The following is a 57,671-nucleotide window of genomic DNA, read 5'->3' on the forward strand; positions in this document are numbered from 1 at the left end:
TAGGGTAAATGATTAAATATGTCTTCTTTTTTTACTAAAAAATCGTGCTGACAGAAGTTTCATTTACTTCTACCAACACGATTTATTATAGAACCTTAAAATTAAGGCTAAAGCTAAAATGAATAATAAACTAATCCTTTTATTCATTCTTCCTCCTTTGAAAATTATACACTTAGTGGATAAACTCCAAACAAATCTGCAACTTCTTCTCTTAATATATGAGGTCTTTGTCTAAGAGCTTTACCAACTTCTATCTTTCTTTCTAAATCAACTTGATTAATTCTTTCTTTTAATTTTCCTTCTTGTTCACTCCTTTCTTTAGCTGAGTAAGGTTCTTGATATAGGGTTTTAATAGCTTCATTAATTTCATTTTTTGAATTAAAGGTTCCCAGTACAGAATCTATAAAAGGAAATGACAGAATATACGCATATGCCGCCTGAACCAAAGTTTGGTCTTCTTTTATACGAATAGCGTTAAATATATCTTCATAAAGCAACAAGTCTCCTGTTGCCAGTGGATTCATAGCTATTGTCCCTATATCTTTTTCATGAGTCTTCATTATTCCTTTTAATCTGTATTTGGAATTAATTATATTAAAGCCCTGTAAACTATAATCAAATTTATACTCCCCAATCATCTCAATTAGTTCTTTATTTTGTAAGTGTGAAGAAAAAGTAATATGCTTAATAAGTCCTTCTTCTCTTGCTTTTTCCATCTCTCTTATAGCTCCATAGTTTTTAGCTCCTCTCCATTCTTCAAAAGATTTTATACCCCAAAGACAAGTAAAGGAGTCAATACAACTTATTCCTAAATTCTTCAAAGTATTTTCAAGATTTTTTCGAAATGTTTTAGAATCTCCGGCATGTGTCTTTGACATAATATAAAATGGTTTTTTTTGCTTCTTCATTTCTTTTATGGCTGCACCTAATATAAGTTCTGAACAATTATTTCCATAAGTATCGCTGGTTTCAAAAAAATTTATTCCTTGTTCATATGCATACAAGAAATTTTCTGCATGTTTATCTATATCTTCTGGATTCTTTAAGTGATGACTTCCCATAGATATCCTTGAAATTTGTATGTCTGTAGATCCTAATTTTCTATATTCCAATCATTAACCTCCTTTTAACAGTTCTCTATGGTTTTATATGGTGCTATTGTTTTGTATTCAACTTCTTCTGCTTGAAAGTTTAAAATTTTAGCTTTAATCTGAAAATACTTTTGTAAGTTATCTTCAGTAATGGCTTTCGAACTTCTATCAAAAGTTGTTTTGTAGTCATTACCGATAAACAAAGTTTTGTCAGATATCTGCAATGCATGACTAGGAAAATGAGTGTTTATTATGCAAGCAGATTTTTTATTTACATTTATATGTTTAATTGCCTCTATGATTCTAATTTGATTCTTCATATCCAGGTTTGACTCCGGTTCATCTAAAATAAGAAGTTTTGGATTAGAAACAAGAGCTCTTGCAATCATAACCATTTGAAGCTCTCCTCCGGATAGTTCATCACAGTACCTATTTGATAGCTTTTCAACTCCTAATTCTTTTAAAGTTTCATAAGCTTTATCATAATCTTGCTTCGTAGGCATATGGAAAAAACTGTTTTCCTTGTCTAAACCCATCACAACCATTTCTAAAACCCCATAACTAAACACACTTTTCTTAACTTGAGGAACGTAACTTAAGTTTTCCCATAATTCTTTTTCTGCATATTCATTTATATCTTTGCCGAACAATAAGGCTTTTCCCGTGTCCCATTTTAAAAACCCCATAAGACACCTTAATAAAGTAGTTTTACCCACCCCATTGGGTCCAAGAATGGACATTACTTCTTCTTCTTTTAAATCAAATGAAATATCTTTTAAAATTTTTCTCTTACCATATGAAAAAGTACCTTTTTTAACTTGGAGTATCATCTTCTTTCTCCTGAATTTTTTCTAAGCATAGTTATGAATAATGGCGCACCTATAATAGCTGTTAATATCGAAATAGGAATTTCATTGCTTGTAGCTGCTCTTGCAAGGGTATCTATCAGTAATAAATAAATTGATCCCATAACACAACAAGTTGGAATAAGGTACCTATTATCATTTCCGATAACCATTCTCGCCAAATGGGGAATTATTAAACCTATCCATCCTATAATTCCACATACAGAAACTGTAGTTGCAGTTATCAATGTTGATAATAAGATAACTCCAATACGTAATTTTTTTACATTAATTCCTAAAGACCTAGCCTCATCAGAATCTAAAGATAAAAGATTCAATTTCCACCTTAATAGAAAGAAGCCGATAATACAAGGTATTATTATTATTGAACAAATAACAAGGTCTCTATAGGATACACTTGCTAAACTTCCCATCAACCACATAGTGATAGTTGGAAGCTTATCTTCCGGATCTGCTATATATTTAATAAATGATATTAAAGCATCAAATAGTGACTTTACAATTACTCCGGATAAAACTAACACATACAAATCTGTACATCTTTTTACTCTGGATAGGTTTAAAACTATATAAACTGCTAAAAGCCCCAAAAACAAAGAAACATACTGAGTCACTATCATGTCTTGGGATAATAATATAGATATAGCTGCCCCAAAACCTGCTCCTGAAGACACCCCTAGTAAGTCCGGGCTAACTAAAGGGTTTGAAAAAACATTTTGATATGCTACTCCTGCCAGTGATAGCCCTGCACCAACTAAAACTCCCATAAGTATTCTAGGTAGTCTTATGTCAATTACTACACTAGCTTCATGTACATCTAAGCCGCTAATATCTCCGGTTATTGTTTTGTATATAATCATAAATGCTTTATAGGGGCTAACCGGATATCTTCCTAAACAAATAAAAGTTAGTATTAAAAGCAATAGCGATACAGAGAGAACCAATATGCATAATTTTTTATTCTTAAATAAACCTTTCCCCATTTATCCAACCCTTATAATTAATAGTAAATATCTTTTGATATCATAAAACCTTTTAACACCAAAATAAAGTTAAGAACTGATCTACTTTAAATTTGTATGTGATAATCGATATCAATTATATTTCCTATGCCCTGTATTGTCAAGCCAAATTTCACTCAGCTCAGGACGTACGCATGAAATGTTATATTCCCCTTTTGACAAAAATAGTCTTTTTTAAAAATCCAGTACTTGCTCTAAAAATTCTGAAGGATTCATACTAATAACAAATCTTTTCTTTTTCATTGATAATTTAGGACGGAATATCTCCACCATTTTTAATATGCTTAGACACCACTTCCTAATAATATTCAGGTTCTCAGCTGCCCTCTTATCCAGTGTTCTGTTTGCATCTTCTTTAAATGTTACATCTAGATACCAATGCATACTTTCTACGCTCCAATGGCCTCTCACTGCCCTTGAAAATAAATCTATATCTTCTTTCAAACTGCTTATATAGTATCTATATTCTTTCTTCTTCTCTCCTTCCTTTAGTATAGTTTTTTCCTCCATTCCAACGCTTTTTAATCCTTTCCATTCGTTTTTACAAGCTATCCATTTTATTTCTTCAGTATGATAATACTCTCGTATCTCTATTTGACCATGTGACTTTTCACTTGTTTTCTTATACAAACCCTTTTGTTTCAGCTTTTTCTTCTCCTCCTCATCATTTAGAAACAGACTTACCTCTTCATGTAATACTTTTTATTGGATAGGTCTTTGTATTTCTTTATTTGTTTTAGGATACTTTCTTTTTCTTTTTTATTTTCCTTGGCTATGACTTGTTTAAAAGCATATTCCATTACTTTTATGTCTTTGGCTTGGAAGAATATTTCATAGTTTTGGTTTTCTTTGTTTTTCATTACTGAAAACTTTACTCCAAGTTTGTTTAGTTCTTTTTTTAAGTCTTTGAGGTCGCTTTGATCTATGCTTATATTTTCTAGTTGTCCTTTTTTGTAGAGGTCTTTTATTTTTATTGCAAATTTTAAAAGTCAAGGGCGAGCGTTAGCGAGTTTATTTACCCTTGACTTTTAGAAAGCGAATGGTTGTTGGTCGCTGCAAGGGTTTGGCTCTAAAGGCACGCAAGCACCCTTTAGGGTGTATAATTGCGCCCTTAGAAAATCTAAGGGAGATTTGATTATTTACAACACCCTTTATTTTTATTAATTTTCTCTCATTAGTTTTAGTGTTTCTTTAAATTCTTTTGTCTTTATTGCTTCTTCTAGTAGGATTTTTATTTCTTCATCTGTTAGTTCTTCTGCATTTTCTATAAGGCTTTCTAAGATTGGTCTTCTTGTTATGAGCCTATGTGTTCTTTCTTTTCTTTTTTTTTCTATGTCTTGTTTTAATATCTTTTTTTCTTGATTTTTTAGTTGCCTTAATCTTTCTTCTGTATCGTCAATTTTATTTTTTATTTCTTTTGATTCTTTTCTGATTTGTTCTAATTTTTTCATGCAAAACTCCTTTCTTGTAATAAAAAAAGACGATAGAGTTTTTAATTTCTATCGCCTAACATCTATCTGAATTAATTTTTTTCATTCAAAAAAATAGTTTCTGTTTACTTGTGATAGTCTTCTATTTTATCCTCATATTTTTTTATAAGTTTTCGTGAATAAACTTTTTTGTTTTTTGAATCTCTGACTTCTTTCCAAAGAATTGCAGCTACTTGTATTTTATTAGAGTAGTTACAGCTATTTTCGTCTGCACAAAAATCCTTTAAAAATTGATTCCATTGACAAACAGAATTATCATACTTAGCATAATCTGATTTTCCATAATAAACTTTGAGCATATCTTGAATTGTAAAACTCAAATCATTTTGTCTTTTTACTTTTCTCCAAGCCGTTACCATATCTGCAGTAAATTTAAAAGGCAAAACACCTGTTACAACAGAAAAATATTCTCTGAATTTTGAATTAAAGGAAAATCCACACTCAAGTAAAGGCATATCTAAAGTAATATAATCAACTTGTTTCTTTATGTTTTTTATTGATGACTTTTTAATCACATCCCCCTTAAAGTACTGCTCAATAATATAAGTGAGTTCTTGTTTTGTACCTCTATATTCTAATCCTAATAACTTGCATATCTGTGAAAGTTCTTCACGATACCAATAGTATTTATTAAACTCATCAAACGATGTGATTTTATCAAACTTAAGTCTACTTTCTATCATTGTTTTATCCTTTCGAAAAGATCTAAATATATGAATAGGCTACTCCAATTTATCTATTTCATTATTTTCATAACACTTGAACATGACTTGCTTCTTCACAATTAAGTACTTCCTTCAAATCTTTAAAATACAGTTTTTGTTGGTTTCTTAAATATAGTCCTACAAAAGGTTTAAATATAAATTTTTTAGAAATAATATTTTCTATAAAATCTAATGTTGTTTTATCTCCATTCGAATAAAATTTTCCTATCCAAGTTCCTTTTATATTTGCGTTTTCAATTTCAAAAGACCAGCATTGATGTTTCGTACATTCTATAACTTTAAAATTTGTTTCTATCCCATCTTTTGTAATCTCTACAAAATTCTTATCATCAATAATTTTGATATCTTTGATATCACTTCTCCAACCAAAATCACGAAGGTCAGTAACTTTATCCCATACTTTTTCTATTGGGCAATTTAATGTAACTTTGATATTTGCAACTGCCATAAAATCCTCCTAAGTAAACTTATTTATACTTTTCTATCTATAGAACTAATTTCTTCCATTTCCTAATCTTAGTCCTAAATGTTCCAAATGGCGCTACTGTATTTACATGAATAAATTTATATACTTCCCAAGTAGCAGTTTTGGTTGCTTCATCTGCCCATTTTCTCATATGTGGTTTAAATAATTCTTCATCTGTTAATTCATCTATCAAAAGATAAATATCTTCTATATTTTTTGTGAGTTGTTCTTTTAGTTCCTTTAACGATTTATTAGCATAGGTATCAGTGAACCACTTATATAATTCTCCAAGTTGATTCCACTTAAATTTATCAGATGGTGTTTTAACATCTATACCTTTTTTCTCATCTTCTTCCCATTTTAAGAGTAAAGTTGTCCAACCTACTTGATAGGCAATATTTTCTGCTGGTGTCCTATCAACTTCTTCTAGTCTTTTATCTTTTAGTTCTTCTGGTATATTGTCAAACTCTGAAATATATTTTTCAAAAGTTTTCTTTATCTCATTCTTTAATTCTTCCTTACTTTCATAAGACCTCATATGCCTACCTCCATGGTTTATATATAGATATTATACCAAAAATATCTTTATCCTAAGCTTAATTCATAATCTTGTAATTAAACTGTTTCTGTTTATTTTTATTTTATCTCTGTTTTTCAAAAACTCTTCCACATCAAATAAATTCTTCTTATCATAGTCTTCCAATAACTTATAATTCTTATGTTTTGTAATATCGAATTTATCAGACAAGAAAGGTCTTACTCCTCTTAGCTGGTATATACACTTACCACCATCCATTACAGTTATTTCATCTTGGCTCATAAGTTCCTTGCTAGTTTTTTGATAATTTAGACCAAAAGATTTTTGATTTGATCTTGTTTCTGATGTGTTATATAGGTCTAAAGTAGAAATTACGTTTAATACCGTAGTATCTTGCTTAATATAAAAATTAAACTGGGATTTATAACAAACCCCAGTTTAATAATTAGCGTGTTCTTTTAATATAATTTTGATCCTGCTGGAATATTATTATCCAACATTATTAAGTTAAGTTTTTCTTCTCCGTCGTACTCACAAATTGCAGATATAATCATACCTTCTGAGTCGATTCCCATCATCTTACGTGGAGGAAGATTACAAATCGCAAGTAGTGTCTTTCCAATTAAGCTCTCTGCACTGTAATATTCCTTAATACCAGATAAAATAACTCTTTCTTTTTCAGAACCATCATCTAATGTAAATTTCAAAAGTTTTTTTGATTTTGGAACTTCTTCACAAGATTTTACTTTTACAACTCTAAAATCAGATTTTGAGAAAGTTTCAAAGTCTACCACGTCTTCAAATAGTGGCTCTACTTTCACTTTTGAAAAGTCGATTTTTTCTGTCGTAAGTTTGTCGTAAGTTTCTTTTGACGAATCTCTATTTTCTGACTTTTCTTTGCCTATTGGCTTCATTGTTGGGAATAGAAGGACGTCTCTGATTGAGTGTTGGCCGGTTAGGATCATGATTAGTCTATCGATACCAATTCCAAGTCCACCTGTTGGAGGAAGACCTACTTCTAGGGCATTTACAAAGTCGTAGTCCATCATTTGAGCTTCATCATCGCCTGATTCTCTTTTTCTAACTTGGTCTTCAAATCTTGCTCTTTGGTCTTCTGCATCATTTAGTTCTGAGAAGGCGTTTCCGATTTCTGCTCCAGATATAAAGGCTTCAAACCTGTATGTTAAAGACCTATCGTCGTTCTTTCTTTTAGCTAGTGGTGATATTTCTACTGGATAATCAGTAATAAAGGTTGGTTGGATTAGCTTATCTTCAACAAATTCATCAAAGAATTCTGCGATAATTTCTCCTCTTGTTTCCTTAACTTCTACACCCTTTTCCTTAGCGATAGCTTTCGCTTCTTCATCAGTTTTAATTTCATTAAAGTCTACGCCAGAATATTCCTTAACAGCTTCAATCATTGGAATTCTCTTCCATGGTGCCTTAAGTTCGATTTTTTCCCCGTCAAATTCAACGACAGTTGTGCCTTTTACCTTTTTAGCAACGTGCTCTACCATGTTTTCAGTGATTTCCATCATATCTTCATAGTCGCCGTAGGCTTGATATAATTCCATTGCGGTGTATTCTGGGTTATGGGTTGCGTCCATTCCTTCATTTCTAAACATCCTACCAATTTCATATACCCTGTCAAAACCACCCACGATTAGCCTTTTTAGATAAAGTTCGTTGGCAATTCTTAAGTACATATCAATATCTAGGGTATTGTGGTGGGTAATAAATGGACGGGCTGTCGCTCCACCTGCGATAGTATTTAGGATTGGAGTTTCAACTTCAAGGAAGCCTCTGTTGTCCAAAAATTCTCTGATTGCAGAAATTATCTTTGATCTTTGTACAAAAACTTCTTTTACTTCAGGATTTACAATTAAATCTATATATCTTTGTCTATATCTAAGGTCTGGGTCTTTTAGACCGTGCCATTTTTCTGGTAGCATTTGAAGGGCCTTGGTTAAAAGGTTTGATTCAGCCACTTCTATAGAAATTTCGCCTTGGTTAGTCTTAAATACCTTTCCTTCAACACCGATTATATCACCAATGTCATATTTCTTGATGTATTTAAAGTCCTCGCCGATAACATTTTTACGGTTTACAACTTGGATTTGGCCAAGATCATCTTGGACATCCATAAAGCTCATGTTACCATGGCCTCTCTTAGCAAGGATTCTTCCGGCTACCCTTACAGTTTGGTCTTCATATTTTTCAAAGTTATCCTTGATTTCTTTAGAACTAATTCTGTTTTTAAAATTAACTATGCGGTGTGGGTCTTTGCCCTCTTCCTTAAGTTCGTGAAGTTTTTCCCTTCTAATCTTAAGCATTTCATTTAAATCTTGAATATTATCAGCCATTTTTTCTCCTTACTTAATATTTTTTATAACAAAATACATCTTGCCATTAGGTGTGTCTACTTCTACCCTGTCACCTACCTTGTGGCCTATGATTGCTTCTCCAACTGGAGATTCATTAGAAATATACCCTTCAAGTGGGTTTGATTCAGCTGTTCCTACGATTTTGTATTCAACATCTTCCTTAAATTCTTCATCGTAAAGGCTAACAGTGTTACCTACACCAACTACGTCCGCATTTTCTACAACCTCGATAGTCTTGGCGTTTCTAATCATGTCTTCAATTTTCATGATTCTTGATTCTACTTCACCTTGTTCATTCTTTGCCTCATCGTAATCAGCATTTTCAGAAAGGTCGCCAAAGCTTCTTGCTATCTTGATTTTTTCTGCCATTTCTGGACGCTTCTTGGTTTTTAAATACTCTAATTCGTCCTCTAATTTTTCTAGTTTTTCCTTAGTTAATATTACTTCTTTTTTCTCAGTCATTATAATCACCTAAAATTTTTCTATATTCATCTAGGAGGTCAAATATCTCCTCACTAGTATGGATCTTATTAACCCTGTCCCTGTATTCACTCGACATATAAAGACCCTTGATGTACCATCCAACATGTTTACGCATTTGATTTATAACTAGCCTTTCGTCCTTAAACTTAAGGGCCAATTCGTAATGCTCTTTTATTTGAGAAATAATTTCATCAAATGAAACTTTTTCATAGTAGCCTTTTTCCAGGTATTCCTTGATGTAGCGAAAGATGAAGGGATTTCCCATAGCGCCCCTGGCAATCATCGCCCCATCAGCTCCTGTTATCTCCATTGCTTTTATAAAATCTTCCGGAGTGAATATATCTCCGTTTGCTATTACTGGTATATTTACAGCATCCTTTAATTTCTTTATAGCCTGCCAATCTGCATGGCCCGAATACATTGCCTTTCTAGTCCTTGCGTGGAGGATTAAATAATCTGCACCCCCCTCTTCCATGGCCTGGCCATTTTCAATATAATTTATAGATTCATCATCAACACCTAAGCGGTATTTGATGTTAATTATTTTATCAGTTGATTCCCTCAAGGCCTTGGTAATCTTATAGACTTGGTGGGGATTTTTTAGGAGGGCAGAACCTTCTCCATTATTGAAAATTTTTGGAGCAGGACAACCCATATTAAAGGATATTTCTTTGATATTGGTAAGAGGATTTATTTTTTCCTCTACAACTTTTTTTATCTTGTCTATATCTGAGCCAAAAATTTGAATATTGGTGTTTTTTTCTAGGTCAGATATAAACATGATATCTGCTGTGGCCCTGTTGTCAAAGGCTAAGGCATTAACTGAAACCATCTCCGTAAAGGTCTTATCACAGCCATTTTTTTCACAAACAATCCTAAAAGCAGTGTCTGTCACACCCGCCAGGGGTGCAAGCATAATTTCCTTACCTGTCAAGGTTTCGCTCATAAATTATCCTTAGGCCTTCAAGCATGAGATCTGGCTCTATGGTGTTTATATACTTGCTAGATTGGGAAATTAATTCCGAAAAACCGCCTGTTGCGATGACATTTATTTCGCTCTTATTAACACCCACTCTTTCTACAATTTCATCTTCAATTGTTTCAATGAGTTTGTCAATCATGCCGATGTATCCGATTACTATTCCGGCATTAATGGCATCTGAGGTTGATTCGGTGATGGCTGTGGTTGGCTGTTTAAGCTCGATTTTTGGAAGCTTAGCAGTTTTGCCAAAAAGTCCGTCTTGGGCAATTTTAATACCAGGAGCAATGACTCCACCAAGATACCTCCCATCCGATGTGACTACATCAACGGTTATAGCTGTACCCATGTCAACAACTACAGAAGGTCCACCGTATTTTTCGTAGGCTGCAACTGCATCTACAATCCTATCTGCACCAACCTCGCTTGGGTTTTCATAATCGATTGTTATTCCTGTGTATGTATCAGAGGTTACAATCTTTGCTTCCTTGCATAAAAGTTTCCTATTAGCTGATTCCCAATTATATAAGACGTCCGGTACAACGCATGAAATCATTGTATCTTCAATATCTTTGATATCTATATGGTGGATCATAAACATATTAAATAAAGTAGCAACCAATTGATCGCTGGTGCTTTTCAAGTCAGTTGCCACTCTAAATCTAGCCTTTAAATTTTCTTTTTCATAAACACCTATAACGGTGGTTGTATTTCCAATATCTATAACCAGTAACATATATTCATCCTTTGCTTAATTTAACTCTTATATGATACGGTTAGAGGGCTGTTTTTTCAAGCTTATTTGCCTAGTTTGTACTTTCTTATAAGGTCGTTTATTTCTTCTATGTCTTCTTTTCTAACTTTTACAGTCTCACGAGTAGTATTTTTGTCTTTTTTTATGGCCATGACTAGCTCACCCCTATTAGTATCAAATCCCCATTTTTTAAGGTCTTTGAATGTTATAAAACCTGAATTTAGGACCATGCCTTCTTCAGCTATATATAATTTGCTGAGGGAAAAAATCATAAATACAAAGGCCAAAACTACCATAACAACTGCTGTCATCATAGAATTTCTGTCATTTAATTTATAACCATTAAAAAAGTTTACCCCACCAACTACCAAAAGAATTGAAAATAAAATCATTTCCATAGATGAAATTGGTTTTTTAAAGCCTTGGGCATTTTCTCCTAACAATTTCTTATCTTTTGCCTGTTTAAAAAGCCTATAGATAAAAAATACTGTAATTGCCCCATATAATATAAGTATAATTTTGTCAAATCCTTGCATTTTTCTCTCCCTTTTATCTTAGCAAATAAAATAGGTCTAATGACCTATTTCATCTCTTCTATATCTTCATAAACTGATCTTTTTACTACCCCAATATAATTGAGATTCCTATATAATTGATTGTAGTCAAGACCAAAACCAACCACAAATTCATTTGGAATCTTAAAACCTGTAAAGTCTGGTTTTATTTCAACTTCACGTCTTTCAGGCTTATCGAGAAGGGTAATTATTTTAAGGTCTTTTGGCTCTCTTTTTAGGAGAGTTTCTTTGATTTTCTTTAAGGTAAAACCAGTATCAATAATGTCTTCTACAATCAAAACTTCCTTATCTTTTATATCTATATCAAGGTCCATTAAAATTTTTACATTACCTGAAGAATATGTATTGTCTTCATAAGATGAAACTGACATAAACTCCATCTTTGTTTTAACATTCAAATATTTGGCAAGTTCCGCCATAAACATCACAGAGCCCTTGAGGATACAAACTAAAATTAGCTCATCCTTGTCGGCGTAGTTGTCATTTAAAGTCTTGGCTAATTGTTTAATCTTTAGATTAAGACTTTCTTCGTCTATTAAGACTTTTTCAATCAGATTATCTTTGTCAATTTTCATCATAAACCTCGATTTTTAGTATTTTTTTTGTAGCACCTGTGACCTTAAATTCATCGCTCATCCTCAAAGGAGCCAGCCAAATTATTTTATCCTTTGACAAGATTAGGGGAAGCTCATCTCGCCTTTTCCTGTCAATTTTTTGGTCAGATAAGAAGTCTTTGAGCTTTTTTTCGCTCTTATGGCCCAATGGCACAAACCTGTCACCAGGACGTCTTGTCCTCACCTTTAGAGGAAAATCCAGCAGGTCATAGTCAAAATACCCTAGATTTTTATCTTTTTCGTATTTGTCACTATTAATTATACTTGTTTTTATATAAAATCCATTATAAAAAATCGTCTCTTGGTCTCCTAAATTTTTCTCAGATTGATTTTTTTCCTCATTTGTAATTTCTTCTAAGATATAGGAATCATATGATTTTCTAAGGCTTAAGTCATCTTTTATTAGGACTTTTCCGGTATCTAAATCTCTAATTTTTAAAAAATCATCAAGATTTTCTTTAGACAAGTCTTTTATTTGGCCTTTCAGATTTTCTACTGCCTTTCTTAGGATTCTCCTTAAAAGAGAAGGGTCTGTTTTGTCAAACTTTTCCTTATCAAAGGCGATTTCACCCTGGCTTACTCTTGCCATTTCCTTAAATTTATCGTCTACAATCGTATCTAAGATTTCTAGGTCATCCCTAGCAAGTTCTGATAATTTAAATACCGAGTCAATCACATTTGGATTTATTTCCTCTAGGATTGGAATTATATCAAGCCTTACCTTATTTCTTGTATAATCGTTTTCAAAGTTTGTATGGTCTATGGCATAAGGGATATTATTCTCATCTAGATACTCAAGGATTTGGCTCTTTTTTATACCTAAAATAGGCCTAATAATATTGCCTGTTTTATAATCCATAGCCCTAAGGCCATCTAGGCCTGTTCCTCTGACTATCCTCATAAGGACCGTTTCCGCCTGGTCGTCCTTATTGTGGGCCACGGCAATCTTGCTTAATGGATATTTTTTTGCTAAATCATTAAAAAACTCATAGCGTAAGCGTCGTCCCGCATCTTCTGGAGAAATCTTAAGTTCTTTAGCCAAATCGTCCATGGACCTTGACCTAGAAAAAAATTCCAAACCGAGTTCTTCAGCAGTTTTCCTGACCAGGTCTTCGTCTTTATCTGACTCCTCCCTGTGAAGATGGTTTAAGTGGGCAAGGACCATGTCAAAGCCCAGGTCTTTTCTAAATTTATTTAAGATATGGATCATAAACTGGCTATCAGGTCCACCACTGGCACCAACAATTACAGTATCCCCCTCGCTTATTAATTTGTTTTCAACAAGGGCCTTGTAAATCCTATCTTCCATTTTCATTTGTCTCTTGATTTGTTCCTTGGTTTTCATTTGGATTTGTGTTTTGATTAGCATTTGGATTTGAGTTTTGATTATTATTTTGATTTGCTAGACCATTTTCATCAGTGGCCTGGTTTGCTTGGCCATCAGGATTTGTTTGGCCTTCTTGGTTAGGGTTTACAGGCTTAATTACAGAATTTTCTTCTGCTTTATCCTTATCTTCCTCGCCCTTTTTTACCATGCCAAGTTTTTCTTTTGCAACTTTTTCCTTAAAATCGTCAGTGTTTCTCATCTCATAATCATTCTTAAGCTCATCTATCTCAGTTTTGATATCTTCAAGCTTTTTTTGACCTGAAATAATATCCTTATTCATATCTTTATGTTCCTTATTCATAGCCGAATTAAGATAGAAAAATCCCAGGCTTGCTAGTACTACAAGTCCTGCTGCAATCCTTAAAAATCTTTTATTTCTTTGTTTTCTTTTAGAAAGGTAGGAATCTTTCCTCGCCCTTCTTCTATTTTTAGCCATCTATTACCTCATACATTCCATCTGCTGTAGTTTTTTTTGCGCCTTCGATTAGGTCAAGAACCCTCACTTTTAGGACTGATTTACCAAAGGTGATTTCTATAACATCACCCTTACGAACTTCAGTTCCTGGCTTAGCAACCTTGTCATTTATCTTTACACGTTCATTTTCACAAGCTTCCTTAGCAACTTGTCGTCTTTTTATAATTCTTGAATTTTTTAAAAATTTATCTACTCTCATACTCTAACTTTACTTTTATTGGCTTATTATGCAATTTAGCCAAATTCCTAATTATTAGTATAGTGTTCTTATGAAATACATCCTCCACATCGACTGCGATGCCTTTTATGCATCCTGCGAAGAAATAAGAAATCCAAAACTTAAAAAAAGACCCATGGCTGTTGGCGGACTAACCAATAAGTCAATTATTACAACGGCTAATTACGAGGCAAGAAAATTCGGGATTCATTCCGCTATGCCCGTTTTTATGGCAAGAGACCTCTGTCCAAACCTAATCCTCGTTAAGGTTGACCATCCTTTTTATAGAAAAAAATCTCAAGAGGTTTTTGACCTAGTAAAGATCCACGCTAGGCTTTTCGAACAGGTTTCTATAGATGAGGCCTACATAGAAGCAGACCTTGATAATCCATTGACTTTTGCAAAAAATCTTCAAGAAGAAATCCTAGACAAGACCCAAATTCCAATTTCAATAGGGATTTCCTACAATAAATTTCTCGCAAAACTCGCCTCCGATTGGAATAAGCCCTATGGGATTAAGTATATAGGTAAGGATGATCTTGACCAAATTCTCCCAGACCTTCCAGTTGGCAAAGTCCACGGCATAGGTAGGCGTGCCACCGAGAAACTAAACAGGATTGGGGTTTATAAAGTAGCCGACCTTTTAAAACTCGACAAAGTCTTTCTTGAGGGAATTTTCGGCAAGGGTGGGGATTATATTTACAATGTAATCAGGGGAATTGACCATAGGCCAGTAAACCCAACTAGGGATAGGAAATCTATTGGCAAGGAAAGGACCTTTAGGCAAAATACTAATGACCCTAAAGTCTTAAAAGAATATTTAAGAAGAATTTCCGACCTCATTGAAATAGAAATGATAAAAAAAGACATCCAGGCCAAAACAGTTTCCATAAAATTAAAGGATGAAAATTTTAAAAACCAAACCAGGTCTATCACCCTCCAAGAGCCAATTTTCCAGGCGGATGACATCTATGAGGAAGCAGTAAATCTCCTAGATGAAGCCTTTAAGGGCGAATATATCAGGCTTATAGGCATTTCCCTATCAAACTTATCGGACAGGGATGTAAACCAACTGACTTTTTTATAAAAAATAACCCGCAAGTATTGATACTTACGGGTTTCTATTTTATTCTTGATCTAGGATTGATTCTTGTGTGGCTTCTTCTTCGCTATCTTCTTCCACAATTTGTTCGAGGTCTTTTTTGAAGGCTGCCCTTACTTTTTCGTCAATTTGTCTAGCAAGTTCAACATCTTCTTCAAGCATGGTTTTTACATTTTCCCTGCCTTGACCTAGTTTTTCATCACCATATGAATACCAAGATCCTGCTTTTTCTACTATATCAAGGTCTACAGCTGTATCTAAAAGTACACCGGCCTTTGAGATTCCCTTTCCATACATTATGTCAAATTCAACTATCTTAAATGGTGGGGCTACCTTATTTTTAACGATTTTAACCCTTGTCCTTGAACCAATTGAGTTATCTCCTTCGGTAATGGTCTTAATCCTTCTAATATCAAGCCTTACTGAAGAATAGAACTTAAGGGCACGTCCACCTGTGGTTGTCTCTGGATTTCCAAACATAACCCCGATTTTTTCCCTTAATTGGTTGATAAAGATAACTGTAGTATTTGACTTGGCAATTATACCTGTAAGTCTTCTTAGGGCCTGGCTCATAAGTCTGGCTTGTAGACCCATGTGGCTATCTCCCATCTCCCCTTCAATCTCAGCCTTTGGCACTAGGGCTGCAACAGAGTCGATTACGATAAGGCCAACAGCCCCACTTCTTACAAGGCTTTCGGCAATATCAAGTCCTGCCTCACCAGTGTCTGGTTGAGATAGGATTAATTCATCGATATTAACTCCGAGGTTACCTGCGTATTCAGCATCAAGGGCGTGCTCTGCGTCTACAAAGGCACAAGTATCTCCAAGTTTTTGGGCTTCTGCTATAACGTGGAGGGCTAGAGTTGTCTTACCAGATGATTCTGGTCCATAGATTTCAATAACTCTTCCCCTTGGAAGTCCACCAATACCTAGGGCAATATCAAGGTTAACTGCACCAGTTGGGATGGCATCTATAGCCACTCTTGGGGCCTCGCCCATCTTCATAATTGAACCTTTGCCGTACTTCTTTTCTATTTGCTTAAAAGCCTGGTCAAGGGCTTTCTTCTTGTCTGCGTCCATATACACTCCTTATACGCTTAATGTCTTACTACTATTATATACCTTTTTTTAATAAAGTCTAATTTCTTGTCCTAACCATGTTCATGGCAAAAATTACAAATTGAACTACCACCATCAGAATAAGCCCAAGATTAATCTGTTGGACATTTATCACAAGGGGCACCATCAAAAACAAGAGGCCACCAAAGATAACTATGTTGGAACTTAACTTATCTTCCATGTAGGTTGCTTTCTTGTTAGCTTTTAGCATAATTATCCCTCCTACAAGTAGGGAAGCTAAAAACAAAACCGGAAAGAAATTCCCATAACCCCATGTCATCGGTGACACAAAATTAAATCTTTTTATAATGATTGTCGCTCCATCAGACATAAATCTCTGATGGATAAAATCACCAAAAAAAGCAGCAAGGGCTTGAAATACCAAGAGGATTAGCTCGGTTAATATTAATTTCTTGCCTTTTTCTTCTGTCATATTTTCTCCAAAACTTATTTTAAATATTTTCTAAGTCCAAAACTTTTTTATTTTTAATTATATAATCAAGTCCTGAAATAAGAGTCAAAATAACTGCTACATAGAAAACATAGATACCAAACTTATTTAAGGCATCGTTGTGAAGGAGGAGCAAAACTAGGGAAATCATCTGACTAGTAGTCTTTGCCTTACCCCACATAGACGCTGCTATAGTAATACCCATGTCAGCTGCGAGTGTCCTAAAACCTGTAATTATCAATTCTCTTGAAATAATTATTATAACTGCCCAAGCTGGAATCACCTTTGCTTCAACTAGGACAATAAAAGCTGCCATAGTAAGGACCTTATCAACAAGCGGGTCTACAAATTTACCGAAATTTGTGATTAAATTCCTGCTCCTAGCAAGATGACCGTCAACGGCATCTGTAAGAGATGCTACCATAAAAAGAATTGCTGCTATATTGTAGCTTGTGCCATAGATATAAAAAGCTATGACAAAGATTGGGATCATAATAAGTCTTACCATTGTAACTTTATTAGCTATATTCATCTTTATCTCCTATAAATCTTCAAAATATGTCCTATCTACAAGGACCTTACGAGGTTTGCTGCCTTCATAGCCGCCGACTAGACCCTTTTGCTCCAGCTGGTCAATAATCCTGCCAGCCCTAGCATAGCCGATTTTTAATTTCCTTTGAAGCATAGACACAGAAGCTGTTTGGTCAGCTACTATCACCTTAATTGCCTCTTCCAACAATTCATCCTCATCTTCAAGGTCTGCTGTAACATTTTCTTCAACCTTTTCAATGGCTTCTTCGTTGTAATTAGTGTCGCTATTTCCTTTTATATATTCTACTACACTTAGGACTTCTTCGTCAGATACAAAGGCCCCCTGGATCCTCACAGGTTTCATTGAATCTGATGAAGCATAGAGCATATCGCCCTTACCTAGGAGTTTCTCTGCCCCCTGCATATCCAAAATTGTCCTAGAATCTATCTGGCTTGTTACAGCAAAAGATATCCTTGATGGAATATTTGCCTTGATTGTACCCGTAATTACGTCTACAGTTGGTCTTTGGGTTGCTATTATCAAATGGATACCACAGGCCCTGGATTTTTGGGCAAGCCTTGTTATATAATCTTCGACTTCGCTTGCTGCGGTCATCATAAGGTCTGATAACTCGTCGACGATTACCACTATATATGGTAGGTTTTCCATAGAATCATCAGTTTCAGCCGCTTTCTTATAGCCTTTGATGTCCCTAACATGGTTTTCTTCAAAGAGCTTGTATCTTTTCTCCATCTCGGAAATCGCCCAAAATAGAGAAGACGATGCTTTTTTAGGATCAGTTATAACAGGCATTATCAAATGTGGAATCCCATTATAAACTGAAAGCTCAACGACTTTTGGGTCTATCAATAAGAGTTTGACTTCATCTGGGCTATGTTTGTATAAAATCGACATGATAATTGTATTGATACAAACAGACTTACCAGATCCTGTCGCCCCTGACACCAATAAGTGTGGCATTTTTTCTATAGCTGAAATAATTGGTTCACCAGAAATTGACTTACCCATGGCAAAAGGAATGGCATATCTTGTTTTTATAAACTTAGTTGATGAGATAATTTCCTTAAAGCCTACGACTTCTTTTTTGTCGTTGGCAACTTCTATACCTACGTGAGATTTGCCTGGAATTGGCGCTTCTATCCTGATTCCTGATGTGGCAAGGCTTAGGGATAGGTCGTCAGCAAGGTTTACAATTTTTGATACCTTAACACCCCTGGCTGGTTTTAGCTCATAGCAGGTGACAGTTGGACCCACGTCTATTTGAACGATTTTGCCTTCGATTCCGAAAGATTCTAGGGTTTCCTCAATAATTTCTGCCTTTTGCCTTATTTCGTCATTATCAATTCCCCCGTCAGCATTTATGTCCTTTAGAAGGCTCACTGGCGGATAAGAATAGTTGGCAAATTCTCTTTTTAAATCTTCGTTAAGGTCTGCAAATTCAACTTGTTTAGACTTGTAATCCCTAATTAGCTTTTCATCTTGAATATTTTCTTTACTTTCAATAAATTCCTTATCTTCCTCTATTTTGGCAGGTCTTTTCTTTACTGCTCTTCGAGGAGGATTGTCAGATTTAGGATTGTTTATCTTAAGGCTTGGAATTTTTTCAGATTTTCTATCCTTTTCTAACTTTTTAGCCTTAGATTCCTCTAATTTTTTACTTATTTTTGCCATAGCCTTTTGGCTTAAGTGCTTGATGCCAAGACCCATAATAATTAGTCCATCCCTTAATTTTAGGAAAAATTCCTTATAGGTATAAGGACTTACATTTATAATAAAGGATCCAATCAAAGTGGCATAAAGGATATAAAGTCCAAGCTGGCCAATAAAGTTTAGGACATAAAATCCAACTAGGCCTCCAAACCAACCTCCACCGAGGCTTCCCTTAAAGGCAGAATATTCAACAGACCAGGCGAGCTCATTTCTTATATAGTCCTTGGATAAAATAGCCAAAGTCAAAAAATAAATTCCATAAATTAAAAGCATGCGGCTTAAATTCGCCCTGAACTTTTCCCTATAAACTAAATAAAAACTTGCAAATAAAATGATTGGAAAAGCCAAGTTTAATTTGCCGAAAAGACCTTCAAAAAATCTCGCCAAGGCATCGCCGATAAGGCCAGTGCTTGATGATAAAATAAAAATAAATATTAGGACAGATGCGACCATGACCACCATAGAAAAAGTCTTGATGTCAAAGGATCTTTCCCTAAATTTTTTTTGCTTACTTTTGTTGGGAGACTTCGTGTTAGACTTTTTTCTAATTCTCCCAGAATTCCTATTTGTCATATACACCTCTCCCCTATATTATATGGTAAAAAACTTAAAAATAAACCATATAAATTTTATTAAGATAAAAGCTTTTAAGTGAAATTTCTTCATAAAAAATGCACCAGCTAAGCTGGCGCATAAATTTATCTTAGAATAGTAAGTGAGTTAGGATTACTATTACTGGAAGAGTAATTAGAGTTCTTTCTAGGAAAAGGATGAAGATATCTTTTAGGTCAACTGGGATTGTAGAACCTAGGATAACTGCTCCTGTTTCAGACATGTAAATAAGCTGGGTTACAGATACTGCAGCTACTACGAATTGGGTAAATTCTGAAGTAATTCTGTCTGCTGCGAGTATTGATGGAACAACCATGTCCGCAAAACCAACTACCATTGTTTTACTAGCTTCAGCTGCTTCTGGCACTTGAAGTAGTTTTAGGATTGGTAGGAATGGCATACCTAGCCATGTGAAGATTGGAGTTGATTCAGATAATACTAGGGCAAGTGTACCTGCAGCCATGATTACTGGAGTAACACCTAACCATAGGCTTAGGACAGTGTCACGACCATTTATTAGGAAGTTTTTAACATCTAAGTTCTTTTCTGCCTTAAGTACAGCAAGTTGAGTTGCCCATTCAACTCTTGTGAAGTTTTCTGGGACAATTTCTTCGTGTGGATTTTCAGGTTCTTTTAGTCTTGTATCTTTCTTCCTGGATAATGGAGGGATACGTGGTACTATTAGAGCTGCAACGATTCCTGAAATACCAACAATTAGGTAGAAAGTACCAAATCTGTTAACCATATTTACGTTTGATAAAACAACCATACAGAAAGTTATAGATACTGCTGAGAAGGTTGTAGAGATGATTGAAGCTTCTTTTTCGGTGTAGTTTCCTTCTTCGTATTGTTTAGCTGTAAGAGCAACACCGATGGTACCGTCACCTATCCATGAAGCTAAACAGTCAACTGCAGAACGTCCTGGAAGTTTAAATACTGGTCTCATAACCTTTGATAAAAAGATTCCAACAAATTCTAGGATACCAAACTCTGTTAGGAATGGTAGGATAAAACCTGCTACTAAGAATATTGTCAAAAGTCCACCGATAAGATCGTATAAGATTAGTCCACCTGTATTTTCTGACCAAATCATTTCTGGACCAAGTTTAAAGGCTGTCATGTAGCCAATTATAGTACCTGCAATCCTTGCAAATAGCCAGAATGGTGTAATATCTGAAACTTCCTTTAGGATTGGTGTTTTTTCAATAAAGTCTGGTTTTGAAATTGTGTATAAAATTGCAAGTAGGGTTGAAATTGTAATACAAGTCAAAGCTACTATGTGAATTGGTATAATTGAGTTAATAGCTTGGTTTAAGAATTTTGAAATTACTGAAACCGCTACAGTTGATCCGCCGTCAGCTGTTTTAAATGGTGTCATAAGTAAGAGAACACCGATAGCTGATGGGATTACAAACTTCATAACCCTTGCCGCTGTGATTTTTTCTTTTTTAACTGTCATTTTTAACCTCTTAATTTAACTAGCGCTCATTTTTTTTGGAGCATTTGTTCGATTAACTATATTAGAATTTTGGCCAACGTTTAGATAAAGACTTTTAAATTTGTATAAGTGCTGGTCTGATTCTAATCTGATGCAAAGCTTAAGTTCATAAAAACAAATTATTTATAAAAACAACTTAGTTTTACAAAACTATGTCTACCTTTTCCTTATCTTTTCCTTTGCTTAAAAAGATATGGATTTTCCCTCCTTCTCCTTATTTCGTTAAATAAAATAACGATTTCTTATATATTTTATATTATCATATCTTTGATATTTCTGCAACAATAATTACATAATTTCCAGTGTAATATATTATAAAAAATAACGAGAAAAGTCATTTGGGCAAATTTGTCCACAAAAAAACTGCCACAGTTACCTATAGCAGCTTTCAAATTTTTATTTATCTTTTCTATATGGAGACTCATCTACTGGCCATGCTTCAGCCTTTTCTGGTCTTTCAGCTTTTTCAGGTTTTTCTAGTAGGGCTTTTCTTGAAAGGTTTATCCTTCCTTGTCTGTCGATTTCAGTAACTTGAACTCTTACCTTATCGCCAACTTTTAGCTCATCTTCAACCTTATTTACCCTGTGGTGGGCGATTTGGCTGATGTGAAGTAGACCTTCCTTGCCAATTGCAATTTCAACAAAGGCACCAAAGTTCATAAGTCTTACAACTGTACCTTCAAAAACATCTCCTGGTTTTGGATCGGTAACAATAGCCTTGATCATCTCGATAGCTTTCTTTCCGCTTGCTCCATCGTTAGATGCAACTGTGATGTGGCCATCATCTTCTGTTTCAATTTTAACACCTGTAGCATCGATAATCTTGTTTATATTCTTTCCACCAGAACCAATTACATCTCTTACCTTTTCTGGGTCAATGTCGATTGTATATAGTCTTGGTGCATAGTCAGATAATTCTGCCCTTGGTGCATCAATTGCAGATTCGATTACATCTAGAATCCTAAATCTAGCGTCTTTTGCATCAGCAAGAGATTGTCTTAGGACTTCCTCAGTGATACCTGATATTTTCATATCCATTTGTAGGGCTGTGATACCATCACGAGTTCCGGCTACCTTAAAGTCCATATCTCCTAGGTGGTCTTCAAGACCTTGGATGTCTGTTAGGATTGATATTGAGTCATCTTCCTTGATTAGACCCATGGCTATACCTGCAACTGGTTTTTTAATTGGAACACCTGCATCCATTAAAGAGAGGGTTGAACCACAAATAGAAGCTTGGGAGCTTGATCCGTTTGAAGATAAAACTTCAGATACAACTCTGATTGTGTATGGGAAGTCTTTTTCATCTGGAAGTACTGGTACAAGGGCTCTTTCAGCTAGGTGGCCGTGACCGATTTCACGTCTGCCTGGTCCTCTTAATGGTCTTACATCTCCTACACAGAATGGTGGGAAGTTGTACTGATGCATGTATCTTTTTTCTACATCTTCGATATTAAGTCCGTCGATTAATTGGCTATCCGCTGGAGAACCTAAAGTCACAATTGATAATACTTGGGTTTGTCCTCTTTGGAATAGACCTGAACCGTGAACTCTTGGAAGAACTCCTGCTTCTGCAGAAAGTGGTCTTATTTCTGTCATTTCCCTGCCATCTGGTCTGATTTTATCAATAGAAATCATTCTTCTGACTTCTTTTTTCATAATATCATCAATTCTTCTGTGGATTTCATCTTCTGTTTCTGGGAAATCTCCTAGGAATTTTTCCTTAGCTTCCTCTTCTATTCTAAAGATGTTATCTTCTCTTTCAGTCTTGTCTGTTGTCCTAATTGAAGATTTGATTTCTTCTTCAAAAGATTCTGAAATTAGCCTATCAAGTTCGGTTTCTTCATGTTCTTCAACTTCTTTTTTAGGAAGACCAATATCATCTATAATTGTTTGAATAAAGTCAGAAATATCACCTATTTCATCAAGAGCTAGAAGCATTGCTTCAAGCATTTCGCTTTCATCAAGCTCATTTGCTCCAGCTTCTACCATGTTGATAGCACCTTTTTTACCAGCTACTGTTAGTTCAAGGTCAGATTTTTTCCTGTCTTCTTCATTTGGATTTATAACAAGTTTGCCATCAACCTTACCTACCATACAAGCTCCAACAGGACCATCAAATGGAATGTCAGAAATACCTAGGGCTATTGATGCACCAATGGTTGTTAGTGGGTCTGGAAGGTGGTCGTGGTCCATTGATAGGACTGTGGCAATAACTTGAACGTCATTGTAATAATTTTCTGGGAAAAGTGGTCTAAGAGGTCTATCCATTTGTCTAGAAATAAGGGTTGCTTCATCGCTTGCCTTGCCTTCTCTTCTTAGGAAACCTCCTGGAATCTTACCAACTGCATAAAGTTTTTCTTGGAAATCGCAAATAAGTGGGAAGAAATCTATTCCCTCTCTTGGCTTTTCGCTTGCAACCGCAGTTACTAATAGGCTGGTATCCCCACTTTGAATAAAGCAGGCACCATTGGCTTGCTCAGCATACTTGCCGATAGTTACCTCAAAGTCATATCCGTTTTTTGAAGTGTATTTGTAATTTTTGATCATTATCTCTCCTATATATAAAATAAGGCGGGAAAATCCCCGCCAAAAAATTAACCTCTTAGTCCAAGTCTTTCGATAATTGATCTATATCTATCAATATCATTATCTCTTAGATAGTTAAGCATACCTCTTCTACGTCTGATCATTTTGTATAATCCACGTCTAGAAGAATGGTCTTTTGTATTTGATTTTAAGTGTTCTGTTAAGTCAGCTATTCTCTTTGAAAGGATAGCGATTTGTACTTCTGGTGAACCAGAATCTTTCTCATCTAATTGGTATTCTTTGATTATTGCTTGTTTTTCTACTTTGTTCATAATTTCCTCCGTAATAATTTATTCAGCTTTTGCCATGTATTAGTCGAGGTTTCATATACCTAGCAAAGCTACCTCATATATTATACACCCCAAATATTGTTTTGCCAAATCATTTGAGGTTATTTTCAATATATTTAAGACCATTTTCCTTATCCTTATCCATCTGGGCAATCAATTCTTCTGCCGAGTTGAATTTATAGTCTGGCCTTAAAAACTCGATATATTCTACACTTATATTTTCATCATAGATTGACTGGTTGAAATCAAAGATAAAGGTCTCGATTTTTTTATCGTCATCTTCTTCAAAAGTTGGGTTAGAACCAATATTTGTAAGGCCATAATGATTTTCGCCCCTAATATTTGTGACAGTCAGATAAACCCCATCCCTAGGCATTACATAGGGAAAGCTTAGTTCAAGATTAGCTGTGGGAAAATTTAACAATCTCCCCCTACGCCTACCGTGAACGACCTTGCCACGCATCTTATAAGGCCTACCAAGATATTTATTGGCCCTTCTGATTTCCCCTTGTCTTACCATATCCCTAATATGGCCTGAGGAAATTTTTTCGTGATCATCTTCCATTTCAAAATCCACAACATCAGTTTTGTAGGCAAAAATATCTTCATATTCTTTAAGTGTGTCGACATTGCCGCTTGCCTTGTAGCCAAAACGGTAGTCGTCGCCAACTATAATTATCTTTGCATTTAATTTTTCGGCAATTATTGTCTTTATAAAGTCCTTTGGAGATAGCTTCATAAAGTTCTCGTCAAAATTAACCAGGCAAAAAGTCTTAATTCCAAGCTGGGATAGGATTTCAACCTTATCCTCAAGGCTTGATAAGTAGTGCTTTTCGTCCTTTACACTTGTAGAGGTATTTTCCTTAAAAAGTAGGATGGATGGAGTGAGCCCGTATTTTTTAGATAAGTCTACATTTCTTTTCATTAACTTTTGGTGACCTAGGTGGACTCCGTCAAAATATCCCAAAGTCACTACCTTTTTTTCCAAATCTGGTAGGTCGCTATTTAAATCATATATTCTTATCTGATCTTTCATAAAACACTTTCTCCATCTTTAAGAAATTTTTGCCATCTTGACTAAAATTATTTCCTAGTCCGATAAAATCATCGCCGGCATAAACTCTTATAATTTTACCATAATTTTTATCTATTTCTACAACTTGACCATTTACCAATTTATCCAAATATTTTCTATCAAGGACAATCTTTTCAAAATCCTTAAGTGCTGTGTCAATAGAATAAAGTTTTTTAATCAATTCTTCCTTTGGAATTTCTAAAAGATCCCCACTTTTTATAGAGTCTTTTATATCAAAATCCCCAACTCTCACTCTTTTTAACTCATTTACATAAGCAAGGCTTCCAAGTTTTTCGCCTATATCGTCAACTAAGGTTCTGATATAAGTTCCCTTAGAGCAGGTGACCCTAATTGTGGCCTTTGGAAAGGCAAAGAATAAAAGTTCAATGTCGTAAATATTGACCTTTCGCTTTTTTCTCTCGATTTCAATACCTTCACGGGCTAGGTCGTAGAGTTTTTTGCCATTAACTTTAAGAGCAGAATACATGGGAGGGATTTGCTCTATCTCCCCCTTAAAAGTATTCATCACTTGGAGAAATTCTTCCTTAGTGACTTCTTTGTCAGATTCTTCTAAAATCTTACCCGCTGCGTCAAGAGTATCAGTTTTTGCCCCAAGGATTAATTCTGTTTCATAGACCTTATCCTTAGTCATCATATAATCAGAAACCCTGGTGGCCTTGCCAAGGACAATTGGCAAAACTCCACTTGCTTCAAGGTCCAAGGTCCCAGTGTGACCGACTTTTTTCATACCAAGGGCACGCCTTACGAGGCTAACTACCCTGGCTGATGATATGCCTTTTTCTTTATTTACGTTAAGGATTCCCTTAAGCATCTATTTCCTTTAGGACGGCAAGGGCCTTTTCGCATGCAGCTTCTAGGCTGTCATCAAAGATTGAATAACCACTCGCCTTGATGTGGCCACCGCCGCCATTTGCCCTGGCAACAGCGGATACATCTGCTGTTTTACTTCTCATAGAAACCTTGTATTCACCATCGTCATATTCTTTTACAATCATAGACACGTTTACTTCCTTAAGGTCCCTAAGTTTATTTACAATTGATTCTGCATCTCCCATTTGGACGCCGTACTTTGCTACTTGGTCTTTACTTGCAACTGCAAAGGCCTTTTTGTCAAAAAATTCTGCCTTAGATATAATTTCGTTGTGAAACTGCATGACAGCTACTGGTTGAGATTGGTATAGGTTTTTGTAAATATATTCATAATCTATACCGCTTGAAATAAGTTTCCCAGCAGCTCTAAAGGTGTATTCTGACACATTTGAATACATAAACCTACCTGTATCTGTGCATAGGCCAGTAAATAAAAGAGTGCCTATTGTCTTATCCATTGGCAAATCTAGCCTATCTATAACTTCATAAACTATCTCGCAAGTTGCAGGTGATGTTTCATAAATCATGTTTAGGTCACAGTTGATTTTTCCGCCAACATGGTGGTCCATAACAATAGTCTTATCAGATCTTTTGGCAATCTCTGTTGCATGTCCTATCCTGTCAAACTCAGAGCAATCTACAATTATAAATAAATCATACTTATCCCTGCTGGCTTCCTTGTATTGGTCTAATTCTGGAAGGAATTTTAGGTAGTCGTCAATTGGGTCAATCGCGATTACTTCAACATCCTTGCCGTATAATTCAAGCGACTTTCTTAGGCCAAGGGAAGAACCAAGGTTGTCCCCGTCTGGATTCACGTGGCTGGCGATGGCGATTGTATTAGCCTCGTCAACCATTTCTATAAACTTTTCTAAATGCTCTTTACTTATCTTCTCTAGCTTCATTTGCTCTTTTATCCTTTGCGATTGTTTCTGCTATTAATTTATCCATGTAAGCCCCATGTTCTATAGAATTGTCGAATTTAAAACGAAATTCTGGCATGGACCTTAATCTCATCCTCTCACCAATTAGGATTTTGATATAACCCTTAGCTTGGTTTAATGCTTCCATTACATCATCCTTAGTACTATTATCTCCAAGGACTGAAATATAAATATCAGCATAGGATAAGTCATTGGTAACTTCTACATCCGTAACTGATACCATGGCTTCTGTGGATAATCTTGGGTCATTTAGGTCATCCATAATTATCTTGGAAATTTCCCTTTTAACCTCAGATGAAATCCTAGCTGTTCTTTTTTTATTCATCTATAAACTTCTTTCTGTTTCAACCATTTCGTAGGCTTCCATTACGTCGCCTACCTTTATGTCGTTGTATCTTTCAAGTCCGATTCCGCCTTCGAAACCTGCTTGTAGTTTTGAAACGTCATCCTTAAATCTCTTCATTGATGAAATTTCACCATCAAAGATAACTACGTTATCTCTTAGAAGTCTGATTTTTGCTTTTCTTGTTACAAGACCTGTTGTTACCATTACACCTGCAATAGTGCCTGCGCCAGGAATCTTGAAGGTATCTCTAACTTCTGCCCTACCTAGGACATTTTCCTTAAATTCTGGATCAAGCATACCTACTATAGCCTTTGATACATCTTCGATTGCTTCGTAGATTACGCTGTAGGTCCTGATTTCAATATTGTTATCCTTGGCTCTTTCCATAGCTCCTTGAGTAGGTCTTACGTTAAAGCCGATTATAATAGCATTTGATGCTTGGGCTAAAAGAACGTCTGATTCTGTAATACCACCAACAGCTCCTGCTATTACTGATACCTTAACTTCTTCGTTAGATAATTTTGTAAGTGAAGTGCTGACAGCATCAACAGTTCCCTTAACATCAGTCTTAACAATAATGTTAAGTTCTTTTAACTCACCTTCTTGGATGTCAGAATACATATCTTCAAGATTTGTATTGGCCTTTGCAATTAATCTTTCTTCACGTTTAAATTCTGCTGCCCTGTCTGCATAGTCACGTGCAAGTTTTTCATCCTTAACAGCATAAATCTTATCGCCTGCTTCTGCAACGTCTGATAGACCTAGAATTTGAGCTGGGATAGAAGGACCTGCCTTCTTGATTGGCTTACCCTTTGAGTCAAACATAGCCCTAATCCTACCTGAAGCAGAACCTGTTACTACATAATCTCCTTGGCGAAGGGTACCCTTTTGTACAAGAACAGTCGCAACTGGACCTCTTGACTTATCAAGTTGGGCTTCGATTATTAGACCAACTGCATCCCTATTTGGATTTGCCTTAAGTTCCCTAACTTCTGCAACCAAAAGTACCATTTCAAGTAGGTCTTGGATGCCATTTCCTGTGTGGGCTGACACTGGTACCATAATGGTATCTCCGCCCCATTCTTCTGGAACAAGACCATATTCCATAAGGCCTTGCATTACTCTATTTTGATCGGCTGTTTCCTTATCCATCTTATTTATCGCTACAATTATTGGAATTCCTGCTGCCTTAGCGTGGTTAATAGCTTCAACTGTTTGTGGCATAACACCGTCATCTGCAGCTACAACGAGGATTGCAATATCTGTTGATTGAGCACCCCTCATCCTCATTTCTGTAAAGGCTTCGTGGCCTGGTGTATCTAGGAAAGATATGGCCTTTCCATTTATATTTACAGTATAAGCACCGATATGTTGGGTAATACCGCCAGCTTCTCCACGGGTTACAGAAGTATTTCTTATAGCGTCTAGTATACTTGTCTTACCATGGTCAACGTGACCCATTACTGATACAACAGGTGGTCTTTCAATTAAGTTTTCTTCCTTATCTTCGTAGTCAAGGTCATATGATTGCTCTTCTAGGGCATCATAAGCTTCTTCTGGGAAGATTTCCTTGCCAAAGTCCATTGCTACTAGATTTGCTGTATCAAAATCTATTTGGTCGTTAAGTCCTGCCATTGTGCCAAGACCTATTAGTTTTCCTATTACTGAATTTGGGCTTTCTCCAAGTTTGTCTGCAAATGCCTTAACACTTACAGTTTCTGGTATTTCTATTCTTGATTCTTTATTAGCTTTCATATTTTTCTCTTGCCTATTGCTCTTCTTTGATTTTCTCTTCTTGTTCTTCTTTTTTCTATTCTTCTTAACTGGTTTTTCTTCTTCTTCGTCAAAAGTTTTTAAGTCAACTTTCTTTTCTCTTTTTTTCTCTTGTTTTGCTTTTGCTTTAGGCTTTTCTATTATTTCTTCTTCGCTAACTTCTTTGCTAGAATCATCGTTTAATTCGCTTAAGAATTCATTGATTAATTTGCGATTGTCACCGCTTATCATAGACATATGGGACTTAATACCTAGGTTAAATTCGTCATTAAGAATTTTAATCATTTCCTTAGATTCTAAGCCATTTTCTTTTGCTAATTCGTATACTCTTATTTTATCAGCCATCTAATCACCTCATTTTACTTCATAAGCTTCTAACTCCTCATAAATTTCGTCATCTATCTTCATTTTAAAGGCTTGGTTTAGCTTATTTGATTTCTTAAGGCCCTTGATACAAGCTTCACTCTTGCATACATAGGCGCCTCTTCCGTTTAAATTTCCACTTTCATCTATTAGGATTCCCTCTTCTTTGTTTTTTACAATTCTTAAAAGGTCTCCCTTATCTTTTAACGAACCACACACAATACATTTTCTTTGTGGTATTTTGCGAGTTTTTTTCATTTTCTATTCCTTGCTGAAAGCTTACTCCTAGTCTTCAACTTTTTCTGAAATTTCTTCTTCGTCGTTTTCAGAAACTTCTTCGCTTACTTGATCTATTTGTTCTTGGTCTAAATCTTCTATTGGAGAATTTTCTTCGATTTGACTTTCTTCTTCACCTGGAAGATCTTCTTTTTCATTTATTTCGAGAATTTCGTCTATATCTTCTTGGCTTAGCCTATCGAATTCCAATTTTGATTTGATGTCGATTTTCCAGCCTGTTAGCCTTGCTGCAAGCCTTGCATTTTGACCTTCCTTACCAATGGCAAGGGATAATTGGTCATCTTCTACAACTACAAGTGATTGCTTGTTTCTCTCATTAACATAAACTTCAATGATATCTGCAGGAGATAGGGCATTTGAAATAAAAGCTTCTATATCCTTAGAATAATTGATTATATCGATCTTTTCTCCTTGTAGGGAGTCAACTATAGTATTAACTCTAGCTCCCTTATAACCTATGCAAGCACCAACAGCATCTATGGTGTCATCATTAGAGAAAACAGCCATTTTTGTCCTTGATCCAGCTTCTCTGGCTATAGAATAAATTTCTATAACTCCATCAGTTATTTCAGGCACTTCTAACTCAAAAAGTCTGGTTACAAGATTTTCTGAAGACCTAGATAAAACAATTTGTGGGTCCTTGCCAGAATTTCTTACTTCCTTGATTAAAAATTTCATTCTCTCATTTGGAATATAGGATTCTGTAGCAACTTGTTCCTTAAGAGGAACAATACCTTCAATCTTATCTAGATTTACATAAACATTGTACTTATCAACTCTTTGGATAGAACCAGTTATAAGTTCATTTTCCCTGTCTAGATAATCTCCAAATAAAGATTCTCTTTGAGCATCTCTTATCTTTTGGATTACGATATTTCTAGCAGTTTGAGCTGCAACCCTGCCGAAGTTTTTTGGTACAAGTTTAATCCTTGCAGTATCGCCAACAGCTAGAGATGAGTCAACATCCTTAGCATCTTTTAGGCTAATTTGATTAATTGGATCTTCAACTTGTTCTACAACATCCTTAAGGGCAAAAACCCCAATTTCTCCTGTTTCGTGGTCAATTACTACATCAACATTTTCTTGGTTGTCATAATTTTTTTGGTAACTTTTTACAAGGGCCTTTTCTAGAGCGTCTAGGATTACATCTTTTTCTACATTCTTATCCTTGCATAGCTCATCAAGGGCCAACATAAAGTCTTTGTTCATAATATCTCCTTTTAGAACACTATCTCTATTTTTATTTCCTTGATATCTGATTTTTCTATTTCAATATCTTCGCCATCTTCCCTAGCAAAAATTATGGAATTTTCTTTGATATCTTTCAACTTAGCTAGGATAAGGTCTCCGTTTTTAAGCTTAATCTTAAGAAGCTCGTTTTTATTTCTAAGAAGGTCCTTATCAGTCTTAAGTGGTCTTGATAGGTCTTGAGAGGATACTTCTAGGTAATAGGATGTATTGATAAGGTCTAATTCATCTAGCCTTGTATCAAGAAATCCGCTAACCCTCTCACAATCATCAATTGTAATACCTTGTTCATTATAAATATAGAAAACCAATCTGTGGCCGTCTTTTCCGCCTATAAACTCAAGGTCTACAAGCTCATAGCCTAGATTTTCTATTTCGCCTTCTAAGGCATCTTTTAATTTTTCTATTAAATCCATCTCAATTCTCCCCTAACATTAAAAAAAAGTGGAATTTGCGCCCCACTCTTACTGTCTTCATTATACTTTCTTATCATTAAATATCAATGTTTTTATAAATTTAAAGTTTTTAAATATTTTCCTATTTTTCGTATTATATTTTATTTATAACTAATGTATATGAAAATGATTGCGAGATTGAAATTTACAAATAATTTCCAAATAATCCTTGCCTTATTTTTAGAATTATTTTATAATAGAGATAAGATAATAAATAAAGGAGGACACAATGACACTATTTATTATTGGACTAATAATTTTGTTAGGCGGAGGATTTTTCTATTCAAAATACGTTGAAAGTCAACTAGAACCAGACGATAGAGAAACTCCAGCAGTCAGAAAAGCCGACGGTGTCGACTTCGTTGTCATGAGCAAGACCAAAAACTGGCTTATTAACCTACTTAACATAGCAGGTACAGGACCAATCCTAGGCCCTATCCAAGGTATACTATTTGGCCCTATCGCTTTTATAGCCATTCCAATTGGTTGCGTGATCGCTGGTGCTGTTCACGACTTTATGACAGGATTTATTTCTATGAGAAATGGTGGTAGCCAAGTACCAAAACTTGTTGGTAAGTACCTAGGCGGCGGCGTTAGAGTATTTTATAACGTTGTTATCGCAATCTTACTTCTTCTAACAGGTGTTGTATTTGTTTATACCCCTGGAGATTTAATTGCTAAATTCGTTTTAGGAAAAGACCCAGAAGGTGCAATTATTTGGATTATCTATGCTGTAATTTTTGCTTACTACATACTTTCTACTGTAATGCCTATTGATAAGGTTATCGGTAGGATCTATCCTATCTTTGGAGCATTCTTAATTATTTCAGCTGTAGGCGTTTTAATCGGTATCTTCACAAAAGGCGGTGGACACCTTGCTTTTGAAGGCCAAGGACTTCTTGCCCAACATCCAAAGGGACAAAAATTCATCCCAGCCTTCTTCATCACAGTTGCCTGCGGTATCTTATCAGGTTTCCACGGTTCACAAGTAACCCTCGTTTCAAGAACTGTTAAATCTGAAAAAGAAGCAAGAATGACTTTCTACTCAACAATGATCGCTGAAGGTTTTATCGCTATGATCTGGGCAGCAGGTGCTATGGTCCTATTCTCTTCTGGAGAAAGCGCTCTTGATACTCCTGGTACAATCATGGTTGGTAATATTTCTAAATACTTCATGGGTAATGTTGGTGGTCTACTTGCAATCATCGGTGTAATCGCCCTTCCTATCACATCAGGCGATACAGCATTTAGGTCTCTAAGACTAATAATCTCAGAAGAAATGAATATTGACCAAAGAAATCCAGGTAAAAGAGCAGGTCTTGCTGCAGTACTATTTATACCAGCAGCTTTTATCCTTTACTTTGCAAAAACTAACCCAGGTGGATTCAACCTACTTTGGAGATACTTCGGATTTACAAACCAATTCGTAGCCATCTTCGCCCTAGCAGTTGCAAGTGTTTACCTAATCTACAACAACAAAAATTACCTAATTACCCTAATACCAGGCGCATTCTACTGCTTCGTAGTATTCTCATTTATTATAAATGCAGACCCAATTGGACTTAGACAACCATATACAATCGCCTATCCAGTTGCAGCAGTAATCACAGTTTTATATATAGTTTGTGTATTACAACTAGGTAAGAAAAATAGGGCTAGAATTGAATCTATAATTCTAGAATAAAATTTTTAAAAAGGGTGGCTTAGGCCACTCTTTTTTCATATAATAATCCTAGGAGGACCTATGAAATTTATACTAAGTAAAAAAGCAAAAGACTATGTCATAAAGAAAAATATTAGGGAAATATTTATAAATCCAGACCTTGATAGCAAGGAAACCTGCTGCACAATAGGGACTGTGGATTTTGATGTTTCTACAAAACTTTTTGGTAATAAAGAATCCTACAGGAAATTTTCAGATTCAGGCATTGATATCTATGTCAATCCAAATTTCTTTTCCTTTGTAAAAGACCATACAGAAATAGAAATTTCTGCCTTTGGTATTGGTTCTTTCAAAAAACTATATATAGTAAATGAAATAAACACAATCGAGCGATAAAATGAGAAACTTTCATAAAAAAATCGAAGAATTCAAAAATAAATATCCTCTCGACAAGGACCTAGAAAACAGGATTCCAAATCCCAAATTTTTATACATGGGCAATACCATCTTAGAAGAGGCTATAGCCGCCATCCTTGCTGGCAAAAATATCCTCTTAGTTGGAGATAAGTCTACCGGCAAAAATGTCCTCGCAGAAAATTTAGCCTATCTTTTTAGCCGACCTATGTGGAATATTTCCTTCCATGTAAGCGTTGATGCCTCAAGCCTAATTGGCGATGACACCCTAAAATCAGGATCCGTTAGCTTCAGGGAAGGTCCAATAAGTCTTGCAAGCACCTATGGTGGTTTTGCTGTCCTTGATGAGATAAATATGGCAAAAAACGAAGCCATTGCCGTTCTCCATTCAGTCCTTGACTACAGAAGGAGGATTGATGTACCGGGCTACAAACTCATAAATGTCCACCCTGCCACCCGCTTTATAGGGACTATGAACTACGGCTACGAAGGTACTCGTGACCTAAACGAAGCCCTTTTATCTAGGTTTGCCATTATCAAAATGCCTAGGATTTCAGATAATGATTTAAAATACCTTATAAAAACCCACCACCCAGACTTTAAGGAAACTTATATTTCTGACTTAGCAAACTTCTTCAAAGACCTAAAAGATAAGGCGGCTGCCCACGAAATATCTGACTCAGCCCCAGATCTTAGGGGGATTTTTGATGGCCTTGACCTAATCAAGGAAGGCCTCGAATTTAAGGAAGCAATGAAACTTTGTCTTGTAAATAAGATTTTCGATGACTATGAGGCCGACCTCGTTTATGATTTGTTAAAGGCACGCTTTCCAGAAAATATCTATCAAAATGACATGACAAATGACTAGAAATCAAGATCAAATTAATGAAAATAGAATATATAACCTCCAGTGGGCTGGGGCCTCTAATTACGACTTTGATAATTTTATCATAGGAGAAAATATCGACGGCAATCCTGATTTTTACCTCAATCTGATAATTGGCCTTAGTATAAAATATCTGGGAGAAAAAGAAATTCAAAATCTTTTTGATGCCTGGGCCTATAACCCAAGGCGTGACAGGTACGACCTCGCCTTAATCTTTATCCTAGAAGACTTTGCCTACAAAAAAGAAATAGAGAAAAGACCTGTTTTGAAATCTTTAAGAAAATCCTATGCCCAAAAGTTCCTAGATGACAAGTACGACCTCCAAAGGCGAAACCTAGCCCTTAGGCAAAATCAAATTTACAGGCTAGAGTTAATTAGAATGAAGGAAATCCTAGGAGAAAATCCAGGGAAAATTTCCGAAAAAGATTTAAAACTCTATAATAATCTAAAACTTCCAGACGATACTGACAAAAATAATTTAGAAAAAAGGGTCCTAGACCTTTTTAAAACTTATTTGGCCTATAGGGAAAATAATATTCTAAAAAAATTCCCATCCTTAAATCTTTCCCTCTTTGAAAGTGCAGGCATGGTTAGCCTTGAAAGGTCAAATATGCCAGCAAGCTTTGCGGGCAAAAGCCAAAAATCAAGGGGAATTGGAAGTTTTATCCTAGATTTTAAAATCAAAAAACGCAGAGAAAGCCTATCTTACATAGAAAAAACCTTTGGCAAATCATTTTTCGACGAAAAAATTAGGCTAGGAATTGAAAGAGATCTCTGCACTGGCGGTCACAAAAAATCTAGACTTTTTTACACCAGGGGAATTTTAGAAAATGATAGGGACCTCGACCAAGACCTCAATAAAAAAGCTATCGAAAGGCATCTTTTAAAATTTAAGGAAAATAAATCAGCCTACACAAGAGCCATATCAGTCTTATCCAAGGAAATAAAACTCAAATTAAATCTCACTTCATCTTTTGATGAAGACATTTCTTCTAGAGGAAAACTCGTCTCTAATCTTGCCTACAAGGCAGAGATTACCGACAGGGCGAAGATTTTTAAGAAGAAAAACTTGGTAACTGACCCATCAATGAAGGTAGACCTTTTGATTGACGGATCAGCCTCCCTCCTTGATAAGGAATCAGAAGTCGCTATCGAAGCCTATATCCTAGCCAAATCTCTTGAAAATAACTCTATCTTGGTAAGGGTGATTTCTTTTCAGACAGTGGGCGATTTTACAATACTAACTATCCTAAAAGACTACAATGAAAATGCGGAAATAAAGAAAATATTTCGCTTCAAATCTATGGGCTGGAACAGGGACGGTCTTGTCTTTCGTGCCTATATGGCCCTTTTAGATAAAAATATAAAAGATACCCTATCCTTAATTCTTACAGATGCCAACCCCCAAGACCTAAAGCCTCTTATTTCCGATGGATTTAAACTTAACAAGCCCTACCAAGACCAAGTTGGTCTTGAAGATGCCAAGAAAAACCTCAATGCCCTTAGAAAAAAAGGCCTAAAAATTGCTGCAATCATAAGTGGCGACCATATTGAAAATGCCAAGGAAATTTACAGGTCAAACTTCATAAAAATCGACAAAGCAAGCGCCATAGCTAAGGCCTGCGGGAAATTTATCAAAAAACAAATATCATCCATAGAAAGATAAGCTAGAAAAGTAAAAAAATCAAGCCTTCTATAAAGAATAATTTTATTCTTGCTTGATCTAATAATTTTCTAGCTTTTAAAATTTTATTATTTTCTTCAAAACCTGTCCATAACTATTGTAGGTAATTTCCTATCGTGCTATAATAATGATAGAGATTATCAATTGCAAAGGAGCATTTATGATCAAAATTAAAAATTTATGTAAAAGTTACGGTCAAGGCCAGGCTAAGATTGAAGTTTTAAAAAATATTGACCTTGACATAGAAAATGGTAAGATTATCTGTATTTTAGGACCATCTGGGTCTGGCAAGTCCACCCTACTCAATATTATCGGTGGTATTGAAAGCATAGATAATGGTGAAGTTTATATCGGCGAGGAAAACCTTGCTAATATGAGTAAAAAAGACTTGGAAACCTACAGGAGAAATAAGTTAGGTTTTGTTTTTCAGTTTTATAACCTAATTAGCGACCTTAACATTTTAGAAAATATAGAAGTCGGAAAGTTTTTGGCAAAAAATCCCCTAGATATTAATAAACTTGTAGAAGATTTGGGGATTAAGGAACAAATTTACAAGTATCCAAATGAAATCTCAGGTGGCCAAGCCCAGCGAACTTCGATTGCCAGAGCCCTTATCAAAAGGCCGGATATTTTAATTTGTGACGAACCAACAGGTGCCCTTGACTATGAAAGTGCTAAAGATGTCCTAGCCTTGCTTGAAAAAATGAACAAGGACTATAAGGCTACCATTCTTATAGCCAGCCACAACATCCAGATTAGTAAGATGTGCGATTATATCCTAAATATCCACGATGGCAAGGTTAAATCCTATACCAAAAATGACGAGAAAATTCTAGCAAAGGATGTGACCTGGTAATGAAAAACCCAATTTTCAAGAGAGCCTACAGGCAAATTTATTTTCACCCTTCTAGGGTCTTTCCAGTTTTCATAGCACTTTGCTTTATAATTATCTTTTCCTCATCTTTTTTTACAGCCCAAGATTCTACAAAAAAGCTTTATTACGACTTAATAGACAAGGGCAAGGTTGAAGATGGAAATTTTACCTGCCTTGATAAATTAGATGAGAAAAGTTTTAATGATTTAGAAAATAAAAAAATAAATTTATACGAAAATTTTTATGTAAATGCAAAATCAGGAAACAATAAAACCCTAAGAGTCTTTGAAAATAGAGAAAAAATCAATCTTCCATCAATCCTTGAAGGTAGACTTGCCCAAACCAAGGGAGAAATCGCTCTTTCTGCAAACTACGCCAGGGCTAATAGTTTAAAAACTGGAGATTCACTTAGCCTAGAAGGAAAAGATTATAAGATTGTAGGTCTAATCGCCCTTCCTGACTATTCTACCCTTCTTAAAAACAATAGTGACCTAGTCATGGATACTGGATTTTTTGGGGTTGGCCTTGTGGCAAAAAATAGGCTAAAAGATATAACAGATCAAATCACCTACCAATATTCCTACAAAGACAAGGAAGGTTTGCCAAAATCAAAGGCTAGGGACAAGCAAAAAGACTTGCTTAAAATCGTCAACAAAAAAAATATGGTCATAGATTCACTCTTAAAGTATGACAACCAGTGCATCAAGTATTTCATAGAAGACATGGGTGGGGATGTGCCAATGATGATAGCCCTTATGGTTGTCTTAGTCATAGCTATTGCCTTTATCAGCGCCATCCAAGTAAAAAGCATGATTGAAGAAGAATCACCAATTATCGGCACCCTTCTCGCTTCAGGCTACAAAAAAAGTGAACTAAGAAAATCTTATATGCTAATGCCTATTTTCATTACCCTACTCGCCTGCCTAATCGGCAACATCATTGCCTACACCCATACCTACCAGACCTACACAAACCTCTACTACAAGTCCTACGATTTGCCAAAATTCGTGGTTTCTTTTAACCTAAGGTCCTTTATCTTAACCAGCCTAATCCCACTTTTAATTTATTTGATAATAAATTTCCTTGTAATAAGTAAGGCTCTTAACCACAAGGCCATAGACTTCTTAAGAAATACACTCAAATCACCAAGACCAAGGTTAAGGCTAAGGCTAGAAAAATTTTCTTTTATTAACAAATTTAGGTTAAGGGTCATCCTTGCCAATAGAGCCAATATTATCAGCCTAATTTTTGGTATAGGCCTTGCCAACATCCTTTTAATTTATTCTCTAGGTGTGAAGCCAATTTTTACAGACTATGCACAAAAGGTAAAAGATTCAATGAAATATGACTACACCTATCTAGTGAAAGCTCCAGATCCTAGAATCAAAGCAGATAAAATTTCTATTCTTAGCTTTGACTTGGTAGATTTTAATATGAAAAAAATCCAGTGCCTAGGAGTGGATGCCGATTCAAAGTATAAAGATTTGGATATTGGAAATTTGGATAAGGAAGATGTAATAATTTCAAATGGTATGGCTAAAGTTTATAAGTTAAAGGTTGGCGATAATCTTGAAGTCATAGAAAATTTCAACTATGACAAGATAAAACTTAAGATAAAATCTATAGATAAGGCCAATAACCAATTTCAAATCCTCGGCAAAAGGGAAAATATAAATAAAATCCTAGACCAAGATAAGGATTATTTCAATGCCTACGGCTCTGAGCAAAAACTAAATATCGACAAAAATCTCCTAGTAAATGAAATTGACAAGGAAGAAATGAATAAGTTTATGACCCATTTTCTTGATTCCTTTGGTGGGGTCTTCGATAGTCTACTGGTCATAACCCTCATCTTTTACCTTATCATTTCCTATCTGGTCACAAGTCTAATCATAGATAAGTCAAAGACAAATATATCCTACCTAAAGGTCTTTGGAATAAGGGATGGGGAAACTACCAAGATTTACACAAGTCCAATCTTCCTACTTCTCCTAGTCTTTGAAATTATAATGATTCCAGCCATGGACTTTCTAATTAGGTCAATGACTCGCTTCGCCATAACAAAACTAGATGCTTATGTAGAAATAAATATTCCTATTACAAGTTTTCTTGGAGCTATAGGCCTAAGTTTAGTAATTTTTATTATAGTTCAATTTTTAGAAAAGAGAAAAATTTCAAAAATCGATATGGTTAAGGAATTAAAAATTATAAACGGATAAAAAAAGCTGTTGGAAGAAGCAATGCTTCTGTCCAACAGTTTTTTTCTTAGAACAAGCCATCAAATAGGCTCATTTGGTTTTCTTCCTGGATTCCTTCTATGATTCCCAAGTCTTTTAGGCTCTTTAGGGCGTTTTTATTGACCGAAGTCCTTGATGTAAGGTCTTCAATCGAGATAAAATCTCCCTTGGCCCTTTCTTCTACTATATCTCTTGCCATAGCTTCGCTGACGTCATCAACTGCCGCCAATGGTGGGAGTATTTGTCCATCCTTGATCAAAAACTTGGTCGCATCAGATTCGTAAATATCAGCCTTCCTGATTTTTATTTCCCTGGCGTGCATCTCTTCTGCAACTTCAAAGACCGTCCTCAAATCCTGATCTCTCTTGCTTATATTGAACATTTCCTTGTAGGCATTTAAAGCCATCTGAACAGATTCAAGACCAGATAAGATTGTAGAATAGGTAAAATCACCTAATTTTGATGAGAAATATGAAGCGTAGAAGGCCTCAGGGTAGTAAACCTTATAATAAGCAATCCTGTAGGACATTAAACAATAAGCAACAGCGTGGGCCTTTGGGAAAAGATATGCAATCTTTAGACAAGAATCTATATACCAGTCCTTGACCCCATTTTCTCTCATATATTCAATCTCTTCTTCGCTTAAGCCCTTGCCCTTACGAACTTTTTCCATAATCATGAAGGACTTTTTCTTATCAAGGCCTTCTTGGATTAAGGCGTTCATGATATCATCTCTGGTTGAAATTATCTCATTAAAGTCTGCAGTATTTGACTTGATAAGATCTTGAGCATTGCTTAACCAAACGTTAGTACCATGGGACAAACCAGAAATCCTAGCCATTTCAGAAAACTTCTTAGGATAGGTATCCTTGAGCATGCCACGTACGAAGTTTGTTCCAAATTCTGGTATCCCAAGAGTCCCTACATCGTTATTTGAGAAATCATGTTTAATCTTAAGTGGCTCTGTAGATGAGAAAATCTTCATGACGTCCGAATCGTCCATCTTTATCTTCAGTGGGTCTGTTCCAGTCAAGTCTTGGAGATTTCTGATTACAGAAGGCACATCGTGGCCCAAAAGGTCAAGCTTCAATAAGGTTTCTTCCATAACCCTGTATGGGAAATGTGTAGTCTTATTCCCGCTTGCTGGGTCATCTGCCGGATATTGGATTGGGCAAATATCAAAGACTTCTATATCATCAGGCACAACTATAAGTCCGCCCGGGTGCTGGCCTGTTGACCTTTTTACTTCACTTAAACCTCTTTGGAGCTTTCTAATTTGAGCATTTGTGAGGTTTAGGTTATTTTCTTCCATGTATTTTTTGATATAACCAAAGGCAGTGTTATCCTTGATAGTACCTATGGTTCCTGCCCTAAAGACCTTGCCCTCACCGAAAAGTTCCTCGGTATATTTATGGATTGTAGGTTGGTATTCTCCCGCAAAGTTTAAATCTATATCAGGTTCCTTGTCGCCTTCAAAACCTAAAAATACTTCAAATGGGATATTGTGGCCATCCTTATGCATTGGTGTTCCACATTCCGGACAATCCTTATCTGGATAATCTATACCTGAACCCAACAAATCATCTTCAAAAAACTCCGAATGTTTACACTTTGGACAAACATAGTGAGGAGAAAGTGGGTTAACCTCAGTGATGTCAGCCATGGTCGCCGCAAAGGAAGAACCTACAGATCCCCTAGAACCTACTAGATATCCGTCTTCGTTGGATTTTTTTACAAGCTTCTGGGCAATTATATATAAAACTGCGTAGCCGTTTGAAATAATCGAATGTAGCTCCCTATCAAGCCTATCTTTTACAATTTTTGGCAGAGGATCGCCGTAGATTTCGTGGGCCTTTTTAAAACAAGTTTCCCTTAGCATTTCCTCTGAACCTTCGATTTTTGGTGGGAAGGTCCCATGAGGAATTGGCCTAATATCTTCAAGGCCAGCCACAATTTTCTTTGGATTTCTAATTACAAGCTCGTAGGCCTTTGAATCGCCAAGATAAGCAAAATCTTTTAGCATCTCATCTGTGGTCCTCAAATAATAAAGGGGCCTGTTTTCCTTGTAGAAGAAGAATGAACCTTTTTTAAGGACATTTCTAAGCTTGTAATCTCCAGGTTCTAAGTATCTAACCCCACCTGTCGCTGCAACTAATTTATTATTAGCCTCACCAAAATCAATTATCTTTTGGTTAATTTCCTTAACTTGGGCAAGGGAGTCGATTTTTCCGGACTCAACCTTGTCTAAGAACATAGAAACTGGCTCAACTTGGTAGAAGTCAAACATATCTAAGATTCTTTTTATATCCCTGTCATTTCTTTCATTTAGGAGATATTCAAAGACCATTCCTTCTGCTCCACCACCACCAAGAACAAGTCCTTCCCTATATTTTTCAAGGACAGACAAAGGAGTTCTTGCTTCGCCATTTGCAATGTGATTCATCCTAGATTCGGAAACTAGCTTGTAAAGATTTTTAAGCCCTGTCTTATCCTTAGCGAAGGCAAGAGCAGAAAAAGTCTGGTGTTTAGCCTTTGGGTATGCAGTCTTAAGGCTATTAATCTTTGAAATATCAAGGCCTTCCTGATCCATAATCATCTTATACATCTTGATGAAAATCTGAGCTGTTGCCCTTGCATCATCAGATGCCCTGTGGTGGTTAAAGGCTGGTATATCAAGCTTTCTTGCAATCTTATCTAGGGAAACTTTCCCCATGTCATCAAAAAGTGCACGAGCCATTGGGAGGGTATCTAGGTAAATCGGATCAAAATTCAAACCCAATCTCTTTGCATTTTCTCTTATAAAACCTACGTCAAAGTCTGTATTTTGACCAACTAAGATGCTATCTCCAGCAAATTTTAAAAATCCTGGTAAAACCTCGTCGATTTTTGGCTTATCAGCAAGCATGGCGTCTGTAATACCTGTTATTTCAACGATTTTTTCAGGTAAGATTCTTTCTGGATTTATTAATTGGTTATAAGTTTCGGTTATTTCTCCATTTTCCACCCTCACAGCACCGATTTCTGTGATGGCGTCCCTGTATTTTAAAAGCCCTGTGGTTTCTATATCGAAAACCACAAAAGACCCATCTTCAAGATTTTTGAAATTTGGTAAATCTTTGTCAGATAGATTGGTCAATATCCTTAAATCATCTTCCACAAGAAGGAGTTCCACCCCGTTTAGGACTCTGATTCCGTTTTTCTTATAAGAATCGTAAACATAAGGCAAGACTTGGAGGTTTTCTGTATCGGTTATACCAATTGTATCCCAACCCCATTCCTTAAGGACTTTCAAAAGGACACCATCGTCCACAAAACCGTCCAGGTTTGTGTATTTTGAATGAAGTTCAAGCTCAAACCTCTTATCTGCTGCCAAATCTACCTTCTTAGAAATCAAGGCATTTGTTATAGAATTTACTGTAAAGACATCTTCCTTGGCATAGTCATCGAAGTTTAAAACACCTTCAACTTGAACAGCCATCCCATCCTTGAGTTCTTCAAGTTTGAAATTATTTTTCTTGTTGGCAAAAAGCTTGCATGAAATCGCATCAGTCTTATCTTCCAAATCGAAAGTATAAATAAAATAACCAGATTTTGTTTCAATGCAACTTAAGCCATAAATAGTCCCAATCAGAGAATTGGTCATACCCTTTTTATCGTAAATATCTTCGATTTGTATAGGGTCAGACTTGATTTTTCTCCCAAAATTTAGGCCTTCAGTATTTTTCTTGGCCTCTTCCTTTTCCTTTTGCTTGTTTTGATAATTAAGTGCCTGGGCAATCTGCCTTTGTAGTTGGGCTTCCTTTGCCCTTTTTAGGTCATCAAATGATGAAGATTCGGCGGCTTGTGGACTTACTCCTACTTGGAAAGATTCTTCGACATGGATTATTTTCTCATCTTGAGGATTTTCTTCATCAAGTAGACTTTCTTCGTCTTCTTCGGCAAGTTCCCTTTCTTCAAGGTCTTCGTCCAATTCCTCTTCAACTAAATCAGTATTTTCCAGTTCATTTGTCAAAGAAACTGAGCTTTCTTCCTTACTTTCCGCTTCTTCTTCCAAAAGCTCATCTTGATCTATACTCACTTCATTAAAAGGATTTTCATCTAAACCGTCATCTATATCTATGATTTCAGCTTCTTCATCTCCAAAATTTACCTTAGATGGATAATAAGAAGGATTTTCTATTGGCTTAGGCTCTGAGGTATTTTCATCCCTAAAAACTATGTCATTTAAATCATCAGGTACATCTTCGTATTCGACCTCGCCCTCATATTCTGGTATATAATCGTCACAGTCCTTTACAATAATTTTTTCATAGGAAATCTTAAGGTCAACAAAGTCGAAATATTCTCTCAAATCCTCTTCAAACCTGGAATCTAAAGGATTTTCCGATTTAATTCTAAGGTCCAGCAGGTTTTCCTTTTGATAATAAATCGCACTTATTATAGTATATAAATTTTCTTTAACTTTTATTAATTTAGCCAGGTCAATTTGCATTTTTCTCTTCTTTTAAAACTTCAATTAGGGTATCTACTATCTCTTCTTCTTTTACTTTCTTAACAGTCTTGCCATTTTTAAACAAAAATCCCATCCCATTAGCAGCAGAAATTCCATAATCTGCCTCTTTTGATTCGCCAGGACCATTTACAGGACAACCCATAATGGCAACCTTGGCATTGACATCAAGGCCTTTTGACTTTTCTTCAACCTCTCCAACTATCCTTGGAAGGTCAACTGTAGTCCTAGAACAAGTCGGGCAAGAAACTATATCGAGTCCATCACGTCTAAGGCCAAGAGCCTTCAAAATTGCCTTGCCAGCCCTTACTTCCTCAACAATATCACCTGTGATAGACACCCTCAAAGTATCGCCAATCCCGTCTTTAAGGAGAGAGCCAATCCCTATTGAGGACTTAACAAGGGCTTGATAGAGAGGTCCTGCTTCTGTCACTCCCAGATGCAAAGGGTAATCTACCTTAGATGACAAAAGCCTATAGGCATCTATCATAGTATTTACATCAGAAGATTTTACAGAAATTTTTATGTCGTGAAAGTCCATATCTTCAAGGATTTTTACCTCTTCTATGGCAGATGCTACAAGGGAATCCTTGTTAACTCCGCCAAAGCGATCTATAACTTGTCTAGAAATCGACCCAGAATTAACCCCAATCCTTATTGGGATTTGTCTTTTCTTGCACTCTTCAACAAGGAGGGCCACCTTATCTTTGCCCCCAATATTTCCTGGATTATATCTCAAACAGTCACACCCATTTTCCACAGCTGCAAGGGCTAGTTTATAATCAAATTGGATGTCAGCCACAAAAGGAATATTTGTAAGGCTTTTTATCTTAGCAATGGCCTTTGCATCCTCGATTGTATTTATAGCCGACCTTGAAATATCGCAACCACAAGCTTCTAAAGCTTTTATTTGCTTAACTACTGCTTCCACATCAGAAGTCTTCGCAGTTGTCATTGATTGGATAGAAATAGGAGAGCCGCCACCAACAGCAACATCTCCTACAAAAATTTTTCTCGTTTCTTTTCTCATTTATACCTTCTTATCTAAAAATATTTATGATATCTTTTATTGAAACCACCAAAATTAGACCTAACAATATGAAAAATCCAACCATGGTAATTTTTTCTTCAAGTTTTTTATTTATTTTCTTGCCTGTAATAATTTCAATCCCACTTGTCAAAAGCTTTGACCCATCAAGGGCAGGGATTGGCAAGAGGTTGAAAACCGCAAGGTTTACTGAAATATAGGCCAAAAAGTAAAGTAGGTTTGCAAGACCATTTTGGGCTTGGTTTCCTAATTCCTTAAGGACTCCAACCGGACCTGAAAGGGCACCAAGGGCGAGTTTGCCAGTAAAAAGCCTGCCTAAAATCACGAAAATCATCTTGATATTGCGGCCTGTTTCCTTAAAACCAAGGCCTATGGCCTCAAAAAATCCAGGTGTGCGCCTAGCAGGAATTATTCCAATATAAGTATTTTCTCCTTCAACCTTTGGCTTAAAGGCAAAATCAAGTTCTTTGCCATCTCTTTTTGCAAGCACTGTGATTTCCTTTTCGAAATCCTTATCTTTATAAAAATCATTAACCACTTTAGAAATATCTGCAAAATCAGAAATCTCTTGGCCATTGACTTTTAAAATCTCATCGCCTTTTTCAATGCCAGCAACCTTGGCTGGGGAATCTTCGATAAAGTCATCGACTCTTGTAGTCACAACTCCGCCAATTACACCAACTATTGTAAAAACAAGGACTGCTATAATCAAATTCGCCACTGGCCCTGCAAGGATTGTTAAAAATCTCTTTATGGCAGGTGCATTGTCAAAACTCCTTGGATCAGATGATTCGTCATCTTCGCCCTCCATAGCACAATACCCGCCAATAGGAATTGCCCTAAAAGAATAAGTAGTCTCCCCTTTTTCCTTTGAATAAATAAGGGGTCCCATCCCTACTGCAAACTCATTTACCTTTATTCCCGATTTTTTAGCCACAATAAAGTGGCCAAACTCGTGGAAAACAATCAGTAGCAAAAATAAAACTACCGCTAAAACTATTCTCATTTATCCTCCTTAAACCCTAGAAAAAAGATAAAGGACAGGAGCAATAAACATGATAGAGTCAAACCTATCAAGTATGCCGCCGTGGCCTGGTATTAAATTACCAAAATCTTTAATTCCAGTTTGTCTTTTGATATAAGATGCAATTAAATCTCCAATTTGAGACATAATCGCAGCTATAATTGTAAAAATAACTATCTCCCTGATATAATTATCAAGTCCAAATTCGTGGCAATAGACAATATTTAAAATTGTCGCCCCAATAATACCCCCAATAGATCCTTCTATGGTCTTATTTGGGCTAATATGGGCCATCCACTCCATCTTGTGCTTGCCAAAAAGGCTGCCAATTATATAGGCAAAGGTGTCTGATCCCCAGGCTGTAATATAAAGCATCCAAACATAGGAGACATTTTTTATCCTAAGTATATGGGAAATCAAAAATGACACATAAAGCATGACAAAGGCCGCCGCAAAGCCATCATAAAGGCTATAGTGACCTGTCAAAATAATATACATAAATAAAGATAAAACTGATACCACGATGGATGCTATATAAATATCAGAATTATTTACAAAGGCAGCCGCCATAATAATTCCATTTATAAAATATAGGCACTTCATTGGCAAATGAAGGTCAATCTTCTTTAAAGCCTTATCCATCTCGTGGAGGGCAATATAAGAAAAAGCTGCCACACCAATGGCAAGAGGAATCCTACCCAAATAAGTTATCAGTATTAAAAGTGTTAAAATTACAGCGCCACCAAAGGCCCTGTTTAAAAACTTAATCATAAGCCACCATATCTTCTATCTCTTTTGGTAAAAGCAAGGATTGCTTCCCTTAGGTCATCTTCTGTAAAATCTGGCCACAAAACATCTGTAAAATATAATTCTGTATAGGCAAGCTGGTAGATTAGGAAATTTGAAAGTCTTATTTCCCCACCAGGTCTGATTAATAAATCTGGATCAGAAAGGCCTGCCGTATATAAATTTTCAGAAATTAATTCTTCTGTAATCTCGTCCTTGCCATAGCCTTTTTCCATAATTTTCTGAAAGGAATGGACAATTTCATCCCTTCCCCCATAATTAAGGGCAATATTTATGGTAAGCGATTTATTATCTTTTGTCTTCTCAAGGGCAAGATCACAAGCTTTTTTGGTCTTTGCCGGAAGTTTTGAAATATCTCCCAAAAAATTCATCTTACAATCTTCAGCCATTAGTTGATCTAGCTTAGAATTTAAAAATTTAATCAATAAATCCATCAAAAAACCAACCTCACTAGCTGGTCTCTTCCAATTCTCTGTGGAAAATGCATAAAGAGTCAAAGTCTTAACCCCAAATTTCTTGGCGGACCTTGCTATCCTAACCACATTTTCCGCACCTTCCTTATGGCCGAAGGTCCTAGGCCTATTTTGTTTTTTTGCCCACCTACCATTGCCATCAAGGATAATCGCAATGTGGTCAGGTATTTTTAATTCAGTCATAATCCCTCTCTATATCCTAACCACTATACCCAAAATCCCTGATTTTTTCTATAAAAAACTAGACTTATGACCTGGCTTTAGATTTTAATTTCCATTTAAAATTATAAACTTAGATTGATTGCACCAAAAAAACGACATATTCAAATGCCGCTTTTTTTAAAATTATTTACCCTGCGATTCTAATTCTATTACTTTCTTCACACACCCGTCATTAGAAGGGATTTGTGATTGGTCTTTTTTGGGGATTTCTATATCAGGAATTGTGTAGGTTGATTCTTCCATCGATTCTGTTTCCCTAAGTCCTAGCTCGTGGGAAAATCTTAGGATGTACTTGGTGTTTGGAAGTTTCACCATGGCTGGTGTTGTTCCAATCCCATCTCCACCTGTCTTTTCCCCAATGATTGTACCTAGATTATTATCCCTAAAAAAGTGAGCTGCAATTTGGCCTGATGAATAGACATCCTCATCGATTAAAAGATAGAGATTGCCATTAAATTTATAGTCATCACCAAATTCTCCAGGATTTTCAAGACCCGGATTAAAGATAATGTAGGTGTAGTTTTTTCTAATATCATCCATCATCTTCTTATCTTTTTTAAGGAAAGGAATATTATCTTCCAAATATTTAAAATCCGACTCCTTAATTTTCTTTATAGAATCCCTTAACTCCGGAAACTGTGGGTCGTACTTAAAGACCTCATCTGACCTAAATAAAATATATTCATGGGTATCTTTAAAATCCTTTTTGCCCAAAATCATAGGATACAAATAAGAATCTGTGTAGGCAGAATTGCCCCCACCATTGCCCCTAAGGTCTATTATTAAGGCCTTCTTGTTTTTTGATTTTTTGAGATAAGTCTTTAGAAGGTCTAAATCTTCCTCAAAATCAGGAGTCCCTGGATCTATCATTGCCCTAATTTTAATATAGGCTATATCCTTATTTATATCTTGGGTGATTAGATTTTTAGTAGCCGCCCTAGATTCTTTAAAAATCTTATCAAAAAAACGAGAAATTTTTGTCCCAAATAAATAATTTATCAAATCAACATTAACAAGACCTTTTTCTTCCTTATTTGAAAGGACAAAGGTCTCTTTCATATCATAAGACTCATCATTATCCAAAAGATTGGTATGACCATCACCCAAATCTTCCAAAATCCTATTCATCTTATCAAAAAATTCTTTATCGGTCTTTAGGTTTTTGATTTCTTTCTTGTAATTTTCTCGTTCTTTCAAAAAATCATAGGTCCCATTCCTATAAAAAAGGCCATAGTATTTTTCCAAAGTATCAAAGGCATAGTCAAAGTCATTTTCAAAAGGACTTTGATTTTCGGAATAATATTTTGGATCAATTTCGTAGTCAAAATGACTACCATTCTGTCTAAATAAAAAGGATACTGAAATACCAATTATTAAAGAAGCCACAAGCCCTAAAACCATTTTCAATTTTTTCATAATTCACCTTCATAACTTGGCCTAAACTTAAAAAATAGGCCAAGAAAATATATTAAGCCCTAAGACTCCTATAGATTTCACTTAAGAAAATGCCAAGTACCTCTTTTTGAGCATCTGCATTATCAAGTAGGTAAGAGAAAAATCCTTGATTTTGTCCCAAACCTTCTATGAGGGCGTCTTCCACATTTGAAAAATAAGAGAATTTGAAGTCATTTTCAGAATTGTTTTTGGCTGACCTTTTTAATTCCTCAGATTTTAGCATAATATCTCTAATCTGCATAGCAGCCTTGGTGGCCACATTCACATCATAGTTTGCCCCTGTTTTTGCATTGATTTCTGCAATTATTTCTGATAATCTTTCCTTCTTATCAGGTGGTAATTCTATAGGGCCAGCAGTAGGTAGGCTTATTATAGGAGATGAAGTACCTGGTCCACCTATATGGGTTTTACCCTTCTTTTGGACAAAATTATCAGCCCTCACCTTGCCCTTTAGGTCAAAACCTGGGCCCGGTTCATTTATAGATATGATTTTTAGAAAATAGGAAATATAGATATAGAATTTGTGCACATCCAAATCCTCAAAGCAAGACACCTGGATCAAAAATTCATAAAATCTTTTGAAATTTCTCATAGTTGAGATAAAATCCCTCTGTTCTTCCTCTGATAATTCCTTTAGTCTCCTATTTGCATTTTGCAAAGACATCAACAGTGACCTTTGCTCCTTAGCAGTAATATTTCCCTCTCTCTTTTTGAAAATCAACTCATTTGCCCTATCTACATCAAGTGGGTCAATCACATTATAGCCCTCAATACTTGTTAAAATATCCCTAACCTTGCTGGCTGTCAAATCACTCGCAAGCAGGGTTGTTGTGTAATATGGGGCGAAGGATTTTTTAATGTCTTCATAATCGTTGGTGAAATCTAAGACAAAGACCTTCTTCTCGAAAGGTGGGCAAACCCTATTTAGCCTTGAAAGTGTCTGAACAGCATTCACACCCTTTAGCTTCTTTAAAATATACATGGCAGCTAATTTATTTTGGTCAAAACCTGTCTGATACTTATTTGCAACAATCATCACATTATAAGCTTCAGAATCAAAGGCAGATGGAACTCTGTCTTCGCTCATTTTATTCATGCTAACTTCTGTATATTCTTTTTCATCATCATCTAGTTTTACTTTGCCAGAAAAGGCAACGAGGGCGTGGATATTATCATATCCTTGTTTTTTAACATAGGCGTCAAAGGCCTTGGCGTATTTCACAGCAGCCTCTCTAGATGAAGTGACAACCATGGCCTTGGCTTGTCCACCTAGGCCCTCCATGACATTATTTTTGAAATGTTCGATGATTATTTGAACTCTCTGGCTAATATTTGTATCATGAAGCTCTACAAACCTTGCAATCGCTCTTTTAGCATCGGATGTCTTAAGGGTTGGATCATCCTCGATTTCCTTATTAATCCTATACATGGTTTCATAAGTTGTGTAATTTTGCAAAACATCTAGGATAAATCCTTCTTCTATAGCCTGTTTCATAGAATATAGGTGGAAGGCCTCATAATTGCCATTTTTATTTAGCCTACCAAACATCCTTAGGGTAGTAGCCTTTGGTGTAGCTGTAAAGGCAAACATAGAAACATTGGCCTGCTTGCCTGATTTTCTAATCTTATCTAGGATAAGGTCATCTTCGTCCTGATATTCCCCATCGTAAGAAGCTAGGGCTTCATTTACCGCCGCCATATTTTTGCCAGATGTAGAAGAGTGGGCCTCATCAATAATTACTGCAAAATTTTTATCCTTAAGTCCTACAAGCTCATCAACTATATAAGGAAACTTTTGAATTGTTGTTGCAATTATTTTTGTATTGCCCTCAAGTGCAAGCTTTAGGTCGTTTGATGAGCACTTTTCATCCATGGTCTTTATTAGGCCGTGGGCATGGTCAAGACTCATCACTGCCTTTTGTAACTGCCTATCCACCACCACCCTGTCAGTGACAATTATAGTTGTATCAAAAATCACCTTATTATCTCTATCGTGGAGGGAAACCAACCTGTGAGCGAGCCAGGCAATTGAATTTGTCTTGCCAGATCCAGCAGAATGTTGGATAAGATAATTTAAGGAAGTTTTATTTTCCCTAACATCGGCTAATAATTTTCTAACCAAATCTAATTGGTGAAACCTAGGGAAAATCACTGTTTCCTTAATCTTTGTAGACCCAGTAAGTTCGTCTTCTTTTTCGACTCTCTCAATGAAAATAAACTTCTTGATTAACTCTAAAAGCGAATCCTTGGTGAGGACTTCCTCCCACATATATGACACAGGAAGCTTATCAGAAACTTCTGGATTGCCTGCACCGGTGTGGACTCCCTCGCCCCTGCCCTTGTTGAAAGGAAGGAAAAAAGTCGCAGGCCCATCTATTTTGGTAGTCATCATGACCTCTGATGTATCCATAGCAAAATTTACAAAACACCCTGCCTTCCACAAAAATAGCCTAGACTTAGGATTACGGTCTGTTCTGTATTGTTCGATGGCATCCCTGTAGGTCTGGCCAGAATATTCGCTCTTAAGCTCTAGGGAAATTATTGCCAACCCATTTAAGAATAAGACTAAGTCCACCCTTTCATCATCATTTGCCCAAACCTCTTCCATGACAGAAAAGATATTGGATTCGTATTTTTCAGTAAGGTCCTTGTTGAAATCTGTGGCAGGCCTTGTGTACATCAGCTCTAGCTTCCTATTAGAAATTTCTATCCCATTTTTAAGGACATCAACAAGTGAAGAACCTTTTTTAGTAATTTCCCCATTGATAAAGTTAACAAGAGTCTCTCTGAGGTCGTCCTTATAAATCCCCTCAAGGTCAGCCATCAAATCTCCTTGGCTCTTATATAGAAATTCAAAAAGGAGGTCTATATCCATGGCATAGGATTTATTGAAATCCTTGTTTTTCCTCTCTATAAAGCCATTTTCAGAAACTAAATGGTCCAAAAATTCCCTTTGAAATTCATATCTTTCATCAAATATATTAAAATTTGCCAAGTCAAACCTCCTTCTTTCCAGTCACATACTCATAAATGAGTGACTTTTTGTATTCTTCTAGGCTTTGTAATTGTTTTTGTTTTAGTGAAATTGTTTCGTCTATAATTTTACTAATTTCATCAATTTTAGAAATTATCTCTTTTAATTCTCTCATTTCAGGAATTGGAATATGCATATTAGCAAGTAAGTCCATTTGCAGATGTGTTTGATTAGTGGATCCTTTAGCAAAAATTCCATTAATCAATTCATAATTTACACTCATAATATAATAAATTAATTTTGCTATATCTTTATTCTTATTTCTAATATATGCAACATCTGTTGATGCTAAAAACATTCCATCTTCCTCAAAGAAGTACGTTTTTCCTAAGACTCCTCCACCTGTAGTAGCAAGCAAAACATCATTTTTTTGTAGCACCTCTTCTCCAATTGGTTTATCACTACAATATTTTAAATTCCAGTCAAAATAACCTTTACTGAAAGTTGCTTGATTTACTACTGGAGTTAAATGTTCTTCAACATAATTTGGACTTATCCCTTTTGAAATGGAATCAGATATGAATTTTAATTTGATTAGATCCCAATGTTTAGGAATTTGTCCAATCCATTCAATGCCAGAGTCTTTCATTTCCACATTTTTATCCAAACCCTTGGTCACAGCCTCTGTAATTAGAGATTTTTTGTAGTTTTCTAATTTTTCTATTTCATCATTAATTTTTATTAATAAATAATCTATAGATGATATTTTATTATTTAAATAATAAGTTATTTTTTCTTGTACTTCTAAATTTGGGTGAGGGACATCTATGTTTTTCATTTTACTCCAATTAGTTGTCCGTAAATCATCAACAATCCCGTTTCCCCATTTATAAAATTCATCCGAAAATGATGGATTTGTAAAAACCCAGTTATAGTATTCAGGATTCATCGTTTCATTAGGTGATAAAACAATGTTTATTAAAGAAACTGAACCATCATATTTTGAAATTCCACAAGAACCTCTTCTATCAGACCTACTATTTATAACAAAATCATCTTTTTTTACAAGTTTTCTATTATTGTGATCATTTGTTTTTGCGGCTGTTTCTAATTGTGGTAATATTCCATTCATAGTTACTGATAAGGGTGGATAATCTATGTCGCTAACCTTTGTATTTCTTAAAGAATATAAACTTCCAATCCTTGTAGTTTCCCAATCCTCAGGAATTTCCCCTATCCATTCTATGCCAGAGTCTTTCATTTTCCTTGCCATCTTAGTTCTCCTCGAATAGGTCTTTGACTTTTTGGTTGACCAAGTCTTCTAATTCCAAAAACTCTTTGGCGAGGTCTTCTGATGGTCTTGGGGACTCGTACTTATAGAAATATCTTGTAAAAGGTATTTCTGCACCTGTTTTGATCCTTGGGGTCTTTAGGCTTAGGTCTTCTTCAAAGAAGGCTTTGGCATCTGGGATGTGTGGGAGGACTTCCCTTTGCATATAGGTGTCTATATCTTCTCTGATATTTACGATTTCCGTATCTTTGGTGTCCTTGTCATAAATGATTTTCCCCTTCTTGTCTTTTTGGATTTCCGCATTTTTATCCATTAGGGAAAGGCCGTCTAGGATATTGGCAAAGATGGTCTTACTTAAATTGAGGTCTGCCAAGACCATATCCAAGATTTTTTCGAAATCATCTACATTTTTATAAATGATATCAGATTTGTTTGCCCTTAGCTTTTCAAATATCTTTTCATAATCAATTTTATTTTCTTCATATTTTTTAAGATTTTTCTTTTCTGTCTTGTTTAACTCTGTGGCACTTTCTTCTTTTTCTAGGATTTCCTCATGTTTTGCAGGATCATAGAATGAATTTAATTTGCCTGATGTCTCAAGGTTTTCTATCCTCTCATCATTTATAGCGTAGGACCTTTGGAGGGGCTCCATGACTGTGTATTCTCTGTAGATAAATTCCTCATTTGGATAGATTTGGCAAAGGTCGTTTTCAGAGAAGTTCGCATATAGTTCTGTGATTTTTTTGCGGTCTTCGCCTGTAAATTCCTTTCTCTTGTTGCCTAGAGATTTCCTAAGTGAGTGGTAGATTTCTGTGGCATCTATAAGCTGGATTTTGCCAAGTCTTTCTGCTCTCTTGTTTTTAGATAAAATCCAAGCATAGGTTGCTATGCCGGTGTTGTAAAAGAGGTCGGTTGGCATGGCTATGATTGCCTCGATGTAGTCGTTTTCTAATAACCACCTTCTTATCTGGCTTTCTCCAGAGGATACGCCCCCATTAAAAAGTGGTGAACCATTTGTAATTATGGCGGCCCTGCCAACTTCATCGTCCATTTTGTCTATAGCAGATTGCATAAAAAGTAGCTGGGAATCCCCACCTGCAGGAAGACCAGCAGGCCACCTAGATTTTTCGCCCTTGGCGTATTCTTCCATGACGGCTTCTTCTTGGCCAGTCTTGGCATCAGCTCCCTTGTAAGGAGTGCCAAAAGGTGGATTTTCTATGACAAATCTCATCTTTGTATCTTTGAAACAATCTTTTTTGAAGGTGTCAACATGGATAAAGTTTGATGCATCTTGGCCCTTGATAAGCATTTCCGCAAGGCCTACTGCGTAGGATTGACCTATGAGTTCCTGGCCAAATAACCTGATATCCGCAGTTTGATTTAGGTGGCGGAGGTGTCCGTAGGCTGTAGAAAGCATGCCCCCTGTTCCTGCGGCTTGATCTAGGACTGTTATGACCTTGCCATCGTCAAAGACATCGTCGCATCCTTCGGCAGTGAGGACCCATACCATCATTTTGATAATATCTCTGCCTGTATAATACTGACCAGCATCTACGTTTTGATAAAATCTGCCGATTAGGTTTTCAAAGATATAGCCCATTTTCATTGGGTCAAAGTTTTCTTCTGATAGGTCTAGCTCAGAGAAGGCCTTAACCACTGTAAATAGGCAGTTGCCCTTATTCATCTTATCAATATGGGTATCTATGTCTAGTTCGTTTAAGATTTCTGATACATTTGCCGAAAATCCTTCGAGGTAAGATTTGAAATTTGCTGCCAAGTGGTCTGGGTCATTGCAAAGCTCTTCTAGGTTGTATCTGGATGTATTATAAAATTGCCTGCCAGCTACCCTGTACATTGCTTTGACTGGATAAGACCTATTTTGTTCATAAGTTTCTACTACTTTATCTTTAGTATTTGCTAAGACACATTCAAACCTTCGTATTATGGTCATTGGAATAATTACATCTCCGTACTTATCTGGCATATAAACTCCCCTGAGTTTGTTGGCAATCGACCAGATAAAGTCGGATTCTTTTGATATATCTATTGGCATATCTTCCCAAATTGCTGTTGATAATAGGTTTTCACTCATATTTTTCTCCCGTTTTTCAATTTTTTCATAATTCACCTTCAATAATCAAGGGCGGATAAAATTTCTTCGAAGGATGTTTCTCCTTCTAAGACTTGAATTAGGCCGTTTACTATCATTGGTCTAAAGCCATCTTTTTTTAGTTTTTCGCCGATTTTTTCACTTTCTAGGCCATAGATTCTAAGTATATCCTTAAATTCATTATCTATCGGCATAACTTCTTCTACTGCCTGGCGGCCCTTGTAGCCTCCGTTGCAATGTGGACAACCTACTGGACGGTAGATTACAGCGTCCCTGTCCACATCTATGTAGGTTGACATTAGTTCATATTCTGCATCAGTCATGACGTCTTCTCTTTTGCAGTCGCAAAGTTTTCTCACTAGCCTTTGGCCTGCGAGGAGGTTTACAGCTGACCTTATGAGATAATCTTCCACTCCCAAGTCTTTGAGTCTAATAAGACCCGCAAAGGCATTCCTCGTATGAGCAGTAGAAAGGATTAAGTGACCAGTAATTGCAGCTCTAATTGCTATTTCTGCAGTTTCCTTATCTCTAATTTCACCAATCATAATTATATCAGGGTCTTGGCGTAGAATGGATTTTAGGACTACTGGATAGGTTAGACCGATTTTTTCGTTGATTGAAATCTGATTTATATTTTCAATCTTATATTCAACTGGGTCTTCGATTGTGATTATATTGACATCCTCCCTGTTGAGTTTTTCTAAAAGTGCATATAAGGAAGTTGTCTTTCCTGATCCTGTTGGCCCAGTCATCAAAATTATGCCAGATTTTTTCCTAATGGCTTTGGTGAGTTTATCCTTGCTATCATCAGAAAAACCCAAGAGCCTGGCCTTTTCCATAAAAATATCTACAGAAAGGATTCTGATTACAATTTTTTCGCCAAGAATTGTAGGCACAGACGATACCCTAAAATCAATACCAGGAAAGGCCTCATATTGCATAGACCTATCCTGGGGCATCCTTTTTTGGGAAATATCCATCCCACAGGACAACTTTATTTTTGATGAAACCATGTCAAAATATTCCCTGTGAATTTGCATGATATCAACAAGAGACCCGTCTATCCTTAGCCTAATTTTCCCGAAGCCTTCCTCAGGTTGAAGGTGGATATCAGATGCGAAAAGACCGATAGCTTCTCTTATTAAATTTTCTATAAAGCCGTCAATATCAACAGCAATCTGCCTTTGGTCTAGCATTAGACACTCCAATATTTATCGTCAAGAGACCTATACCTTATAGCCTCAAGGAGATGTTTTGTCGTAATTTCCTCACTTGCCTCAAGGTCGGCAATAGTCCTTGCCATTTTTAGGATTTTGTTATAACTCCTTACGGAAAAATTGTATTTATTAAAGGCCATCTGGCCTATTTTCTCAACTTCTGGACTTAATTTGATATATTTTTTCATCTGCCTAGTTGAAAGTAAGGCATTGGTCTTGATTTTTTCGTCCTTATACCTGACAGCTTGGATTTGTCTTGCCCTTACCACCTCGCTCTTAAGCTCGGCAGAAGATTTCGACTTAGAATCATCGTGCAAATCATCATATTTTACAGGTTTTATCTCAATATGGATATCAATCCTATCAAGAATTGGCGAAGAAATCTTGTTTAGATACCTTCTAATTTCGTTAATCGAACATGTACATTCTTTAAGAGGATTGCCGTAATTTCCGCATGGACAAGGGTTCATGGCAGCGATTAGGATAAAGTCTGAAGGATATTTCACACTGGCCTGGGCACGAGCCACGTTTATTTCCTTGTTTTCGAGAGGTTCTCTCAAGGCTTCGATGACATTTTTTTGGTATTCTGGAAATTCATCCAAAAATAAAACTCCCCTGTGGGCGAGGGTAATCTCGCCTGGTTTTGGCACAGAATGCCCACCACCGATGAGGGCAACCTGGCTTGAAGAGTGGTGAGGAGCCCTAAAAGGCCTTGCACTTACCAAATGACCACTATCAAGAAGGCCCATTATAGAATAAATTTTTGTCACCTCAACCCTTTCCTCAAAACTCATATCTGGGAGGATGGTTGGCAGGTGTTTGGCAGAAAAAGTCTTGCCAGATCCAGGAGGGCCTACCATTAGCAAATTATGGCCGCCTGCCGCCGCAATTTGTAGGGCACGCTTGAGATTTTCCTGGCCCTTAAGGTCCTTAAAGTCCAAATCATAAGAAATTTCCTCATTCAAAAGTGCTGGATTTATCTTATAAAAATCCTTCTTCAAGTCCCCATTCAAAAAGGCTACAACGTCGTTTAGTTTATTGAAAGGATAAACCTCAATATCGGAAATAATGGCACATTCTTCCTTGTTTTCTTCTGAAATGATAAATTTTGTAAAGCCTTGCTCACGCATGGAAATCACCATAGCAAGGGCACCTCTAATTGGCAAAATCCTCCCATCTAGGGAAAGTTCTCCCAAAAATATATAGTCATCGTAGGCCCTATCGATGACTCCCATAGAGCTTAGAAGAGAAATTGCTATGGGTAAATCCAGCTGTGTTCCCTCTTTCTTAAGGTCTGCTGGAGAAAGATTGATGGTAATCCTTCCTGCAGGAAATTTATAGGATGAATTTACAAGGGCCACCCTCACCCTGTCCTTGGATTCTTTTATAGATGAATCAGG

50 protein-coding genes and 2 pseudogenes (1 of these 52 running past the window's edge) are annotated in these 57,671 nt (G+C 36.0%); 7 read left to right on the plus strand and 45 right to left on the minus strand.

Translation table 11 applies throughout. The annotated features are described in order from the left end of the window. Window positions 1-164: 164 nt before the first annotated feature. The 19 genes and pseudogenes from J2Z38_RS06810 to J2Z38_RS06900 all read right to left on the minus strand — a co-directional run bounded on the left by J2Z38_RS06810 (window position 165) and on the right by J2Z38_RS06900 (window position 14,048). On the minus strand, window positions 165-1,112 hold the full coding sequence (locus J2Z38_RS06810; protein WP_209774167.1) for an aldo/keto reductase: 948 nt from the start codon (window positions 1,110-1,112) through the stop codon (window positions 165-167). A gap of 14 nt (window positions 1,113-1,126) precedes the next feature. Further along, window positions 1,127-1,921, minus strand: a complete 795-nt coding sequence (locus J2Z38_RS06815; RefSeq protein ID WP_209774168.1) for an ABC transporter ATP-binding protein — start codon at window positions 1,919-1,921, stop codon at window positions 1,127-1,129. After that, window positions 1,918-2,940: a FecCD family ABC transporter permease gene (locus J2Z38_RS06820; protein WP_209774170.1), complete on the minus strand. Its 1,023-nt coding sequence runs from the start codon at window positions 2,938-2,940 to the stop codon at window positions 1,918-1,920. The genes J2Z38_RS06815 and J2Z38_RS06820 overlap by 4 nt, the downstream gene beginning before the upstream one ends. Window positions 2,941-3,153: 213 nt before the next feature. Continuing rightward, window positions 3,154-3,657, minus strand: coding sequence for an ISAs1 family transposase (locus J2Z38_RS06825; RefSeq protein ID WP_037328356.1), 504 nt, complete (start codon window positions 3,655-3,657; stop codon window positions 3,154-3,156). A gap of 20 nt (window positions 3,658-3,677) precedes the next feature. Then, a pseudogene (locus tag J2Z38_RS06830) lies at window positions 3,678-3,953 on the minus strand (DUF3801 domain-containing protein); the annotation flags it as partial. A 186-nt stretch (window positions 3,954-4,139) separates the two neighbouring features. Then, window positions 4,140-4,430: a DUF3847 domain-containing protein gene (locus tag J2Z38_RS06835; protein ID WP_209774172.1), complete on the minus strand. Its 291-nt coding sequence runs from the start codon at window positions 4,428-4,430 to the stop codon at window positions 4,140-4,142. Window positions 4,431-4,534: 104 nt separating this feature from the next. Beyond that, the gene (locus J2Z38_RS06840; RefSeq protein ID WP_209774174.1) at window positions 4,535-5,152 is read right to left on the minus strand and encodes an SAP domain-containing protein; all 618 of its coding nucleotides are present in this window, start codon (window positions 5,150-5,152) and stop codon (window positions 4,535-4,537) included. A gap of 67 nt (window positions 5,153-5,219) precedes the next feature. Then, window positions 5,220-5,642 (minus strand): polyketide cyclase, encoded by a 423-nt coding sequence (locus J2Z38_RS06845; RefSeq protein ID WP_209774175.1) that lies wholly within the window; start codon window positions 5,640-5,642, stop codon window positions 5,220-5,222. Between the two features lie 37 nt (window positions 5,643-5,679). Further along, window positions 5,680-6,198: a ClbS/DfsB family four-helix bundle protein gene (locus J2Z38_RS06850; RefSeq protein ID WP_006308940.1), complete on the minus strand. Its 519-nt coding sequence runs from the start codon at window positions 6,196-6,198 to the stop codon at window positions 5,680-5,682. Between the two features lie 63 nt (window positions 6,199-6,261). Beyond that, window positions 6,262-6,564 (minus strand): annotated as a pseudogene (locus J2Z38_RS06855) (VirD4-like conjugal transfer protein, CD1115 family); the annotation flags it as partial. 92 nt (window positions 6,565-6,656) lie between these two features. Further along, window positions 6,657-8,561 carry a lysine--tRNA ligase gene (lysS, locus tag J2Z38_RS06860; RefSeq protein ID WP_209774181.1) on the minus strand — a complete coding sequence of 635 codons (1,905 nt, stop codon included), beginning with the start codon at window positions 8,559-8,561 and terminating at the stop codon, window positions 6,657-6,659. 9 nt (window positions 8,562-8,570) lie between these two features. Beyond that, window positions 8,571-9,044, minus strand: coding sequence for a transcription elongation factor GreA (gene greA, locus J2Z38_RS06865; RefSeq protein ID WP_209774183.1), 474 nt, complete (start codon window positions 9,042-9,044; stop codon window positions 8,571-8,573). Beyond that, entirely contained in the window at window positions 9,037-10,011 is a 975-nt protein-coding gene (dusB, locus tag J2Z38_RS06870) for a tRNA dihydrouridine synthase DusB (protein ID WP_209774184.1), read from the minus strand. The genes greA and dusB overlap by 8 nt, the downstream gene beginning before the upstream one ends. After that, window positions 9,989-10,780: a type III pantothenate kinase gene (locus J2Z38_RS06875; protein WP_209774186.1), complete on the minus strand. Its 792-nt coding sequence runs from the start codon at window positions 10,778-10,780 to the stop codon at window positions 9,989-9,991. The genes dusB and J2Z38_RS06875 overlap by 23 nt, the downstream gene beginning before the upstream one ends. A 62-nt stretch (window positions 10,781-10,842) precedes the next feature. Continuing rightward, complete coding sequence (locus tag J2Z38_RS06880) at window positions 10,843-11,334, minus strand: DUF5673 domain-containing protein (RefSeq protein ID WP_209774188.1); 492 nt, start codon at window positions 11,332-11,334, stop codon at window positions 10,843-10,845. A 44-nt stretch (window positions 11,335-11,378) separates the two neighbouring features. Further along, a complete protein-coding gene (hpt, locus tag J2Z38_RS06885) occupies window positions 11,379-11,948 on the minus strand; it encodes a hypoxanthine phosphoribosyltransferase (RefSeq protein ID WP_209774193.1) in 570 nt (189 codons plus the stop codon). After that, window positions 11,938-13,302, minus strand: coding sequence for a tRNA lysidine(34) synthetase TilS (tilS, locus tag J2Z38_RS06890; RefSeq protein WP_209774199.1), 1,365 nt, complete (start codon window positions 13,300-13,302; stop codon window positions 11,938-11,940). Before tilS ends, hpt begins: the two co-directional genes overlap by 11 nt. Beyond that, a complete protein-coding gene (locus tag J2Z38_RS06895) occupies window positions 13,286-13,810 on the minus strand; it encodes an FtsB family cell division protein (protein WP_209774201.1) in 525 nt (174 codons plus the stop codon). Before J2Z38_RS06895 ends, tilS begins: the two co-directional genes overlap by 17 nt. Continuing rightward, window positions 13,803-14,048 (minus strand): RNA-binding S4 domain-containing protein, encoded by a 246-nt coding sequence (locus J2Z38_RS06900; protein WP_209774203.1) that lies wholly within the window; start codon window positions 14,046-14,048, stop codon window positions 13,803-13,805. Before J2Z38_RS06900 ends, J2Z38_RS06895 begins: the two co-directional genes overlap by 8 nt. A 70-nt stretch (window positions 14,049-14,118) precedes the next feature. On the opposite strand from J2Z38_RS06900, the gene J2Z38_RS06905 reads away from it, so the two are divergent. After that, window positions 14,119-15,153, plus strand: a complete 1,035-nt coding sequence (locus J2Z38_RS06905) for a DNA polymerase IV (protein ID WP_209774204.1) — start codon at window positions 14,119-14,121, stop codon at window positions 15,151-15,153. A 39-nt stretch (window positions 15,154-15,192) separates the two neighbouring features. Here J2Z38_RS06905 and recA read toward each other — a convergent pair whose 3' ends face one another. The 15 genes from recA to J2Z38_RS06980 form a co-directional block, all read right to left on the minus strand. Further along, a complete protein-coding gene (recA, locus tag J2Z38_RS06910) occupies window positions 15,193-16,248 on the minus strand; it encodes a recombinase RecA (RefSeq protein WP_209774211.1) in 1,056 nt (351 codons plus the stop codon). Window positions 16,249-16,306: 58 nt separating this feature from the next. Continuing rightward, window positions 16,307-16,720 (minus strand): hypothetical protein, encoded by a 414-nt coding sequence (locus J2Z38_RS06915; protein ID WP_209774212.1) that lies wholly within the window; start codon window positions 16,718-16,720, stop codon window positions 16,307-16,309. A 19-nt stretch (window positions 16,721-16,739) separates the two neighbouring features. Continuing rightward, window positions 16,740-17,270 carry a CDP-diacylglycerol--glycerol-3-phosphate 3-phosphatidyltransferase gene (gene pgsA / locus J2Z38_RS06920; RefSeq protein ID WP_209774214.1) on the minus strand — a complete coding sequence of 177 codons (531 nt, stop codon included), beginning with the start codon at window positions 17,268-17,270 and terminating at the stop codon, window positions 16,740-16,742. Between the two features lie 9 nt (window positions 17,271-17,279). Next, window positions 17,280-19,574, minus strand: coding sequence for a DNA translocase FtsK (locus tag J2Z38_RS06925; protein ID WP_209774216.1), 2,295 nt, complete (start codon window positions 19,572-19,574; stop codon window positions 17,280-17,282). Window positions 19,575-19,704: 130 nt separating this feature from the next. After that, window positions 19,705-21,072, minus strand: a complete 1,368-nt coding sequence (locus J2Z38_RS06930; protein ID WP_209774217.1) for a YjiH family protein — start codon at window positions 21,070-21,072, stop codon at window positions 19,705-19,707. A gap of 435 nt (window positions 21,073-21,507) precedes the next feature. Then, a complete protein-coding gene (locus tag J2Z38_RS06935) occupies window positions 21,508-23,661 on the minus strand; it encodes a polyribonucleotide nucleotidyltransferase (RefSeq protein ID WP_209774219.1) in 2,154 nt (717 codons plus the stop codon). Between the two features lie 47 nt (window positions 23,662-23,708). Then, window positions 23,709-23,975: a 30S ribosomal protein S15 gene (gene rpsO, locus J2Z38_RS06940; RefSeq protein WP_308653622.1), complete on the minus strand. Its 267-nt coding sequence runs from the start codon at window positions 23,973-23,975 to the stop codon at window positions 23,709-23,711. A gap of 106 nt (window positions 23,976-24,081) precedes the next feature. After that, window positions 24,082-25,026, minus strand: a complete 945-nt coding sequence (locus J2Z38_RS06945) for a bifunctional riboflavin kinase/FAD synthetase (RefSeq protein WP_209774227.1) — start codon at window positions 25,024-25,026, stop codon at window positions 24,082-24,084. Then, complete coding sequence (truB, locus tag J2Z38_RS06950; protein WP_209774229.1) at window positions 25,001-25,897, minus strand: tRNA pseudouridine(55) synthase TruB; 897 nt, start codon at window positions 25,895-25,897, stop codon at window positions 25,001-25,003. The genes J2Z38_RS06945 and truB overlap by 26 nt, the downstream gene beginning before the upstream one ends. After that, on the minus strand, window positions 25,890-26,861 hold the full coding sequence (locus J2Z38_RS06955) for a DHH family phosphoesterase (RefSeq protein ID WP_209774230.1): 972 nt from the start codon (window positions 26,859-26,861) through the stop codon (window positions 25,890-25,892). Before J2Z38_RS06955 ends, truB begins: the two co-directional genes overlap by 8 nt. Then, entirely contained in the window at window positions 26,839-27,225 is a 387-nt protein-coding gene (rbfA, locus tag J2Z38_RS06960) for a 30S ribosome-binding factor RbfA (RefSeq protein WP_209774232.1), read from the minus strand. Before rbfA ends, J2Z38_RS06955 begins: the two co-directional genes overlap by 23 nt. Then, on the minus strand, window positions 27,226-29,364 hold the full coding sequence (gene infB, locus J2Z38_RS06965) for a translation initiation factor IF-2 (protein WP_209774234.1): 2,139 nt from the start codon (window positions 29,362-29,364) through the stop codon (window positions 27,226-27,228). It lies immediately after the preceding gene. Between the two features lie 9 nt (window positions 29,365-29,373). Further along, the gene (gene rnpM / locus J2Z38_RS06970) at window positions 29,374-29,640 is read right to left on the minus strand and encodes an RNase P modulator RnpM (protein ID WP_209774235.1); all 267 of its coding nucleotides are present in this window, start codon (window positions 29,638-29,640) and stop codon (window positions 29,374-29,376) included. Window positions 29,641-29,667: 27 nt separating this feature from the next. Then, on the minus strand, window positions 29,668-30,888 hold the full coding sequence (gene nusA / locus J2Z38_RS06975) for a transcription termination factor NusA (RefSeq protein WP_209774237.1): 1,221 nt from the start codon (window positions 30,886-30,888) through the stop codon (window positions 29,668-29,670). 11 nt (window positions 30,889-30,899) lie between these two features. After that, a complete protein-coding gene (locus J2Z38_RS06980) occupies window positions 30,900-31,343 on the minus strand; it encodes a ribosome maturation factor RimP (protein ID WP_209774238.1) in 444 nt (147 codons plus the stop codon). A gap of 268 nt (window positions 31,344-31,611) precedes the next feature. Between J2Z38_RS06980 and J2Z38_RS06985 the strand changes: the two genes are divergently transcribed. The 6 genes from J2Z38_RS06985 to J2Z38_RS07010 all read left to right on the plus strand — a co-directional run bounded on the left by J2Z38_RS06985 (window position 31,612) and on the right by J2Z38_RS07010 (window position 39,122). Next, entirely contained in the window at window positions 31,612-33,066 is a 1,455-nt protein-coding gene (locus J2Z38_RS06985; protein WP_209774240.1) for a carbon starvation CstA family protein, read from the plus strand. A gap of 60 nt (window positions 33,067-33,126) precedes the next feature. Further along, window positions 33,127-33,441, plus strand: a complete 315-nt coding sequence (locus tag J2Z38_RS06990; RefSeq protein WP_209774242.1) for a hypothetical protein — start codon at window positions 33,127-33,129, stop codon at window positions 33,439-33,441. 1 nt (window position 33,442) lies between these two features. Further along, window positions 33,443-34,327 carry an AAA family ATPase gene (locus tag J2Z38_RS06995; RefSeq protein WP_209774244.1) on the plus strand — a complete coding sequence of 295 codons (885 nt, stop codon included), beginning with the start codon at window positions 33,443-33,445 and terminating at the stop codon, window positions 34,325-34,327. Beyond that, window positions 34,320-36,011 (plus strand): vWA domain-containing protein, encoded by a 1,692-nt coding sequence (locus J2Z38_RS07000; protein WP_209774246.1) that lies wholly within the window; start codon window positions 34,320-34,322, stop codon window positions 36,009-36,011. Before J2Z38_RS06995 ends, J2Z38_RS07000 begins: the two co-directional genes overlap by 8 nt. 178 nt (window positions 36,012-36,189) lie before the next feature. Further along, complete coding sequence (locus J2Z38_RS07005; protein ID WP_209774248.1) at window positions 36,190-36,885, plus strand: ABC transporter ATP-binding protein; 696 nt, start codon at window positions 36,190-36,192, stop codon at window positions 36,883-36,885. Then, window positions 36,885-39,122 carry an FtsX-like permease family protein gene (locus J2Z38_RS07010; RefSeq protein ID WP_209774249.1) on the plus strand — a complete coding sequence of 746 codons (2,238 nt, stop codon included), beginning with the start codon at window positions 36,885-36,887 and terminating at the stop codon, window positions 39,120-39,122. The genes J2Z38_RS07005 and J2Z38_RS07010 overlap by 1 nt, the downstream gene beginning before the upstream one ends. Window positions 39,123-39,168: 46 nt before the next feature. Here the strand turns inward: J2Z38_RS07010 and J2Z38_RS07015 are convergent, their stop codons facing one another. The 11 genes from J2Z38_RS07015 to J2Z38_RS07065 all read right to left on the minus strand — a co-directional run. After that, window positions 39,169-43,632 carry a PolC-type DNA polymerase III gene (locus J2Z38_RS07015; protein ID WP_225304611.1) on the minus strand — a complete coding sequence of 1,488 codons (4,464 nt, stop codon included), beginning with the start codon at window positions 43,630-43,632 and terminating at the stop codon, window positions 39,169-39,171. Beyond that, window positions 43,622-44,680: a flavodoxin-dependent (E)-4-hydroxy-3-methylbut-2-enyl-diphosphate synthase gene (gene ispG, locus J2Z38_RS07020; protein WP_209774251.1), complete on the minus strand. Its 1,059-nt coding sequence runs from the start codon at window positions 44,678-44,680 to the stop codon at window positions 43,622-43,624. Before ispG ends, J2Z38_RS07015 begins: the two co-directional genes overlap by 11 nt. Before the next feature lie 10 nt (window positions 44,681-44,690). Further along, the gene (gene rseP, locus J2Z38_RS07025; RefSeq protein WP_209774257.1) at window positions 44,691-45,704 is read right to left on the minus strand and encodes an RIP metalloprotease RseP; all 1,014 of its coding nucleotides are present in this window, start codon (window positions 45,702-45,704) and stop codon (window positions 44,691-44,693) included. A 9-nt stretch (window positions 45,705-45,713) separates the two neighbouring features. Then, a complete protein-coding gene (locus tag J2Z38_RS07030; RefSeq protein ID WP_209774258.1) occupies window positions 45,714-46,493 on the minus strand; it encodes a phosphatidate cytidylyltransferase in 780 nt (259 codons plus the stop codon). Continuing rightward, complete coding sequence (locus J2Z38_RS07035; RefSeq protein WP_209774260.1) at window positions 46,490-47,185, minus strand: isoprenyl transferase; 696 nt, start codon at window positions 47,183-47,185, stop codon at window positions 46,490-46,492. The genes J2Z38_RS07030 and J2Z38_RS07035 overlap by 4 nt, the downstream gene beginning before the upstream one ends. 162 nt (window positions 47,186-47,347) lie before the next feature. Then, entirely contained in the window at window positions 47,348-48,640 is a 1,293-nt protein-coding gene (locus tag J2Z38_RS07040; RefSeq protein WP_209774261.1) for a S41 family peptidase, read from the minus strand. Window positions 48,641-48,692: 52 nt separating this feature from the next. Continuing rightward, complete coding sequence (locus J2Z38_RS07045; protein WP_209774263.1) at window positions 48,693-51,674, minus strand: type I restriction endonuclease subunit R; 2,982 nt, start codon at window positions 51,672-51,674, stop codon at window positions 48,693-48,695. Window position 51,675: 1 nt separating this feature from the next. Further along, window positions 51,676-52,926: a restriction endonuclease subunit S gene (locus J2Z38_RS07050; RefSeq protein WP_209774265.1), complete on the minus strand. Its 1,251-nt coding sequence runs from the start codon at window positions 52,924-52,926 to the stop codon at window positions 51,676-51,678. 1 nt (window position 52,927) lies between these two features. Further along, entirely contained in the window at window positions 52,928-55,036 is a 2,109-nt protein-coding gene (locus J2Z38_RS07055; RefSeq protein ID WP_209774266.1) for a type I restriction-modification system subunit M, read from the minus strand. 38 nt (window positions 55,037-55,074) lie between these two features. Continuing rightward, window positions 55,075-56,250: a GspE/PulE family protein gene (locus tag J2Z38_RS07060; protein WP_209774268.1), complete on the minus strand. Its 1,176-nt coding sequence runs from the start codon at window positions 56,248-56,250 to the stop codon at window positions 55,075-55,077. Then, window positions 56,250-57,671, minus strand: partial view of a YifB family Mg chelatase-like AAA ATPase gene (locus J2Z38_RS07065; protein ID WP_209774269.1) — the 3' portion only. The gene runs 108 nt beyond the window's last position; the window shows 1,422 of its 1,530 coding nt (coding positions 109-1,530); the start codon falls outside the window, past its right edge; it ends in the stop codon at window positions 56,250-56,252. Before J2Z38_RS07065 ends, J2Z38_RS07060 begins: the two co-directional genes overlap by 1 nt.

The sequence above is a fragment of the Anaerococcus degeneri genome, from assembly GCF_017874475.1.
In the GTDB taxonomy this organism is placed as follows: Bacteria; Bacillota; Clostridia; order Tissierellales; family Peptoniphilaceae; genus Anaerococcus; species Anaerococcus degeneri.

Coding starts and splice junctions, on each gene's coding strand:
- J2Z38_RS06815 (WP_209774168.1), bottom strand. CDS start 1,921: ATGATACTCCAAGTTAAAAAAGGTACTTTTTCATATGGTAAGAGAAAA.
- J2Z38_RS06820 (WP_209774170.1), bottom strand. CDS start 2,940: ATGGGGAAAGGTTTATTTAAGAATAAAAAATTATGCATATTGGTTCTC.
- J2Z38_RS06835 (WP_209774172.1), bottom strand. CDS start 4,430: ATGAAAAAATTAGAACAAATCAGAAAAGAATCAAAAGAAATAAAAAAT.
- J2Z38_RS06840 (WP_209774174.1), bottom strand. CDS start 5,152: ATGATAGAAAGTAGACTTAAGTTTGATAAAATCACATCGTTTGATGAG.
- J2Z38_RS06845 (WP_209774175.1), bottom strand. CDS start 5,642: ATGGCAGTTGCAAATATCAAAGTTACATTAAATTGCCCAATAGAAAAA.
- J2Z38_RS06850 (WP_006308940.1), bottom strand. CDS start 6,198: ATGAGGTCTTATGAAAGTAAGGAAGAATTAAAGAATGAGATAAAGAAA.
- lysS (WP_209774181.1), bottom strand. CDS start 8,561: ATGGCTGATAATATTCAAGATTTAAATGAAATGCTTAAGATTAGAAGG.
- greA (WP_209774183.1), bottom strand. CDS start 9,044: ATGACTGAGAAAAAAGAAGTAATATTAACTAAGGAAAAACTAGAAAAA.
- dusB (WP_209774184.1), bottom strand. CDS start 10,011: ATGAGCGAAACCTTGACAGGTAAGGAAATTATGCTTGCACCCCTGGCG.
- J2Z38_RS06875 (WP_209774186.1), bottom strand. CDS start 10,780: ATGTTACTGGTTATAGATATTGGAAATACAACCACCGTTATAGGTGTT.
- J2Z38_RS06880 (WP_209774188.1), bottom strand. CDS start 11,334: ATGCAAGGATTTGACAAAATTATACTTATATTATATGGGGCAATTACA.
- hpt (WP_209774193.1), bottom strand. CDS start 11,948: ATGAAAATTGACAAAGATAATCTGATTGAAAAAGTCTTAATAGACGAA.
- tilS (WP_209774199.1), bottom strand. CDS start 13,302: ATGAAAATGGAAGATAGGATTTACAAGGCCCTTGTTGAAAACAAATTA.
- J2Z38_RS06895 (WP_209774201.1), bottom strand. CDS start 13,810: ATGGCTAAAAATAGAAGAAGGGCGAGGAAAGATTCCTACCTTTCTAAA.
- J2Z38_RS06900 (WP_209774203.1), bottom strand. CDS start 14,048: ATGAGAGTAGATAAATTTTTAAAAAATTCAAGAATTATAAAAAGACGA.
- J2Z38_RS06905 (WP_209774204.1), top strand. CDS start 14,119: ATGAAATACATCCTCCACATCGACTGCGATGCCTTTTATGCATCCTGC.
- recA (WP_209774211.1), bottom strand. CDS start 16,248: ATGGACGCAGACAAGAAGAAAGCCCTTGACCAGGCTTTTAAGCAAATA.
- J2Z38_RS06915 (WP_209774212.1), bottom strand. CDS start 16,720: ATGACAGAAGAAAAAGGCAAGAAATTAATATTAACCGAGCTAATCCTC.
- pgsA (WP_209774214.1), bottom strand. CDS start 17,270: ATGAATATAGCTAATAAAGTTACAATGGTAAGACTTATTATGATCCCA.
- J2Z38_RS06925 (WP_209774216.1), bottom strand. CDS start 19,574: ATGACAAATAGGAATTCTGGGAGAATTAGAAAAAAGTCTAACACGAAG.
- J2Z38_RS06930 (WP_209774217.1), bottom strand. CDS start 21,072: ATGACAGTTAAAAAAGAAAAAATCACAGCGGCAAGGGTTATGAAGTTT.
- J2Z38_RS06935 (WP_209774219.1), bottom strand. CDS start 23,661: ATGATCAAAAATTACAAATACACTTCAAAAAACGGATATGACTTTGAG.
- J2Z38_RS06945 (WP_209774227.1), bottom strand. CDS start 25,026: ATGAAAGATCAGATAAGAATATATGATTTAAATAGCGACCTACCAGAT.
- truB (WP_209774229.1), bottom strand. CDS start 25,897: ATGCTTAAGGGAATCCTTAACGTAAATAAAGAAAAAGGCATATCATCA.
- J2Z38_RS06955 (WP_209774230.1), bottom strand. CDS start 26,861: ATGAAGCTAGAGAAGATAAGTAAAGAGCATTTAGAAAAGTTTATAGAA.
- rbfA (WP_209774232.1), bottom strand. CDS start 27,225: ATGAATAAAAAAAGAACAGCTAGGATTTCATCTGAGGTTAAAAGGGAA.
- infB (WP_209774234.1), bottom strand. CDS start 29,364: ATGGCTGATAAAATAAGAGTATACGAATTAGCAAAAGAAAATGGCTTA.
- rnpM (WP_209774235.1), bottom strand. CDS start 29,640: ATGAAAAAAACTCGCAAAATACCACAAAGAAAATGTATTGTGTGTGGT.
- nusA (WP_209774237.1), bottom strand. CDS start 30,888: ATGAACAAAGACTTTATGTTGGCCCTTGATGAGCTATGCAAGGATAAG.
- J2Z38_RS06980 (WP_209774238.1), bottom strand. CDS start 31,343: ATGGATTTAATAGAAAAATTAAAAGATGCCTTAGAAGGCGAAATAGAA.
- J2Z38_RS06985 (WP_209774240.1), top strand. CDS start 31,612: ATGACACTATTTATTATTGGACTAATAATTTTGTTAGGCGGAGGATTT.
- J2Z38_RS06990 (WP_209774242.1), top strand. CDS start 33,127: ATGAAATTTATACTAAGTAAAAAAGCAAAAGACTATGTCATAAAGAAA.
- J2Z38_RS06995 (WP_209774244.1), top strand. CDS start 33,443: ATGAGAAACTTTCATAAAAAAATCGAAGAATTCAAAAATAAATATCCT.
- J2Z38_RS07000 (WP_209774246.1), top strand. CDS start 34,320: ATGACTAGAAATCAAGATCAAATTAATGAAAATAGAATATATAACCTC.
- J2Z38_RS07005 (WP_209774248.1), top strand. CDS start 36,190: ATGATCAAAATTAAAAATTTATGTAAAAGTTACGGTCAAGGCCAGGCT.
- J2Z38_RS07010 (WP_209774249.1), top strand. CDS start 36,885: ATGAAAAACCCAATTTTCAAGAGAGCCTACAGGCAAATTTATTTTCAC.
- J2Z38_RS07015 (WP_225304611.1), bottom strand. CDS start 43,632: ATGCAAATTGACCTGGCTAAATTAATAAAAGTTAAAGAAAATTTATAT.
- ispG (WP_209774251.1), bottom strand. CDS start 44,680: ATGAGAAAAGAAACGAGAAAAATTTTTGTAGGAGATGTTGCTGTTGGT.
- rseP (WP_209774257.1), bottom strand. CDS start 45,704: ATGAGAATAGTTTTAGCGGTAGTTTTATTTTTGCTACTGATTGTTTTC.
- J2Z38_RS07030 (WP_209774258.1), bottom strand. CDS start 46,493: ATGATTAAGTTTTTAAACAGGGCCTTTGGTGGCGCTGTAATTTTAACA.
- J2Z38_RS07035 (WP_209774260.1), bottom strand. CDS start 47,185: ATGACTGAATTAAAAATACCTGACCACATTGCGATTATCCTTGATGGC.
- J2Z38_RS07040 (WP_209774261.1), bottom strand. CDS start 48,640: ATGAAAAAATTGAAAATGGTTTTAGGGCTTGTGGCTTCTTTAATAATT.
- J2Z38_RS07050 (WP_209774265.1), bottom strand. CDS start 52,926: ATGGCAAGGAAAATGAAAGACTCTGGCATAGAATGGATAGGGGAAATT.
- J2Z38_RS07055 (WP_209774266.1), bottom strand. CDS start 55,036: ATGAGTGAAAACCTATTATCAACAGCAATTTGGGAAGATATGCCAATA.
- J2Z38_RS07060 (WP_209774268.1), bottom strand. CDS start 56,250: ATGCTAGACCAAAGGCAGATTGCTGTTGATATTGACGGCTTTATAGAA.